The organism is Chryseobacterium camelliae (assembly GCF_030818575.1).
GTDB classification, from domain to species: Bacteria; Bacteroidota; Bacteroidia; order Flavobacteriales; family Weeksellaceae; genus Chryseobacterium; species Chryseobacterium camelliae_A.
In genome coordinates this window covers 115343-172632 of the sequence record NZ_JAUTAL010000001.1, presented here as the reverse complement: position 1 = coordinate 172632, position 57290 = coordinate 115343, and the positions used below count along the sequence as shown (strand labels likewise).

Sequence of the window (57290 nt, the reverse complement as noted above, 5' to 3'; positions counted from 1 at the left end):
GACCTGAACAAAACGGCTTTAAGATTTTCTGTAAGATCATACTTATCCTCTCCGAAGTCCAATGAAAGAAAACCGGCTGGCATTCCATCGTATAAAGCGGTCACCGGAAATTCTTCACCTGTATTCCTGTGCCTGATCCTCTCCAGTGCTTTAGCGGCAAGTGAAGTATTTTTATCCTGAACTTCATCCAAGCTATAACTGAGTTCGGAAAGGTCTTCAGGTTGAAAAAATCGGAGTGATACCATAGCATTCGTGTTTAAGCAAATCCTGTTTTTTTATGGTGTAGCTGAGGTCTAATTTTAATGGTGATACACATCATCATACATTACGCCTGCCCTGATTTCGACAGGCAGTTTGTTTTCTTCAGGAACAATCGGGCAGTTGTAATCATAAGCATTATAGGCACAGTATGGCTGGTAGGACTGATTGAAATCCAGAATTATCGTATTTCCTTTAGGAATAGTAAGGTCCATATATTTTCCGCCGCCGTAAGTTTCTTTTCCATTCGTGGCATCACGGAACGGCAGGAACAAATAATTCCGGTATTTTTTCTGCTTGATAAGATCGAGGCTCTGGTAGAGCGTCAGTGTATAGTTTTCCCCATTAAGCTTAAATGTTGCTTTTCCATATTCCCTGTACGTCTTTGTCTTACCGGAAGAGGTGGGAATTTCAAAAGGTTTGGGATTTTTTGTTTTCTTAAAATCTGCGGTTACCCTGTATTTCATATCAAAAGGAAAGAACGGGTGCCCTTTAAAGCCGGAAAAATTATCTCCCCGTAAAGGAGTTTCTTTAGGATTAAGGTATTCTGCATTCAGATCTTCCTGGAATTTTTTCACGTCCATGACTTCTTTGGAGACCATTTTCTGTGAAAACAGCCCTAACGGAAGCAGCAAAAGAAAGACAAATATATTTTTCATATCCTTAAAGATAAGGATTAAACCTCACTAAAAGTTATTTTTCAGATTTTGAACGTAAATCAGATGCTTCATCATTCCCTTTTCCACATCCGAGGGATAAGTATACCCGAGACATTCAGAAAGGCGGGTCCCGAGAATATGGACCAGATCAATCATTGCCCATAATGCCTTCCAGTTTTCTTCTGTGTCATGCCCTGAAAACGTAGATTCCACTTTTTGCCATAAGTCGTTGGAGAGGTATTTTCTAAACAGCCTTCCGTGTTTATTTGTGGTTATATTTTCCCAATGATGTTCAGATGCGATATACCATTCGATCAAAGGGACAAGGTATTCTGTCCTGATGATGTTTTCAGACATGTATTTTGCATAAAAAATATCGCCGCGCTTCAGGCATTTAGCGACATAGGAGGTATCCCACCAGAAGTCGGTAATCAGCCGGTGAAATTCTTGCATGTCAGGCTTTGTTATCATGACCGACTGGTACGCAGGAGCTTTCATGGATCCGGTCATTCCATCTTTATCTATCAGCACTTTATATCCAACATCCCAGTCATCGGGAAGGGCTTCTGACTGTACTTCCTTATTAAATTCCTGAATTCCGTACAATTTAAAGTCTATTTTTACATGATCTGAGTACAACACCATTTTCATGGCATGGACACTATCAAACACATCATCTTTTTCTTCAATGATGCAAACCGGGTCACCAAAAATATTGATCCAATCATTGTTGGTTTCATATCTGTTCCGGTCCAGTAGCACAAGTTCTATATCAAGATCACTGAGATCATCTACAGGGGCATAAGGATTGACGAGCGAACTGGTAAGCAGGACAGCCCGGATATCCGGATTGGTTTCTGCCCATCGGATAATTTCATTCAGCTTCTCTTCCCTCGCTTTCATCGATCAATAGGATTCTGATATTTTCACCCGGTAAACATCCGAGAAATTTCTTTTCACTGATTCCACATAGAACCCTCCTTCTTCAGGAATGACTTCTTTAAGATCAAAACTCTTGCAGTCCTTTGGCAGACCTGAAAAAATAAGGGTAAACCAAAAATCCTTCATAAAAGGAATTGGTGTCCAGTGAGGAAATAGTGTTATGTTCTCGGTATGGATAAGCTTACTCTTATGATCAGACTGAAGATCAAACAGGTACGTAGACGGCCATATCCTGATCAGGTTTCCTAAAAACGGAGATGCAGGAAAACAGCAGTGTACAATTACCTGCTTTTCTTCTTCCGTTTTAGCCTGTAGGGATTCCAGAAGCTCTTTGGCAATAACAGGTTTTACAAGAGTGTCAGACATTGCTAATGGTAATGGGTATGAATAATGAGTAATGAGTAATGGGTAATTGTTTAATGCTGTATTAATTAGTTCCCATTACTCATTAGATATATTTAATATTCCAGTTCCAGTTTTTCTTTGGTATAGTCCCTCATTTTCAGGGTAAGTTCCGGATTGCCGGAAAGTTTCTGGCCATAGGAAGGAATCATTTCTATAAGTTTATCTTTCCATTCTCCGTTAAGCTTTTCCGGGAAGCATCTTTCAAGGACATTGAGCATGGCGTACACTGCAGTGGAAGCTCCCGGTGAAGCTCCAAGCAGGGAAGCGATCGTACCCGCCTTGTTTACCACTACCTCGGTTCCGAATTCCAGTTTACCACCCTCTTTTTCATCTTTTTTAATGATCTGAACCCTTTGTCCGGCTACCTTCAGTTCCCAATCCTCTTCTTTGGCATCTTTAATAAATTCCCTCAGGTGCTGGATGCGCTGGGCTTTATTCATAGCTACCTGCTGGATCAGATATTTGGTAAGCGGAAGATTGTGCCACCATGCCCCAAACAGAGATCTTATATTTTTGGTGTTAACACTTTCAGGAAGATCCAGATAGCTTCCTTCTTTCAGGAATTTGGTTGAAAAACCTGCAAACGGACCGAAAAGCAAAGCTTTTTTCCCGTCAATAATCCTGAGATCCAGATGCGGTACGGACATCGGCGGTGCATCCACCGTAGCCTGCGTATATACTTTTGCCTGGTGCTGTTCTACCAGGTCCTGATTATGGGTTACCAGCCATTGCCCTGAAACAGGAAAGCCTCCATACCCTTCGCTTTCTTTAATATCCGAGCTGTCAAGCAACGGCAACGCATAACCTCCTGCTCCTATGAATACAAAGTCTGCCACCACATCCTGCTTGTGATTGTTGATCCTGTCCTTTATTTTCACTCCCCATTTTCCGTCTGCCTTTGGATCAATATCCTTAACTTCATGATACAGGAATAACTCAACATTGGAATCCAGCATCAGGTGCCTTCCCATTTTTCGGGTCAGGGTCCCGAAATTCACATCAGTTCCCAGATCCATTTTGGTAGCTGCCATAATTTCGGTGGCATTCCTTTTTCTCATCACCAAAGGAATCCATTCTCTCAGCTTTTCGTGGTCACTGGAAAACTGCATGCCCTGGAAAAGGGTTGACTGGGTCATTTTATCATATCTCTTTTTCAGGTATTCAGCATCTTTTTCACCAAATACCAAGCTCATATGAGGACAGGAATTGATAAAATCCTTCGGGTTCTGAATGTACCCTTTACTGATCAGATAAGACCAGAACTGCTTGGAAATTTCAAACTGTTCTGCAATACTTTCTGCCTTAGAAATATCGATGGTTCCATCCGGTTTTTCCGGAGTATAATTAAGCTCACAAAATGCCGAATGCCCTGTTCCTGCATTATTCCAGGCAGCGGTACTCTCTTTGGCAAATCTTCCGAGCCTTTCAAAAATAGCAATTTCCAGATTGGGGTCAAATTCATGCAGTAAGGTGGCTAAAGTGGCACTCATGATGCCGCCCCCTACCAATACAACATCATATTTTGGTTTGGGTGTTCTGCCCGTAAGCGGTTGTGACATATCCTAAATTTTACGATCAAATTTCGGGAAAAGTTCTTAAAACAGAAACTCCTTTAAGATTTTTAACACGACTTTTTACGGACAGCACGATGATACCGCTGAATTTTATTCAGCGGCTTTAATCAATACGGTTGTATAATCTGATGTATCAGTTGAGTTTAGCGGTCAGTTTCCTGAATTGCTTTTCGGCATTCTTGCCTTCATAGAGAATACCGTAAATGGTATCAATGATCGGAAGCTTCAACCCTTTCTGTTTTGCTGTTTTGTAAATGGAATCCGCTGCATAATACCCTTCTGCCACCATGTTCATGGACTGGATGGCTGATTTTACGGTATATCCTTTCCCGATCAGGTTTCCAAGGTTACGGTTCCTGGAGAACAGGGAGTAGGCCGTTACCAGTAAATCACCAAGATAGGCGCTCTCATTCACATCCCGCGGCGCCTCATAGATAGATTCCAGGAACGTTTCCATTTCCCTGATGGCATTGGACACGAAAACTGCCGTAAAGTTGTCCCCATATCCCAGACCGCTGGCGATCCCCGCTCCTATGGCAAAAATGTTTTTAAGGATAGCACTGTACTCGTTACCTAAGATATCCTTGCTGGAGTGTACTTTAATAAAATCTGAATTGAAGATGCCTTCTAGTTTTTCTGAAACTTCATCCTCCACCGTTGCTATAGTGAGATAAGACAACCTTTCCATTGCTACTTCTTCTGCGTGGCAGGGGCCCGCAATAACAGCCTGGTTCCTGAATCCGATTTTAAATTCATCTTTAAGGTAATGAGCAACCACATCATTCACTTTAGGGATGATTCCCTTAATGGCTGAAACGAAAACTTTTTCCGTGCATTCCACATTCATTTTATCCAGCGTATCCGATAAATAAATGGAGGGTGTAGCAAGCACAACCACTTCACAGGAAGATACCAATTCATTGACATCGGTAGTCAGCTTCAGATGTTTGAGGTTGAAATTAACGGCGGTAAGATACGTTGGATTATGCCCACGGAGTTCAATAGCTCCCTTTACAAATTCATTTCTTACGCACCAGTGCACCACCCTGCAGTTTTCAACCAGCATTTTTACGATTGCGGTTGCAAAACTTCCACTTCCTATTACTCCTACAGCAATGTCCTTCTTATTTTTTTTCGGATTTGAAGATTCTGAATCGGTTTTCTTTTTAGCCATAATTGAAATGTGAACTGCAAATATATTAAAACAAAGACGTAACCGCCGCCCTAAGATGATGATAAAAGTTCTTTTTTACCAAAATTAATATGGCAGGGCAATCAAATATCAAGTTAAGCGTTAAACAGGTATAAATATTAAAATTCAATAAAATAATCTGCAAATATGTTATTTTAATTAAATTTGCAGCTTCAAAACTGCTTACCTACTTAAGAGAAGAAAAATGAAGAGATTTCTTAATAACAAAAAGAAAGTAAATGTTCTTATCGCTGTCCTTTTGCTCATTGTTTTTGTACAGGGTATTTTCATTGCCAAGTTGTTTTCTGAAAAAGACAATAAAAATTATGAGGTAAACCTGGTAAAAATCAACACCGAGAAAGACAGTGTAGATTACCTGAAAATGAAAACAGACCTCAGTCTTATAGACCGTACCGTAGCTCAGCTGAATTCATTTCTGAAATCTAAAAGCATTCCCAATGAAAACCTGATTGTTCTGAACCACGACAGTATTTCCAATTCCGTATACCTGGCCAGGCAATCCAACAGATACAGCCAATACCTGATGGATCTGCAACAGAAACTGATGCAGGTGCCTCTTGGCATGCCTGCAGATGGATATATATCATCCAATTTCGGAATCAGAAAAAACCCGATCCCGTTTAAAACCGTTTATGCTTCGGTAAGGTCTGATGTCGCGCCTGCAGCAAAGCCTGCTACAGCAGAAGTAAAAGCTGAGCCTGTAGAAAAGACGGTAGAGTTAACAGACAGCTACGGTAACAAGAGGGAGGTGAAAGTCATGGTAACGCCCAAAACAGCAGGTGCCACAACTTCCTCCAAACCTGCTCAGGCTGCCAAAGCTGGAGCAGAAAAAGATCATGCCGCTGCAGAGGAAGACCAGATGCAGTTTCACAAAGGTCTTGACATTGCGGTTGCTTACGGCTCCGATGTAAAAGCCGCTGCTGCCGGTACCGTAATTTTTTCGGGACAGAAAGGAGGATATGGCAACTGCATTATCGTTTCCCACGGCAATGGGCTGGCTACCCTGTACGGCCATTTATCTGAACTGATTGCGAAAACCAATGATCAAGTGAAGGTAGGCGACGTCATTGCCAAGTCAGGCAATTCAGGACGGTCTACAGGGCCTCACCTGCATTATGAAGTCCATAAAAACAATACACCCGTGAACCCACGGTTGTTTATGAGCTTATAAAAATTTCGGCGGCTGTCAATGACAGCCGCCGAAATTTTTCCTTTTTATCATCCAAGCTTAATATGCTGCGGTAAAGCGCTCACGGATATGGTTGTTTTGTTCCAGTTCGTCTGCCAGTACTACCGCTACGTCTTCCACAGAAAGCACGCTTCTTCCGTTTTCGTCAAAAACCGGATTTTCCAATGCAGTCCTGTATTTCCCGGTTCTTACACCTGCTGTCCCCTGGTGCATTTCAATAGCCGGGCTGAAGAACGTCCAGTCCAGCGTCGTATTTTCTTTGATCTTGTTCAGGTAATCCCTGGCTGCCTGTGCACCAGGCTTAATGTCCTGAGGGAAATCAGGGCCGTCTACCAATTGTTTTCCATCGATGTACAGACTTCCTGCCCCGCCTACGGTAATGAATCTTTTAACCCCTGCTTTCTCTACTGCTTTTTCAATATTAACGGAACCGTTCAGGAAGTCATCATACAAATTAGGGTTTGTCCATCCCGCATTGAACGTATTGATTACCGCATCATTTCCCTTAAGGGCCTCCGCCAATTCATCCACATTATTTACATCGATGCTTTTAGCCGTCACGTTTTCATGTTGCTGAACTTTTGATGTATCCCTGGCCAGAGCTTCCACCTGGTATCCTCTTTCAGCTAATTCTTTCACTACGTGGGTTCCCACAAATCCTGTGGCACCGATTACTGCTACTTTTTTCATAAATCGTTTATTTAAATTAATTGTAATATTTTTTGTTACATTTATTGACAAATTTTTTTTACTTAAACTGGTCTGTAAATTCCTGCAGCGTCTTATTACCCAGAAATTCTGAAACGAGTTTATCCGTTTCGGTGAACAAAACGTTCAAATGATTGTTGATATTCCTTCCCACAGCACATACAGGATTGGGATTCAGGTTTTTCTTTCCTAAAACTTCGGTATTCTTTACTGCAGCATAAATCTCAGAAATAGTTATACTTCCTGCCTTCCTGGCTAACTGGCTGCCTCCTTCCTTTCCCTGACGGCTGATGATCAAACCGGCATTTCTGAGAACGCTTAATTCTTTACGGACTATAACAGGGTTGATGTTAATGCTTCCCGCTATCCATTCGGAGGTCAACCAGTCCTGAGGGCTGGCTGACAGTAAAGTCATGATATGTATTGCCGTTGCAAACCTTGTATTGTTCATATGAATGTTATGCAAAGATATAAACTTTTTTAAATGTAACAAATTTATTTACATTTAAAATTCAGGTATGCTAGGATTGGTGATGTATTACCGGGTTTCTATTTCTATGATTTTCTTTCCCGATTCTCCAAGGTAGTATTTGACCAGCGCTTCATAGATGGTATAACCATGATCAACATTGGTGAAAATAATCAGGCCCTGCCTGGTTTTAGGCAAAATAAAAACAATTGTATTGACCCCTTTATCTGACCCGCCATGTGAAAGAGCAATCTCATTATTCCCTAAATCATATAGCTCAAAACCAAGCCCGAAGTATTTATCCTGTTTTGTTTTTACCTGTCTGGCCTTCATTTCTTCAAAAACATTTGTTGAAAGCAGTTCATTATTCATTACAGCCATTAAGAATCTTCCGTAATCTTCCACAGAAGTCATCAGGTCATCAGCCGCATTGGGGGTTTTGTTTTTTACTGTTTCATAAGGATTCAGGTTTTTATCGTACCCTACCACTATTTTTCCCGAGTCTATGCCCTCATTCCAGATGTAGCCTGTATGATGCATTTCCAGTGGCCGGAAGATAAGTTCTTCAGCTAATTTCTCCAGGTTTTTGTGAAATTTGTTTTCCAGGGCTTTCCGCAGATATTCAAAGCCTTCCCCGGAATATTGGTATCGGGCTCCGGGCTCATATTCAAAACTGAGCTTGTGATCTTTGTTTTGCCATCTCCAGTTCGGAAAGCCGGTCTGATGACTCAGTACCAGGCGCGTGGTCAGTTTTTTGTGCCATGGATCATGGGCGATATCAGGGTCTATCCAATAATGATCGAGCGGCTCATCAAGGTTCCATTTTCCGAGACTTACCAACCGCAATGCAATCATGGCTGTAACAGGCTTAGTTAAAGAAGCCACATTGAAAATACTGTTAAGGGATGTCGCTGTCCTGCCGTCAAGTGTTCCCATAACCCGTACCTGAGTCAGTTTTCCGTTTTCTATAATTCCCAGTCCCAGTGTTGGAATATGGTTATCTTTCAGCAACTGTTGGAGGTCGTCCGTGATTTCAGATTTTCCTGGCTCTCGATGGTCATAGCTTAGAATATCGCTGATGATCCACCTGCCATCCTTTTTAATCCAGACAGTTGTGAATTTCGCCTGACCACCCAACACATCTTCCTTATTTTTCTCCCGGATATAAAACTGATGCTCACCGGACTGTACCGCACCATACAGCTTTCCGTTGTCATACAGGGGAAAAACTTCCATGCTGTTTTCTATTCGTTTACGGATAGGCTTCTGGTCAGGATTTGAACAGATATTTTGTTTCACTCTTTGCAGAAACAGCTTTCGGTCCTGAAATCCACCCTTATCATGATAAAACCTGAGATTATCATCAACAGATTTTTCCATATAAGCCATATCACAGTTGTTGAAGCCTCGTTCAAAAAAGAGGCTGTCCTGTGTTTTAAGTTCTGTAAATAATGGTGAATTTTTATCGATCTGAGCTTGCATGTTCCTTTGAAAAAAGAACATCATAATGATGAGCAGGGCATATTTTTGCATACAATTATTTTTGACAAAGGTTCATAAATAATGCAATGCGGATTGAAAAACAGACCTGACAAAAACCTGACAATTGCCTGACAGCTCTATAAAAGACTGAAATTCAGCTTGTAGAAAAGCTTGCGTTTCCGGTCTATTTCATAGGCATTCCTAAGGATGATGTAGATATTGGCAAATGTCAGCAGAACGATAGCCAGCGTAACGGAGGCATGTCCGAGCTTCATAAAAACGACTGCCATGAAAATAACTGGGAAGATAACGGATAAAAAAATCTGGAGGGAAATGATCTGTTTTGCCAGCATAGATTTATCTTTTATACAATACATAAGCAATAACGGCAGCAGGAAATTAGCCACCGGAAGCCAGGCAAGCGGCAGCGAAGAAAGGTTGATGATTTTAACCGCGGCATAATTGGCCGATTCCTCTTTTGCCTGCCAAGAAAACAATTCATCATTTTTTTCTTCTTCAGGAATAGCCGAAGTCAGTAAATCTTTTTCGGCAATGTTCAGACTGTTGGCCAGAGTTTTCAGGGTATATCCTTTGGGCTGGGTCCCCGCCTCAATCCTTTGAATAGTCCTGACTGAAAGACCTGATTTTTCTGCCAGTTCTTCCTGTGTCAGATGTTGTGCTTCCCTGATTTTTTTTAATTCCGACATCTTTAGAGATAAAAACAAATGTACAAATTCGGATCGTTTGATTTCTCATTCAAAGATAAAGATGACCCTAAGTTATGTCAGCTCTATCAAAGAATAAGCCTGTCCAGGTCCAGCAAAAGGTAGTTGATATTCTGATTGATGGTTCTGGTAGCAGACTGCATCTGGTTAAGCATGGCCGCGCGGTTATGGAGGTCGTCTGCCCGGTAATAACCTCCGTCCTTAAATATGACAGAATGATCTGCTTTTTCTTTATCATCGTCAAACTGGTAATGCAGCCATCTTTCCTTCATGCTGCTGATAATGGAATGCTTTTCCTTATTGGAAAATTTTTTCTCTGTATACATGTACCAGATAAAAGGTGGAAAATTAGGGGATTCAAGTTTTTCATTCCAAATATCCCTCAAGAGGTTTCGCTGGTGGATAAATTCTACCTTTTTCCCCTTAGGATTCAGGGTAGCAAGACCAAATCCCGCCCCAAGTATACCTCCACCGATATCAATGGCATTACTCCATCCGCCGTCTTTCACAATTCCTCCCGCAATAGAAGTTGCAGCCCCGGCAACAATGGAATACAGGATCATTTTATTGTTTCTGGACTGGTTCAGGTTATCCACATAATTCCCGATCTGGGCTACACGCTCTCCTTCGCAGTCGAATTCAGCGGCGACAGCGTCCAGCTCAGTCAGGGCAATGGTTATCTTACTGTTGATCCTGCTTTTAAGCTGAAGGATTTGTACCTGCGAGGTTAAGGAAGAGTCTTTTTTAAGCTTAATGATCTTGTAGACTTCATCCAGGTTATCCAAAGCATTAAGGATCAGTATGCTCTGATCTGAAAACATAGGTTTAAGTTGACTATTAGCCAGCAGGATGGAATCTGAGTTATGCGAGGGAAATCTATTGGAGTAGTTATACTGGAATGGCGCCTTACAGTAACTGTCTCTAAGCGTAAGAATGTTCTGCCTGATGGCCTGGTTTCTCTTAGATACACAGGAAGTGAGTATACTGAGAGCAAAGAAAATGTACAAAAATTTTCTCATAGATCTGTTTTATAATAATATCAAATACATGGCCAGCCAAACCACATTTTTACGTCTGCAAAGCTCTGCTTTGAACCTGAATTATGTACTACTAATATAATACAAATAAAAAAATTTACCCTGGGCAGGGTAAATTTTAAGGTATATTTAATTATATCTTATTTGATATCGAGCAATTCCACTTCAAAAACCAGTGTGCTGTTCGGTCCTATTTCCTTGCTGATCTGCTGATCACCATAGGCAAGATGCGGAGGAATGATCAGCCTCCATTTGCTTCCTACAGGCATAAGCTGAAGAGCTTCCGTCCATCCTTCAATCACCCTGTTAAGAGGAAAAGATGCCGGCTGCCCTCTTTTTACAGAGCTGTCAAAGATTTTACCGGAAATAGTGGTACCGTGATAATGGCATTTAACCGTAGATTTAGGACCGGGCTTCGCACCGTTTCCTTCTGTAATGATCTCATACTGAAGACCGCTGGGTAAAGTAATTACAGATTCTCTTTTACCATATTCTTCCCTGTATTCATTTCCGTCCCTGAGGTTTTTCTCAGCCAATTCCTTTTTGCGTTTTTGTAAGATATCGGATACTCCCATTGCTGTTGTTTTTTGCAAAGATACTTTTTATTGCTGTAAGATCAGGATCTCTTAGTTTTAAATTAACACGGCAGCAGGTTATTCTATAAGTTCAAAAACAAGCTGTTTTAGAGTTATGACATTCTCACCAGGATGCGAAATAATTTCAAAAAAACTTAATACTGGATTAACACGCGATTCAGAACTTGGCGTTATTATTGAATTTAAAAAACTGATGCCAGAGCCATTAAGATACAACAGGAAATTTGATGAACTGACGGAGAAGGAACAGGAACTTCTTGAAGTCAATAAAAAAAGTATTGCGGATTTTGTTGAACAGTCTTCATCCGTAAGCGATGTCAACTATGCCACCCGGAATGCCCATGCAAAAACCTATGCTGTAGCGAAAGGATTTTTTCAGATCTCACCATCTGCCCCGGGATTCCTTAAACCTTTTTTCGACAAAGAGAAATATGACATTGTCATAAGACTTTCCAATGCCCATCCTAAAATCATCAAGAAAGGAAAAGATATTCCTGCTTATGGTTTTGCCGTGAAGATCATAAATGACCATGGAAATACGATTGCCAATTATCCTCTGGTTAATTTCCCGCTATTCCCGATTAATTCTGTAAGCACCTTTCTGAAACTGTTCACCTATGTCAACAGATCCTTCATATTGGCCGCTGCAGCGCAGTTTTTAAAGGTTATACCCTGCTTTTTTACGTTCCCTTTCATTAAAAATGCGGCTAAGCTGATGGTAAAGAGGAATCATTTCATGCTTTCTTTCAATTATCATTCTGTTGGGGCCTACAGACTGGGGGATCATATGGCAAAAATTAAACTTGTTCCGAAATCCGTAGAAAAACATTTCGGGAAATCAATGAAGCAAAGGCTTGCGGTTGATTCTTATTTGACGGAGCATAATTTTACTGCCGATGTCTATATCCAGCTGTGTTATGATCTGAAAGACCAGCCGGTCAATAAGCTGAATAGAGAGTGGAGAAATTCTCCTTTTATAAAAATCGGAACTGTGTCCTTAGATAAAGGCTCTTTACTGGACCCGCGTGAATGCAGTAATGAACTGCTTTCATTTAACCCCTTTGAAAGTAAAACTATTTTTCAGCCTGTAGGAAGGATACAGAGGCTGCGTAAAGAAGCTTACCAGGTTTCTGTACAGACCAGAAGGAAAATCAATAAACTCCTGCATGGGGTATAATTATTGGCTAAACTCCAAATCTGTACTCTCCTGAAATCAGACTGTTTATCTGAGTTTCCTTTCTTCTTCCGATATGGCAAGATCATTTATGCTTGCATATCTTTTTGACATAAATCCGTTTTCATCAAACTCCCAGTTTTCGTTTCCGTAAGCTCTGAACCACTTCCCTTCTTCCGTCTGATATTCATATTCAAAACGGACCGCAATCCTGTTACCGGTGTGCGCCCAATATTCTTTCCTGAGCTTATAGTTAAGTTCCTTCCCCCATTTTTCCTTCAGGAAAAGAACTATTTCTTTTCGCCCGGAAATAAACGTATCTCTGTTTCTCCATTCACTGTCTTCTGTATAGGCTTTCGAAACTTTCTCGGGATCGCGGCTGTTCCAGGCATCTTCTGCCATCTGGATTTTTTCTTTGGCCGTTTCTTCACTAAACGGCGGAAGCGGATGTTTCTGTTCCATAATTTATGAAATTAAATTGGCAACTATATTTTTTGATTTTTCAATGAGTTCATTCGATCTGAACAGCTGGCTTTCTATGATGCTGCTTTCAAAAAGCAAATAGATATGATCTGAAAGCATATCATCCTGCAAAAGGTCTGAAAAATATTTTCTGAGGTCAGATTTATGAGACTGGATCACGCTCAGGATCCTGATATAATCTGTTGGAATCTCCGAAAGGATATTTAGGAAACTGCAACCTCTGAAATCCTCCTTTTGATTCATGTAGATGAGAAAATCAAAAGCACTGAGTACCTTTGAACGTACATCTTTAGCATCACACAAGAAATTCCGCATTTCACTGAACCAGTACTCATGCCTCACATTAAGAAATTCAATGCACAAGTCTTCTTTGGATCTGAAGTGCTGATAAAAGCTTGCTTTCGCTACCCCGGCTTCTGAAATGATCTGGTTGATTCCCGTAGAATTGTAGCCTTGTTTCGCAAACAAAACAAATGTTGTATCTATAATTCTTTCTTTTGGAGATTTCATCTTAATTATATTGCATACAAACAAAGATAGCCAAAATACTAAAACAGACAAACCTGTCTGTCTGTTTTTTCTTAGTTATATACAAATAAATGCTCCTAAAAGAATTTCTTTCAGGAGCAGTAACTATTGTCTAGCGAAATTATATATTAGGGTGTCTTGTTCGTTTCTTTATCCGGAAATATAACGGACAGGAGTACAGAAATAATCAGTATACCGCCTACAATCCCCAATGATACAGGAGAAGAAATATGAATCCAGGGTGCAATCAGCATTTTGATTCCTATGAATGTCAGAATAATTGCCAGCCCATAAGGCAGCTTGCTGAACATGTGGATAAAATTAGCAAGCAGGAAATAAAGGGATCTGAGCCCCAAAATGGCAAATATATTAGAGGTATAGAGGATAAAGGGATCATTGGAAATCGCGAAAATAGCAGGGATGGAATCTACCGCAAAAAGTACATCGGTAAATTCAATTACGGCTACCACAACCAACAGCGGAGTCGCCATCTTAATGCCATTCTGAACTGTAAAGAACCGATCTCCTACGTACGTATCGGAAACTTTCCAGAACCTTTTGATTAATCTTGCTCCCGGAGTATTGCTGTAATCCTCATCTTCATCGTCGCTCCCTCCGCCCCAGGATTTAATGCCCGCATACACAAGAAATATTCCGAACAAGGCCATTACGATGTTGATCTTAACGGGATGCCCAAAGATATTTATTTCCGGTAGATAGGTCAGGTTGATCAGCCCTACTCCTGCAAATATGAATACTGCCCTGAAGATCAGTGCCCCGATAATCCCCCAAAAAAGGACTTTATGATGCAGGTACTTCGGAACTTTGAAAAATCCGAAAACAAGGATGAATACAAAGAGGTTATCTACTGAAAGTGCCTTTTCAATCCAGTAAGCCGCCTGATACTGGGTAAACTTTTCTATTGCCAGAGCATGGCTCCCAGATCCCAGGTCTGAGTTGTACACCCAGTACACAACGCCTGAAAATACCATTGACAGCGAGATCCATACTATAGACCAGATGGTAGCCTCCTTTGAAGAAATCTCATGACTTTTCTTGTTAAAAACCCCCAAATCGAGGAGCAGCATGATGATCACCGTTACTGCAAAACCCCAGACAAGACCCGGATGCAGCTCTAAAATACTTTGATGTTTGTTCACTTTATATGTGCGTATTATATGATAAAAGCAATAGTTGCACAGAAGTACAAATATTGCCATTAGTTTTTATCTTATTATTCAAGAAGAATTCAGCTCTGTTTTACTGAATCCTATAGATATTTCTGCTTTACTGTTTCAATGGTTTGCTGCAATTTCTTATCTGCCGTAGGATCTCCAATGGCATTGAACTTCCATTCTCCGTTTCTCTTATAGAAAATCCCCATTACCATAGCCACGTGGCCTTTGAAAGAGGCATCATTAGCTATATCATATTTAGCAAAAACTTCTCTTACATTTGTAGGAGTTCCCTCGTAAATTCTTATTGAAGCAAAAGGAATCGTTCCGAAATCCTGTCCTTTATAACTGTTCAGCACTAAAGCTACATGCTCAACACTGGAATCGAGACTGCTAAAATCCACCGTAATAACCTCATTATCAAGGCCATCATTCCCATCAACATCCCCCGTCAAATCATCGCCACTATGCTTTACGGCACCGTTTTTAGACTTAAGATTCCCGAAATAAATTACTTCCGTTGCATTTTTATTAGCATCATATAAAATACAGCTTCCGTCAAGATCCACTGCTTCTCTGGTTATTCCTCCGAAAAATCCTTTTTTCTCAATTGCTCCCCAATTAATACCTACACAAGCCTGTGTAAGTGTTGTTCCATTTTCTTTAGTTAGGTTAATTCTCTGACCTTTTTGTAAGTTGATAGCCATTTTATGTTCAGTTTATTGTTGTTATTCAGTAATTGTAAAACTTATTGATCAATTTAACTTCAATTGTTATTAAGATTTAAATTCAGCATCGCGCGAAGAATATTTGTTTCTTCATTAATGTCAAATATTCTGCTCATGATGTCTGTATTTTCCAGATTTTTAATGTAATCTTTGAGTACATTTGATATTTGCTCCGGCAATGTTTTTTTTCTTTCAACCATTTTTTCCTCCAGCTGTCTGTTTTTTATTTTCAACTGATGGATAATGGTTCCTTTGTTCGATTCATTTGGTAAAGTATTCAACTTTTTCAGGGTTTCAGGAGCAATCAGATACATTTGTTTACCTTCAATATCAAAAATGAAATGGTCTTCCGACTGAAAAACTTTAAATAATTCATAGGCATTTCCGGATATCAAGTAACCGCAAATAAAGCGAACCTTAAAATTTTGAATATTAAGCCTTCCCAAAAGTTTCTTTTCGATCCGGTATTCTCTGTACTGATATGCCGAAAAAACACCGGATTTCAGCAAAATTTCATCACTATCCGCTCTATAGAATTCTGATGCATATTTTGTATGGAAATATAAAACATTATCCCAGTTCAACCGGAATTTTTCTTCGGTAAGATCTCTGTACAGGTTTTTCAGCTGATCTGAAAAAATACTGCTGTACATTTTCCTATCTGTTTCAAAACTGTTTTCATGCTTTTCTTCAAAACCTGAAATGTATTGATTATTAACGTCCATTTCATTGATTACCGCCAGCATATCATTTTCCTTTTGTCTCTTGATTTTGCTTAAGAGCTCAATAAGGCTGTCAGTATACTGAAGGTGAAAAAGTTCAAGCTTGCTGTAATCGAGTGCTTTATTTTCCTGAAAAAGATTATGGATAATATCTGTCTTAATATAGATCGAAATAATATCAACGTTCTCAAAAAAATTGGAAAGAAGTTTAAGTTTGGTCAATCTTCTTCTACTCTGAGCCAATATGTTTACAGCATCCTCCACCTCTGAACCGCTATTATCCTCTTACGTTTGCTTTTAATTCGTGTTCCAGAGTCATTAAGTCCTGATCCAGTTTCCTTCTGCCTTCTGCTCCCTGCTTCTGGATCTGCTTCACTTCATTTAAAGTATTGATTAATTTTGAGGTCGTTTCCCTCAATGTATCAATAGAAACAATGGTCTGTTCATTAGCCTTGGCAACATTCACAGAGTTCTGTCCCAGACGCTCCGCATTCTTTCTTAGGATTTCTTCTGTTGTAGAGGAAACTTTCTGCTGAATTTCAATATTCTGCTGCTGCCTGTACATTGCAACGGCCAGTGAAAGTTGATTTTTCCAAAGTGGCAGTGTTGTGGTGAGAATAGTCTGCGCCTTTTCAGCAATGGATACGTTATTATTCTGAACCAGCCTGATCTGAGGTAGAGACTGCATCATAATCAGGCGGACCACCTTAAGATCTGCCAGCCTACGGTCTAACCTGGTAATAAAATCTCTTTTGTCAGCAATCTGATAATCCTGATAATTTTGTGGTGCAGATTCCATAGCAGTAAGTTCAGTCCCAGCTTTCTCCATTCTCAGATTTCCCGCAATCACTAATTCTTCTATCTGCTTTATGGCCGTTATGTTACTCTCAAAAATAGTCTGCAAAACAGCATTATCCTTAGTAGAAGTAATAATTCCGGCATTGACCTTATATGAGATCTGGTCTATATTGTTGATGATCTTATCGTATTTGGCAAATAAATTCTCAATCTGTGTCATGACACTTTTCATGAAAGGTAATTTGCTTAAAAAGCTTTTGAATTTATTCTGATTGAGCTCTTCAACGTCTACATAATTCAATTCAACAAGCAGATTATTAATCAGCTCTCCTACTTCTCCCGAATTCGATCTCCTTACATTTCCAAGAAAACTGTCACTCTGGTTAGATAACGTTCTTTGGAGATCTGCACCAAAATTTATTATCGATCCCGGGTTTGTTTCATCAATAGAATCTGCCAGTACTTCGTACTTCTGGCGTTCCTCTGTTTTCAGCTGGTTAAGGTTGACGTTTCCTTCCTTATCCACCAATGGAGCAGAGGACGTATTTTGAGTTGCCATGCCGGGCGGCGCAGACATTGGAGTTGGTTCAAATGTTTTTAGCGGCTCAATGGATCCAAATGGATCAACGGACTGATTTTCCTGATTATCCATGATAAATTATTGATAAATTGATACAAATTTTTCAAGGCCTTCGCGCTGTCCTGTCCCCACAGCTTCAAATTTCCATTCTCCGTTTCTGTTATAAATCCTTCCGAACTCTACTGCCGTTTCAATTGAAAAATCTTCATCAAGTTCATATTTAAGGATTTCTTCATTTGTGTCAGTATTAAAAATCCGTATAAAAGAATTTCTTACCTGTCCAAAGTTTTGCCTTCTTGCATCTGCTTCATGGATAGTTACGACTACGGTAATCTCTTTTACAGCAGGATCAATTTTCGTAAGATCAATCTTAATCTGCTCGTCATCACCATCCCCATCACCGGTCAAATTATCGCCTGAGTGAATAACTGATTTGTCCGGAGATTCAAGATTATTATAAAAGATAAAGTGGTTATCGGAAATTAACTTTTTATTCTCACCCAACAAAAATAAGGATGCATCTAAATCGAAAGCTCCTCCTGTTGATGTATTATTAGTATCCCATCCTAATCCTACTGTAAATTTAGGGGCATTTATATTTTCTCTTTGTCCTTTCTGTAAATTAATAGCCATGATATAATTCGGTTTGTGTTAAAATATTAATATTGTTTTTGTACTCTTTTATTAAATGATAATTATTGCTGATGGCAAGTTCTAATAATAGGTCCATCTGCTCCTTTTTAACTGTAGACGTAAGATAATCAAATTTACCTGAATCCAATCCTAAAATATATTTTACAATTCGTGTATTAAATTCAAAATCGGGACTTTTCATTACCTCCGCTACATGCTCCACGTTTTTGACCGCATAATAATTGAAAAAGTTTTCAATAGTAGGATCTATATCTTTATTCATGAGTTCAGCATAGTATATAAACAGGAAATCACCTTCCACTTTATACTGATCCAAAATTTTATTCACAGTGTATTCATGGCTACCCGTAATTTTGATGTCATCTATAAATAGACATAGCTTCCCTTTCAAGAAATCTTTATCAATATAATATGTGTCATTGGCAATCAAATTTTTACGCTCTTCAAAACTAAGGTTCCCATAATCTGTTATATAGGTCTGGTTACGATTGATTTTAGACAGAACACTGGATTTTTTTCCCTTCTGAAACAGATAGAAGTCCAGATGCTTCTTAAAATAGAAACACAGGAAATTGGATGCTGTAGGAATCGCCATGTAAGGACTTGGCAGCACTACGATCTCCTTATTCTGCAAAAGCATATTTCCATGTTTGACAATAAAACCTGCAAATAGTTCTTTTGCAAATTTTTCAGCATATGAAGTCAGTCCGTATTTAAAATAACTGTATGATTCTGGTGAAAAGGTAAATTCTTCAGCAGTATGTATATGATGTAAACTGTATCGTGTATTCATTCTGATCTATATTTTAAGCAAATGGGCACTAAAACCGAAATCTCTGGCACCTTTATAATCAGCAACAGGATTATCACCAATATGAAGGACCTGGCTTATGTCTATATTCTTATTTTTGATATTGTTTTTAACTTCACGAAAAGCCAGCGGATTTGGTTTTGAGCAATTAATCTCATCTGAATAGACATGAAAATCAATATAGGCATCCAGATTCTCTTCAATAAGGAATTTACGCATCGTTCTTCCTTTTATGAATCCCGTGTTGCTAAGAATGCTTATCGTCTTATCCTGATTCCTGATCTCCTCAAACAAAGCATGCAAATTATCAAAAATGATTACAGGCCGATATTCCATGAACAGCCGCTCACTTTCTTGATAAAAATCGTGGAGCTGCTGCTGCTTTATTCCTCTTATATCCACCTGCAAAGACCCCAGAATCAACATATAAATTTCAAATGTATCTATATTGTTCCCGATTACTTCATTGATCGTATTACACATATCATCATAATACTTCACGGTTTCATTTACTTTAACGGCAGGCTGATTAATATTGAAAAATTCAGCAAACAGCGCAGCTCTTTTAGTCTTAAATTCAGGATGTGATTTAATTAAAGTAAGCCACAAATCAAAGGAAAAGTGGGCATGATCTTGAATATTGATTTCTGTTTTCAAAATAGATGAGTTAAAAGTTTTTTTGAAGGATCCATCGATCTATGACAAATACAATGACAGGATTATTCAATTCTCCTCAAAGATAAAATTTTTAAAAATACGCAACCGATTTTTATAATATTTTAAGATTTTGATCAATCATTAGGATTCCCCTGAATCAGATGAAACTTAGTGATCAATTTTATGCAATATTATTTAACAAATGAATTTTATTTACAATTAATCACCTGAAGTCAAAACCATTCAATTATTAAATAATCAAAACAAAATATTTTAAATAAAATAATACACAATTTAAAGTCATTTAATTTAAATTTAATACTTATAATTAGCATAATTTAACAAATATTCGTAAAATTGCGATATATTTAAACGTTTAAATAAACTACTATGAAAAAAATCTATTTATTTGCTGCTTTAGCGGTTTCATTATGTACAACTGCGCAAACCCCCAATTATGTACCAGCCTCAGGACTGGTTGCATGGTGGGGTTTTAACGGAAACGCGAATGACTCCAGCGCTAATGGTAATAACCTGATGGTAAACAGCGCCACTCTTACTGCCGACCGCAATGGAAATCCCAATTCAGCTTATGCATTTAACGGTACTACAAGTTACCTTAGCAGCAATGCACTCTCTTACACGTTTTCTCTATCCGGAGCTCACTCAATCTCTTTCTGGATGAAAAAGTCCGGCAATACTGAAGGGGTTGCCCTCATGAGCGGATCCAATACCGGTGGAAATTTCATCTGGCTTTTTCAATGTGACACTACGAAACCAATTTACGGAACCAATAAGCAGGGGCAATCGTGGACATGGGTAAATGGTCCGGCCTATTCAACCTCACAATGGGAACATTATGTAGCCGTATACAATAACCAGACGATGCAGGTGTACAAAAACGGCGTTTCGGTAGGGACTGCAACCAACACCTACACCAATGCCACCCAGGCTGCAATGCCATTTTATATCGGCAGGGCCATAAGCGGGGGCTATATTGCTGCAAACATTGATGATGTGGGGATCTGGAACAGGGCACTAAGCGCATCAGAAGTCAACCAGCTGTACACCGGAGTTTTATCAACCAAAGAAGTAAAAACCTCAGCAGGAAGCATTGCGCCAAATCCTGCAGGAGATTTCATCAGTGTCAGCCTGCCTTTAAAAGGAACAAAAACCTATGTCATTACTGATATGAACGGAAGAAAAATATCATCCGGTACTCTTTCGGATAAGAAGAATATTCAGGTTTCAGAACTTCAGAGAGGAACATACATCATAGAAGTCGAAGGTACTCAACCGCTTAAATTCATCAAAAAGTAACTTTCTCTATATTATGGAGGCTGACCTTTAGGTCAGTCTCTATTTTTCTGAGCTGCCTCATATTCATATGATAGGCATTATTGCTTAAGATCATCATAAATTGCTCTTGCCCAATCCTCATCGTTCAGGCATTACTTTATACGTAGGATCTTCCTGAATATTTACATCGATCACCGCTTCAGCATTTTTAAGCAGCATTATGCAGTCTTCGCTCAGATGCCGGAGGTGCACGGTTTTATGCTGTTCCCGGTATCGCTTAGAGATTTTATCCAGGGCATCAATCGCACTCATATCCGCAACCCTGCTCTCTTTAAAATCAATAACAACTTCCCCCGGGTCATTTTCCGGGTCAAATTTTTCTATAAATGCCGCAACAGATCCGAAAAAGAGCGGTCCATAAATTTCATAATGTTTGATACCCTGTTCATCCGTATGCTTTCTTGCACGGATCCTTTTGGCATTGTCCCAGGCAAAAACCAGTGCGGAAATGATCACGCCCACCAAAACCGCCAGTGCAAGATTATGCAGTACAATGGTAATGAGTGCAACGGTAATACCTACGAAAATATCGGATTTGGGCATTTTATTAACGATGCGCACAGATACCCACTGAAACGTACTTATGGCAACCATCATCATAACCCCTACCAAAGCAGCCATAGGAATCTTCTCAATAAAAGGAGCACCTACCAGAATAATAACAAGAATCGTGAGGGCAGCAATAATTCCGGACAGCCTGCTTCTGGAACCTGCATTAAGGTTAACTAGCGTTTGGGCTACCATGGCACAGCCTCCCATACCGCCAAAAAAACCATTGGTTATATTGGCCACTCCCTGAGCTACAGACTCCCTGTCTGCATTTCCCTTGGTATTGGTAATTTCATCCACCATGGATAAGGTTAGAAGCGACTCTATAAGCCCTACCCCGGCCATAATCAAGGCATAAGGAAAAATAATCTTCATGGTGTCCCACGAAAAAGGAATCTCCGGAATATGAAAAGAAGGGAGGTTACCGCTTACCGAAGCAATATCAGATACCGTCTTCGTCTGGATACCCGTAACCGCCACAATACCGAAGATGATAAGAATTGCGACCAGGGAAGAAGGAACTACCCTGGTGATTTTTGGGAAAATAAGTACAATAGCAATGGTAAGTACCGTTAAACCGCCCATGATATATAAAGGCATTCCATGCAACCAGTTCACCGAACCACCAACACCGGTAATTTTAAACTGCTCTACCTGAGCCATAAAAATAATAACGGCCAGACCGTTCAGAAAACCATACATTACCGGCTGCGGGATCAGGCGTACAAACTTACCAAGCCTGAAAATACCAACCGCCGTCTGAAGCAGCCCTGCCAGAATTACTGTAGCCAACAAGTACTGTATGCCGTGAGACTGGATAAGCGCTATAAGAACCACAATGGTTGCTCCCGCACCTCCTGAAACCATTCCGGGGCGGCCACCGAAAACAGCCGTTACCAATCCCATGATAAAAGCAGCATAAAGGCCGGTTAAAGGCGACAGTCCCGCAAGAATAGCAAAAGACAAGGATTCAGGAATCATCGTCATTGCAACGGTAAGCCCGGATAAGATTTCATTTTTATAGTTGATTTTCGTGGAAAAATCGAATAGTGCAAAATCGGTTTTCATTGGGTGCAAAGGTAAGCCATACAGAATAATTTACATGCCGTTCATCTATTTGCTGTTCTGTTAGAGAATGATTCAATGTTTCAATTTTTAATTAAAACATCTTTTTTACAATATTTTTTCATGCACTATTTGGGTTTAATTTTTATTTTTTTAATTTTGAGACCAACAGAAGCTAACAATGAAACTTATAAATTACCACATTGGAATACCCTATGATGCTGAAATATATACTATATTCCCGGTTGATAAAAAGAAAATGTAAAGTAATGCATAATTCTATAAACTTTCATTGAATAATCAGCGAATCAAAAACATCAACATGAAAAAATTAAGATAGATTTTTATGATAAACCCGGTGGTTTAACAGAAATAAATCTTACATTGAATAGGCTAAAATTAAAAAAGGCCAGCAAATTGATACAATTAACAAACAATTATCATCATACAATGTTATATAAAGAAATACATATAGGGCAATTCATTAAAGAAAGAGTTGCAGAGCAGGAAATAACAATGGAAAGAATATGTAATTTCCTCAAAAAAGACGAAGAGTTTATTGAAAAAGTATACGAGAGCAAATCGATAGACACAGATCTGCTCCTGAGATGGAGTAAGCTGTTGGAATATGATTTTTTCAGATTATACAGCTCACATCTTATCCTGTATGCGCCGCCGTCTGCCGTGAAGAAAGATGCCAAGAAATCTGACAAAATCCCATATTTCAGGAAAAATATCTACACGCAGGAAATTAAAAATTTCATCCTTAAGCGCATCCAGTCGGGGGAGATGAATCAAACCGAAATCATCAGAGAATACTCTATTCCGAAAAGTACCCTGCACCGATGGTTGCAAAAAAATACCGATAATAACGTTTAAAACACAATTGAATGCGTCCCAACTATGTAAAAATTTTCACGGATATGCTGAAACAGTCTGATCCCGAAAAGCTGAACGATCCTAAAGTACAGAGGCAACTAAGAAACCTGAATACTTCTGAAGATGTACTGAATTTCAATGAGAAAGTTTTCCAACAGTCTAAAGAGATGCAGAAGAGCAACCAAAAGCTGAAGACCTATGACAGGAAAACGATGATCAAGCTTCTGAAATACCAACAGAAACATGGTTTTTCCACCAGTTATATGTCCAGAAAGTATAAGATCAGCAGGACTACTCTTTCCAAATGGAGGAAAAATTTCGAAGATGAAATCAAATAAACAAAAGATCCTGTTTAAAAGAAAATCACAAAAGGCTGTTTCAACAACAGCCTTTTTGGATTAATCATATCCTGGGTCAAATGTGGTTTTACCAAAATTATAATTTAGCTTTCCACTGAACATTTCTATATTTTTTCCAGTTTTTCTGAATTTTATTCTGTCTAGAATTAACGGTTTCAATTCCGTGCGGAAAGCAACGTAAGCATCCCATTGTATCGCCATATAAAATTCTGGAAATCCTGATATTTGAAATTTTCTTGGGAAAATCAATACATTCATATTCACCGGCTCCGAAAGCCTGTCGTAACGGTTTGATTTTTTTCATTTGTAATGAGTATAAAACTCAATACAGTGTTCCCTTAAGAATAGGTTTGTAATGTTTCATCATTGATTTGTTATTTTACCGAAGCACAACAGGTAATGCATGACTATGTATTTGTACGTATATAAAGTTGTTGGAAGAATAATGAAATGATCGGTTTACCAAGGTTACCACTTCAGATACCGTACATTCAGGTTTTATACTGCTGCAGGCACCAGTACAAAATCTTCGTGATATTCCTGGCATCGTCCACACCTCTGTGATGGGTTCCTTCGAGTTTAAGGTTCAATTCTCCCAATGCCCTGGCCATCCCGACACTTTTTCGTACTGCCGGATGCAGATCACCGAACAGGGTTTTCACATTAATATGGTCATCCCCCAAAGGATAGTCCACACGGAACTTTCTTGCCTGGTCCCGGAGCATATTCAGATCGTAATTTCCGTAGCTTGCCCAGGTAAGGTTTTCGGAATCATATTCTGCTCTCAGGATATCAAGGGCATCTTCCAGCAGAATCCCTTCGTCATCCAGCATCTGCGGAGTGATGGAAGTAAGTTCCGTACAGAACGGACTTACTGCTGAAAACTGAGGCTTTACCAAGATGCCTTCGCTCCGTAAAATCCTACCGTTTCCGGCATTCATAAGACAGACCCCGATTTCTATGATTTCGCTCTCCTGGCCTCTCGGCGGACGATCATCCCAGCATGTTGCTTCAAGGTCTATAATTAATATATGGTCTGTTGTTTTCATTTTTCTATTGTTAGTTGTTATTACAGGATTTCACGTAAAATCCTGGCTGCATTATAAGCATCGTCCGCTCCGCTGTGATGATGGCCTTCAAAATTCATGTTCATGGCCTTAAGGGCTCTTTTAAGTCCCATCATTTTGTGGAGTCCGTTATAATTTCTGAACAGATGCATAATATTGAGGTAATTTCCCGAAAAAGGATTTTCAATACCCAGATAATCGCACTGCTGCATCATCTGCTCCCGGTCGAATGCACCGAACCCTGCCCAGGTAAGCATTTCCGGATGGTACTCATCCCTTATTTTCTCACAGGCTTCTTCAAAATAAATTCCTTTTTCTTCAATCAGCTGAGGGGTAATGCCGGTGAGCTGGGTGCAGAAATTGCTGATTTTGGATCTTTCAGGAATTACATAAATGCTTTGTTTCCCGGAAATTGCTCTTGTTGATTTATTCAGTTCGCAGATTCCTATTTCTATGATATCGGTTTTCTGTCCCGGCGGGGTTCTGTCATACTCCCAGCAGGTAGCTTCCAGATCGATAACGATTATATTGTTGTTCATGTTCTTTTTTGTTTATTCTATACGGTACGCATGGCATTCTATCAACCAGAAGGGGAAAAGGAAAAGAGCCCCTGAAAAATATCCGTTTGTGGCTAAAGCTCTGCAAAGATAAAACCATCAGTACGCATTCTATTTACGCAGCACAAAATCTCGGACTAATGTTGCCGGATTGATATGCAAAACCTGTTTTCCGGTAATTCGGTCTTTACTATCGTAAAAAGTTCCGGCAATCTTATTACCGGAACTTCATTGATTATATCCTTTTAAAATTGTTCAAAAGGCTTTCTATATTTTCTTTTCCTACCGGATTTAGGGAATGGCAATAAAATTCCGGCAGATCTAATAAATGATCCATGCAGTATTCGACCAACCATTTAGCACAATCGTATCCCGCCTTTTCGACAAACTCCTGACTACCAGTTTTCAAATAATGTTCATCTGCCAGATCATGATCGAAGGAAATCATTTCCGGAAGGCCCTGTTCAAGAATCCTGCCGGTAAACTGCTCATAATTACGCACAATATACCAGTCCTTCCTCCTGAAAATATCATTTTGGGTATAATGATATACCTCGAAAGGATACCGTATATCATCCAGGAAGAGTAATCTTTTTGTCATTTCCATTGTATTCACTATTATTTATATTTATTGCGAAAAGCTGGATGTCAGTATCAGATCAACATTCTCAATTCCGAAGCTGGTATATCCTGATTTACACCATCATATCAGCACAATTGGAACTTGCAAAAGCAAAAGGTTTTGCTTTGAATACATATCCCATTCCCAGAATATATCCCATAGCATCTTTTAAGGCTACATTGGATTTAAAATCAGGATCGGTATTGATGTCCGCGTGTACCTCCATTTCTATTCCATAAGCATCCAGAACTGAACAGATTGCATAGGCAATTTCTACAGATTTATTGACTTCGTTCAGCATCCGCTCTTTGATACTGATCCGCTGGAATTCTCTTTCTTTTCTGATAAAGGTAAACGCTCCTTTTCCCTCACGAATCAATACTACGGCCGTTGCATAATTAATAGCATCACCGTAAACATGGGAATCTGATCCCACACATACTTTCAGCCGGTACCCCAGAGCCTGTTCGCGGATAATGGCTTCTTCTACCAGCTCTGTGATAGGTTTGCGGAAAATTTTTCCGGTCATGTTCTGCCAAATTTCTTGTTGCGTTTCCATTTTTTCTACATATTTGTTTAACTATTAATTTTATATTACAAAGGGGTGTTAGATATTTAATGAGTAATGGGTAATATTAAAATATACTATTTACGGGTAAGCAGCATTAGTTATTGCTCATTGCTTATTACCCATCTATATGCATATTACTTTTTCTGACCATCTGACCAGGAATCGAACCTGAACAACAAGAGTATAGTTCCTGCATGCTGCCATTACATTATCAGCGGTTTGTGGAAGCAGCAGGATTTGAACCTGCCCAGCATGGATGCAACGGTTTTACAGACCGCACCGGCTCTCCTACTCCGGTGTGCTTCCCTTTTTATGAATAATGAATAATAAGCAATGAGTAATTAATTAACCCACTGTTTTTTATCATCAGTCCCGGAAAAATAAAGCCTGTCTTAATTTTTGTTTGATATAAGAACTTCTGCGCCCGACAGGCTTTCTGTTTCTCCGGAATAATCTCATTCTAGTATTTTGAGATGGTTATGGGATTTGAACCCACTCAGCTTACGCAACGGTTTTGCAGACCGTCCCGACTCTCCTGCTTCGGCGAACCATCATTTGTTTATGGGTAATTAGTGATTTTCCATCATCGTGATACCTGTTTTGCTAAAAATAAAGCCCGTCTTATTTTGTTTGATATAAGAACTTCTGTGCTTAGACAGGCTTTATCAGCTCTAAAATTTATCTTATGTTTACTTTTTCCATTATTGCCATCAACTATATTTGAGTTAAGGAAAGCCCATCTATTGTTGTTGTGTTTTTTTGGCTTAAAGATCGTCTGCGCTTGACGGGCTTTTCCTCTTCTCTCTTATGAAACAATTGCTGTTGTACATGATCAATGGCTATCCACATTGCTTAACAATTTTGAAATCTAATCCTGCAGCAAAAATTCACCATTAATCATTGACTTTTTGTGCTCCATAAGGGAATAGAACCCTTATCGCCCGGTAGAAAGCCGGGTGCACTCACCACTATGCTAATGGAGCCATTAGTCTGGAAAATAGGATTCGAACCTATGACCTCCCGCGTCCAAGGCGGGTAAACAACCACCGTTATCTTTCCAGTCTTACAGGTTCACTTTTGAATCATTTCCGGGAGACAGCCGGAACGGATGCTTGATGAACCTTTGCGGTCTATGCGGGAATCGAACCCGCGGTACCCGAGAGACAGTCGGGAAGGTTACCACTACCTCAACAGACCTTTATTTGAAGTGAGTGGTCAGTGGCCCACTCGCTTCGCTTGTCATTTTTTGATATTTACCAATAAAAGATATCTACTATGGCTCCTAATTTCACCTATGATATCAAATGATTTGAACTTTACCATTACAGCATAAAAAAAGCGCCTCTTTTACGGAGGCGCTCATATATTCAGGCATGTGAGTTCATTAGCTGACCCATATATATAAGCACCTTTCATTTATAAATTCATTGTCAAGAAGAACATTACACGCATACCGCTGCCCTTTCGGCTGTCCACCGGGCTGTGTTGAATTCATATCAGATATGTTATGCAATAGTTTCATTATGTTGTTCTTGTTTTAAAGTTCTTAAAATTTAAAATCTGTCGTTTTAATTTTCGGTTGCAAAGTAAATACGAAATTTTCAGACATGCAAATATATTTTAGATATAAACAATTGAAAATCAGTTATTTATATTAATTCATAAAACAGGAATATCCTGTCCGCAGTTAAACCGCAGGCTCCTGTTTACCTAAATGACTGTCTCTCATCGGGTTACTTATCACGCTCTATTTTCGTATTAGTTATTCATTTGTTATTAAAAAATTTTCACTTTTATGGTTATTTTTTTTCATTCTAAATAATTTCCGCTTTAAAAACACAAAAAACGCCCCGTTATCGGAGGCGTTTCTGTATTATTTTGATTTAATTTTTACGAGATTACTGTAAATAATTTTCAAAGCAAGCACACTTCGCCTCATCTGATATCATGTATTCATATCCAAACGATCCCTTTCCTACAGGGCGATCGCAGAGATTTAAACTGATATGTGCTCTTTGTATTGTCATAATTGTATTGCTGCAAAGATAAATCTTTTCCTATTATGATATAATATTTTGTCTTTAAAAACCCCCGATCAATTAAGTTCCCGAAGCCACCTGGATTCAAACAATATTACTCTTTTTATACTAAAAACCCCTTTTTTAAACCAATCCCTGAATCTCTCAATCCTTAAATCATTTACCCACCCTTCAAAATCCTGTTCCTGCCGGTTTTATACCTAGAAATATCCTTCAGGATCACCTCATCAGCAGGATTGAAATGTTTCAGTTCATTCACGATTTCTGAATGGGTGGCTACTTTTTCAGCGATAATTTCATAAGCAATGTTCCTGATAGCTGTGTGAAGCTCCGGAGCTTTTTTGAATTCATGTTTCATGGCTTCCAGATAGGTGATTTTCCGGTCTGAAGGTGTTCTTTGATAGAGGTCACTAATCTGCTGCTGAAGTTTTTTAACGTCAGTAATGTTGGCGAAATAGTTATTGAGGCAATTGAAGGCATCTCGGTTTTCCTCCCAGCCTCGAAGCAGGATCTCCTGAGCTTTATCCGGTAGGTCCATCTTTTTACGATAGATAAGTGATCCTTTTACCATCTGGTTATTGCCCACATAATCATCTACAACCATCTGATAATAGGCATTGGCATGAGTACGGTCATTCATTTCAAGATAAAGATCCCCTACTTTTTCCTTCTGGCCGAGTTCTTTATAAAGGTCAATGGCTTTCCGGTATTGCTTGGCTTTTTCGTAGCAATGGGCTGCTTCAGACTTATTTTTGAGTTTTTTAAGATAGATGACAGCCGCTTCACTGTACCATCCGCCTTCTTCCAGTGCTTTGGCTCCGCGGTAATGGTCCCGGAGAAGGTTGATATACACCTTAGCCGCTTTTTTATAATCGTTCTCCCTGATATATTTTTGGGCCAGTTCTTCATATGTATTTCTTATCCGGTCGAAAAGTGAAGATTCCACATAGGCATTCCCACTTCCGGGTTTCTTTTTACGCCCGGACAAGCTTTTTTCTTTTTCCTTATCTTCCAGGCGGAGCAGGACAACGAAAAAAATCAGGGCAATGACAATGAACAGCATCAATGTACCTGCTACGCTCCAGAAGCTTTTATGAAAAAGCTGCGCCAGAATTCCGATGACCTTAATAATAACCAGAAGAAAAAATGCTGCGATGAATTTACTGATGAACTTCTGCTTATTCATCTTTATTTGATTTTAAAATGGTTTTATCTTCACTGAACAGGCGGTACAGCAACAGGATCACACAGATGATGAGGATCCATACGAACCAGTTGTACCCGAACATCTCAATCAGCGGATAGAAAATATAGGCAACCATAGCGACAAGCACCAACATCAGGAAAATCTTGATTCCGGCCGGAACATGATCTCCTCCAAGATTCAGGCTTTTTTTCTTCACCACAAAAGAATACAGGCCTACGATTCCGATCATGGAAATGATCAGCCAAAAAATCTCTGTAAAAGAAATGCCTTGCTCTTGATCCGTTGACGCCTGATTGCCTTTTCGAGCATGTAAAGATTTTTCAGGATTAACAGCCGGAGGTTCCGGATACTCCTTGGTTCCATAGAGACGCCCCAGCGAGTCTTCTATCAGCAGCTGCTTCTTTTTCAGTATCTTCTTTACAACCCCTTCATCGGCAGGCTTTCCTGAGGCTGTTTTCCGCAGGGAGTCCGCAATCTTTTTTCTTAACGTCAGTTCATTCTGCACCAGGTATTTGACAATTTTCTTACGGTAAACTCTTCTCAGCGAATCGGTAGCAGCTTCAGTGCGTTCATTCAGCTTTGACAGATCATTCTGAATTTCCCCGATCTGCCTGCCGCCCTTCCGCAGGTATTCATAATAGCTTTTTTCATTTTTGCCCGCTAAGCTGGCTGAAGCATTCACATGCTCCCTCATCAGTTCATTCCGTTTTTTCCCGTAGATGGAATCAATTTTCAGATCGATATCGGTTACACCGGATTGATAAGCAACTGTTGGAGTCATCATGTTATCATCAGGTCTCCCGGAAATCTTACCTGAAGATATAGGCTCTTCATAGGAAGACTCTTCTTTGTTGAAATCTATAATCAGCATTACGAGGACAATACCCATCAGGAATGCCCAGAACATCCACCGGTATCTGCTTGAAAATGCAGAACTTTCTCTTGCGCTGCCTCCACCGAACAATTTTCCAAACCAGGTACTGTTAAATATGAACTTTGCAAAACCGTCACCCCGGGAAGTTCCGGTAACATCCAGCGGAACGCCAAGATCAACAGCTCTTTCCGGGTATTTCTCAATATACTTCAGGTATTTTTCGATTTCCTTTTTATTGCCGTTCATTACTTTTTGCAGATTGAACGGAAGATTATCCATCCATTCCTGCTCGGTCTGCGGCTTCTGAAGAGCTTCCAGTATTTTCTCATCGTCTATTTCTACGCCGAAGGTCTTAATTTCCCGGGGAATCTTTACTCCTGATGAAGGTTTCCTGATTTTTCCCTCTGACGGCAAAGGATCGCTGATCAATGAAACCCAGTCTATTTCTTCATTCAGTTTCACCATTCCGAATTCCGGATGCATAAGCAGAAATTCCGCACCGGCAGCACTCCATTCTTCAGGATACACTTTAGGATAAAACAGGGTATATTCAGGAATAAAAAGCTTGTCATCTACACATTGAAAATATACATTCTTCCCGATTTCAGCAGGAGCGATATTCTGAAAGACCAGAAAACAGCCGTACAAGATATTGGGCTCAGTGGAAGGAACAGGAAATGACCGGACCTGAGCCAGATCTATCCCCAGCATCTCCATTTCACGCAGCCAAATCACAGGTTCAGATCCTTTAATCAGGAATCCTTTTCTGGGATAATTATTTTTCGGAAAGGGGTGTATTCTAAGTTCCATATTCCAGAACATGTTTAATAAAGGGTTCCATATAATCGAAATACATTTCTTCCATTTCCCGGATCTTCAGCTTCGATTTTTTAGGGAGGTAATACTCTGATCCTCCGAATTCTTTTTCTGTGGCCAATGCTATATAGCCATCATGCGAAGAAGGCATATAAAAAACAGGAATACTTTTATTGCTGCTGACAAATGTAAGCATCCCCCGATGGTCTGTTATTACTTCGCTTCCATCACTGAAGGTAAATTTATTCTTATCCTGATGGGCATAAATTTCTATCTTATCCGAATTCTTTTCCAGCCAATACTCATTTTCAGAGTGGAACTGTAGGGCAAATTTTGAGACCACCAGTCTTTCAGCGCTGTTGATCCCTATCCTGGTAAAATTATTTAAAATTTTAATCCCTTTATTTTTCAGTTTATTAAGTTCTGCTTCAGTTCTGAATACGTTTTTACGGATTTCACGATTATTGTCGGTTCTTTCTGCAAAAAGGTTTCCTTCCAGATTGATCCTGAATATATTATCATATTCAAGTCCATATAAAAAAAAGCTTTTATTGAAATAGATCAACGAAAAATTTACCGGAATATCCAGCCCCGACAAATTCAGTTCCGAGTATTCCCCCGTACTAAGATTCAGCCTGGACAGGTTTTTTCTATCCGGCTGATACTGAGCCAGGATATAATTTCCTGCTTTGTTCCTGGCCAGAGCAAACTGTCCTCTGGGTTTTACAGAAATGTTCTCAACAATCACTTCACAGCCTTTCTGAATACTGATATTCTGATAGATATTTTTATTGTAATAGTTGTCTGACAGATATGTTTTCAGCAATTGTTTTTTATTGCTCAGCATATAAAATTCTCCTTCATACAAAAATGTTTCCATCCGGTCTTTAGGCGTAGGAAACAGTAAGGGATAATTTTCGGGAACTGCTGTTTTGATGCCGCTCCCGACACTGCCGGATGTTTTGTTCCCTTTGGGAGGATGGGCCCAAAGCTCCCGTAGCGGAAGCCTTATTTTCTGGATATGCTTTCTCGTTCCTTTATGGTGCTTATAAAAGTTGAGTTCTCCGTCAGCAGAGGTTGTCACTAGGAATTTCAGCTTGTCACGGTTTTCATGGATGACCTTTTGCATATGCTGATTCTGTACATTTTCGTGGCTGGTGATGAAAAAAACTTCCAGGTCTCTTCCGTTGTATTCCTCTTCAAAAAACCGTTCCAGTGCATTTGAAACCCCCAGAACGGGGCTTACTGCATTCTGATTCCGGATCACTTCTTCCACGGTGTTCAGAGACACGGGTATGCTGTGTTCCCCTAAGACGAAAACTTTGCACTCGGAATGGGCTTTCGGATGTTTGATAACGGCAATAGCCGATGCAAAGGCAAGAACTTTCGGGGTACCCCAGTTTTTCAGGGAAATATCGATCAGGATTACCCGTTCAAAAACATTTTCTTCTGGCGGAATTTCCCGCTGGATATACAGGGCTTCATTATTGGCAACACGGTTCATAAAAACCTCTTCTTCATGAGCAAACTCAGACAGAAGCATCCTGTTGAAATCGCCTTTGTTCGTCATATCTGAAATCCCGCCAATCGGCTGTTCACCGGGAGAAAGGTGGCGCATAGGAATTTTAAGTCCGCTCCAGATCCTTTTGATCAGGCTACCGACCTGGAACGTTTTCGGTTCTTCAATCAGTTCCTTTATAAACTCCTTACCGGTTTCAATGACAGGTTCCTCCTGAATGACTTCGTTTTCGAGTTCCGGGATCGCAGCGATTCCTTTTACGGCATCAATGATAGATTCCGTGGTCGGGAAACGATGATGGAGCAGTGACAGCGTTTTGATGTCCCTGCTGACGACTGCCTGGGTCAATTCCTTCTTTTCGGCAGCCTGGGAAATGATCACCGGACTCTTTTCAAACCTTTTGATAATCCATTCGGAACTTAACGAAGCCACCTGATTGTGGGCATCTTTAAAAATGGTCTGCAGGAGATTTATTTTGTTCTGTCCTTGCTTCAAAGGATACCCAACCTGGCTTATATGTTCTAAAAACTGATGTGCAGATTCAATATCCTGAACGGTTTCCTGTGCGGATACCTCACGACTGATCCTTTTCAGGTAACTGAAAATACCGTCCAGGTTTACATATCCTTCCTGCGCTGCATAAAGAACGAGCAGCAGTGAGCCGAAAGGCGGGAAACCCTGGTCTTTCAGTGTCCTTAAAACTTCTATAATATAGGGGCGGTAAGCAATGGATCCTCCATTCGGAATGGAAATAAGGTTATTTTCGCGATATCCTGTATCATCGGAAACATCTTCATCCGTGGTCCATTCCCAGAAATACCCTTTATAAGACTGGAAATATGCAATTACATCCATTCCTGTGATTTTTCGGTGAGGCGGAAAGAGCTTAGGGACAAGTTCCGGAAATTATTTTTATTGAGCGACAGAACACTTCCGTCTTCATTCCATAGAAGCCAGGCTTCCGAATCCGCATTGTATTTCTCCTGTAACAAAAGACTCAGGTTTTTGAACTCAAAATCAAAACCGGCAGGCAGAAGATGGCCGTCTTTTGACCAGTATGTTTTTCCCGGAAAACCTAGCAACGGAGTTCCGATAAACAATGCCTGGTCATCAATAACAATCCAGTCAAGCCTTTCGAGTTTGAATTTCGGCACAGTGATCAGGCTTTTCCTGATTTCTGCCATCGGGCATAGTAATGCTGTTGCAGGATGTTCATCTTGGCCAGGAACTAATTTCACCTCAATTTTTCTGTCGATGCCGAAAAAATTATGGTTGGCAATCGGGAAGGTCAGGCACAGGAACTTATCGATCCGGTTCCACAGCAATGCTGTCCTCACCTTTTTACTGGGTACCAGCGCATCTTTCCGGAACAATAGACCGTTACGCAACTCGTAGAGGACAAAATCGGGAAGCTGACGGAGCGCCGGTGAGTCCGCCTGTTCATCGGTAAAACCTTTAAGCCAGAGGACTTCGTCTTCCAATGCCACCTGCACATTCTTCCAGTCGCGGATGGTTCCCAGATGATCTTCATTCATCCGGGGAATTTCTGCCCAGAATTCTTTTATATGCTCTGAAGGATCTTTTGCCATAGATTTTCGATTTCCTGTTGGATGTACTGTTTCTGCTCAGGATTCCTGATCCAGTCGCAACGGGTCTGAAGGTATCTTAATTTATCTTTAATAACATTCTGCTCTTCAAAGCTAAGCACTCCGCCATCCCATTTTTCAACAAGTATTTTAACATCTTTCATTACCTCCTCGGGATTTGGAGTTTTATTGTGAAGTGACTGAGGATGGGATTTCGGATGGGCATCTTTCTCAATCGTCCGGTTAATGATTCCTTCCAGGATTTCGATCTGCTCTTCCGTATCCCAGATGTGCTTCAATACCCACAGATCGGAAAGAATGGCTTCATTCCTTCCGCAGATCAGAGCACTGGCTGCAATAAGGTTCTGCATTTTTACCGCCCTTCGGTCGGAGATGGCAATCCCGGTATTTCTCAGGCTGATAACCGTGTTTATATAGACTTCATAAACGGGTCTAAGATCAATGGTTTTGCACAGATCCTGCAGCTCCCGGATCTCATCCGAAAGAATTTCAGGAACCTCCGTATCGGTATTATTCTCCAGTTTTCTTCCTGCTAGAAGTACCTGCTGTAGAAGTTCAGGATTCACATAATCTACATTGATCCGGATCAGGAAACGGTCGAATAAGGCATTCAGTGCCTCATCTTCAGGAAGGATATTGCTCGCTCCCACGAACATGAGCGCAGGAAGATGTTTAGTTTCCTTTCCCCTTTTGAATATTTTCTCATTCAATGCCATCAGGAGTGAGTTCAGGATGGCAGAATTGGCATTGAAGATCTCATCCAGAAAAACCATGGATGCTTCCGGCATCATTCCATTAGTATTGGTCAATAATTCACCCTCTTTGAGCTTCCTGATGTCAAAAGGCCCGAAAATCTCATTAGGTTCCGTAAAACGTGTCAAAAGATACTCGAAGTTCTTTCCATCCTTCACGGTGTTGGCCAGAGTTCTTACGATCGCGGATTTTGCCGTCCCGGGAGGCCCGTAAAGAAATGCGTTTTCCCTGGCCAACAAAGATATTCCCAACAGGTCTACCACATCGTCTTTGCCTACGAAAGTATTTTTAACATAGCTGAGGACACGGTTTAGTTTTTCTATAGTATGATTCATTGACCTTATTTTATCATTAAACACAATTTCTTTTTTTCATGCTTCTTTTTCAGTTGATGAAAGCCTTCTGCCCTAAAAAGCAGAAAGCCTAATCCCTGGTATCTTTCAATTCTTTCCAGAAAACATCTTTATACATCCCGAACTCCGCTATCAGTAATTGATTGATGTATGGAATCTCAGCCAGTTTATAGTCTTTCTTTTCCACAATTCTTTCCAGGTACAGCTTCCGGTAGGTTGCATTTTTCAGTTCGTCTTGCCAATTGATGTTTTGAAGATCCAGATCTGTTCCGATGCCTGAATAATGAAACCGGGTCAATAGGCTTTCCAGCAACACAATCAACGGATCTTCGGGATCAGCGATCTGAAGGGCAGCAAGAACCTGTGGTACAAACCTTAATGACAGATCGGCAGAAAGTATGGCAGAAACATCTATCTTTCCTGTGTAATCAGGAATGAACTTCTTCAGGTCTGTGGAGGTATCTCTGCGAACCAGATATAACTGGGCACTGTGATACAGTATTTTTGCAGCCCATAGAGCGGCATCCTGATGATGCATGACTTCAGCGGATTGAAATTCCAGCCTTTCTTTTTCAAATTCTGCCCTGAAATAATCCGCGGCTTCCAGCATTTCCTTTTCGGGAATTTCCTGAAGCCCTATAAAAACCGTCATGGATTCCTCCTTCCGCAGCAGAAATAAAGTATCTAGAAATGGGGATCTGTTTTCCGTCATCTAACAAAAATAGAAATATTATTTGTGAATTGTAAGTTTTAAAAGGTCCCCGACAGATAATTAACAAACCAAACATTAAAATTACTCCGAAAGCTGTATTCACGATTCACTATGCACAGATTTACTATCTTTGCGCCTTGAAATAAAAAATTATGAGTATCCACATCAGTGCAAAAAAAGGGGAAATTGCCAAGGTTGTTTTACAGCCGGGCGATCCTCTGCGCGCCAAATATATTGCTGAAAATTTCCTGGAAGGAGCTAAACTGGTGAGCCAGACCAGAGGCATTTTCTATTACACAGGCCTGTACAAGGGAAAAGAAATCACCGTTGGAGCCAGCGGTATGGGTTTTCCGAGTATCGGGATCTATTCTTTCGAGCTGTTTACGGAATATGAGGTGGATACCATCATCAGGATCGGAACCTGTGGCGCTTATACCACAGATCTGAAAGTTTTTGACCTCCTGAACGTAGAATATGCCGCCAGTGAAAGTACCTACGCGAAGTACGCCTGGGGAATTGATGATGAAATCCTTTCCCACCAGGGAAATATTTTCCATACAATCAATGAAACGGCACAGGAAATGTCTTTGACAACAAAAGCTACGAACATTCATAGCAGCGACATTTTTTACAGAAAAGATCCGGCGATTCCTGCAATTGCGACAAAGAACAATTGCCCTGCCGTAGAAATGGAAGCTTTCGGACTGTTTGCCAATGCCCAGCATCTGGGGAAAAATGCAGCGACAATCCTTACCGTTTCCGATATAATCCCGACGCATGAAAATATTTCTGCGGACCAGAGGGAAAAAGCATTGAAACCAATGATCGAACTGGCCCTGGAAGCGGGGATCAGGAGTTTATAGGAAGTGACAAAGGCAAATAAGGTGAGAAGCCACTAATAATTGCCTTGAATATTAAATAATAGAGTTTTGCATTGATTGCAAAACTCTTTTTTTAGCTAAAAAGCATGATCAGGGTTAAAAGCACTATTGTTAAGGGACATTGATATTCAGACTCGTGTCCATCTGTTTTTCCTTTCATTCATTGATAAATCCTTCCAGGAAACCAATCAGGGAATTACCGTTACGGCTCCATCTGATGCCGTGCCCTTCACGTTCCCTGACTTCAAAAACCAGTTCATGCCTGTAATGAAAAAAGGTATTCCACCATGTTTGATGGTCAAGGATATAGTGTATTTTATCCATTACCACCTGCTGTTTCTCATTATTGCTTCCTTTTACTTCTCCCCAGAACGGATCATTCAGCCTTCCGGTATGTTTTTCCCATGCCCTCTGTGCCACGGTAATTTCACTGTTATACATTTTCTGACAAGCTTCAATAAGTACAGGCCTAAGCGGAGGAACCGCCCTTTCATCGCGGATGCTCGCAGGCGTTATTCTCTGTCCCAATATATTCAGCCAATGCCAGAAGGGGACTTCTTCCAACTTCCGGCACTTTGCCTCAGCTGTACCCTGATCTTCGATAATCCCTGTCAATAAACGGAAACTTTCCTCGCGGTTAATTTTGATTTCCTCGTTGAAAAACGGCAGGTCACAAAATCCCTGTCCTTCCTTGAATTTCCGGATATTGGATTCGAGAGTTTGAATGTGCTCTTCTGCTAAAATTGCTCCGTATTTCAGCTTCCATTCTTCAGATAAATACCGAATGCAGGGTTCAAAATGGCTCATCATGGATTATTCTTACAGAGTTTACAGAGAGTTCCTCTTCATGGATCAGGTAACGGACAAGGTTGAACCAGCTTTTGCAGTGGTCCAAAATCCAGGCATCTGAAGAAACAGCGATCTCTGCATGCTCAGCTATAAACTGATCCGGATTGAATTGCAGTTCTGCTTCCCAGTCCAGGTGCTGTTCGCTGGCAAAATCGGCAACCATCTGTTTCATTCTTCCGCTGTTGGAAACCGGCTGATCAAACACCCATACCAGTTTTGATATTCCGGATTTTTTATAGAAAGAAGCAATCAGTTCCACTGACTTCAGCGTCTGATTTACTCTTTTATATGTTCCGTGAACACCCGAAAGATCCCTGAAACAGCCGTCAAGACCCTCAAAAATATAGGCTTCGGAAAGCAGGCTTTCCAGCAAAATCAGGACATTAAAGCCGTCAAGGAATACAGCCTTATTCTCTAGGTCCTGAACAGCCACCTGTTTCGTTTGCCGTTCTTTAAGCTGCAGTTCGGAGGCAGACGCTCCACGCAGTGCCTGAATCTGGCGGCTTTTCAGCCTGTAGCGGTTACCAACCAATTCTGAAGATGTTTTTTCCGGGTACCCGCGGCTCAGCAGATAATGCATATCACTGACTGCCGCTCTCAGTTTTTCAAGCTGCTTCTCAGTTCCAAACAATACATCGTCACCGGTATTCTTACCACGGTTCCTGTTATTCATACCCAAATGTATCGATTTTAGAGAACACAGGCAATCCAAGGGTTTTGCTAAGGTTATATCAAAATAAATCCGTCTTTAATAAGACGGATTTAATAAACCTCCTCAGAGATTTTACACACATTCCCATATATAAAGTCAGGTCATCCCTGAACCTTGTTTTCTTTAACCTGCATGAAAAATACACATCCGCTCGCAACGATAAACAGGATTCCCGCCAGAGCAATGGCAGACGAAGGATTATTGCCTAGTATCGTATGATAAATGAAGCCGAATGAAAGTGTCTGGATGAGCATCGGAATTACAATCATCATATTGATCACACCCATATAAATCCCCCTTTTGTTAGCCGGTATTGCCGGAGAAACCATAGAATACGGCAGTCCCATCATAGCAGCCCATCCGATTCCGAGGGCAATCATCGGCAGCAGGATCAGGTATTCGTTTTTAATCAGAGGCAGTATGGCAATGCCCAGACCGGTGAGAAAAAGGCAGAAAATATACGTTTTTTTCGTAGAGAATTTTTTGGCAAAGGGCACGAGCAGCAATGCTGACAGGATTGTCACAATATTATATGAACCGTTCATAAGCCCGGTCTGTCCTACTGCTACTTCCACTGTGTGAAGAATATTTTTGGTCCATGACAGGTCTGATGCTGCTACTGAAATTCCTTTTTGGGTTAATTCCGCAATGTGGTTAGCTTTCTGCTCATCGGATTCGGAAATCCCGTACAATGACCATTTCAGCATTGGCGTAATGAACTGCCAGTAACAAAACAGGGCATACCATTGGAACAGATAGACCAATGCCAGATGCCAGAGCAGTTTAGGCATTTCCCGGATCGCCATAATGATTTCCACGAACGGCGTAAAGAAATTGCTCTGTTCCTTGGCTTTTTTAAGTTCTTCCAATTCTTCATCCGTAGGCGGTATTTCAGGTGTTTTATACACCGACCAGGCTACGGAAGCTATGGAACAGAATGATCCCAGGAAAAAAGAATAGTACACCCATACCGGAATCCCTCCGTTTGCTGAATTTCCGCCCAGATATTTCTGGAATACGAAAAGTGATAAATTGGCCAAGGTAATTCCCGCTCCTACAAACAGGCTCTGCATCTGAAACCCGAAGGTCTGCTGTTCTTGGGGAAGCTTATCGGCAATAAAAGCACGGTAAGGCTCCATCGCGGTGTTGTTGGCCGCGTCCAGGATCCAGAGGAGGCCTGCAGCCATCCAGATGGTAGAGCTGAACGGAAAGGCGAAAAGGGCGAGGCTGCATAATACAGCACCCAACAGGAAAAAAGGCTTCCTTCTCCCCCAGCGGTTGCTCCAGGTTTTATCACTGATAGCACCGATCAGAGGCTGGATCAGCAATCCGGTAATCGGACCGGCCAGGTTCAGGATAGGCAGTTGCTCGGCATGGGCGCCCAGAAATGAGTAGATGGGATTAACAGCCGTCTGCTGCAAGCCAAAACTGTATTGGATACCAAAAAAGCCCACATTCATGTTCCAGATCTGCCAGAAGCTCAGGCGGGGAATGATTCTTTTTGTCATGGCTATTGGGGAATTACCGGATTATAGTTTTTGTCGAGGATAAGATCGGCATTATTTTTAAAATTACGGATGATATGATGTTCTATATCCAGTACTTTTTCTACAAAGTCACTTTTCTCATCCCGGTTCCGCTGCATGCGGTTCTTATAGGTATCTTTATAGTTGCGGTCTATGAATATTTTATATTCGAAATCTTCAAGTTCTAAGATGTAAGTCCCTTCAACGATGACCACCTCGCATTCCGAAGTTTCCAGAACTTCAGTCTGAATGCTGTTTTCGCGATAATGGACCAATGGTTTTTCAATAATCGCCACTCCCTTTTTAAAATCGTCTATATTTTCGGAAAGCTTTTTCAGATTTACTTCATGAGGGCCTATGTTTTCCAGGGAAATCAGACGGTTCTCATGGTTGGTTCTGGGTGGAAGCTTAAAATAATCATCCATTTGCAGCACGATGCTCTTTATGTTCATTTCATGAAGAACTTTCTGAAGGGCAAAAGCAGTCACAGATTTGCCGCTTCCGCTTTCACCTGCAATTCCAACAGCAATTTTGTGTTTTTGAGCCAGCAGGAAGTGCTTCTTCAGGATCTCCAATATTTCTCTGGCACTTGCCAGATGGTTTTCATTCAGTTCTATAATATCACCAATCATCTTATCAATTTATAAAGGGTTTAGGGCATTGGAGCCCTCAATCATCATCAGGTAGCCTGAAGCAGAAAAACAAAGCTGTTCAGTTCCCAGCGGCAGCAATTTATCCGTAGAATAGTATTCCCGGAAATGATGGCCTTTTTCATTCATCAGGGATTCGTACTGCTCCAGAATCTGATCCGGAATACTGCTTATGCCTTTTCTCCTCAGACCCAGGGAGAGCCATCCTAAAAAGATCGGCCATGAGCCTCCGTTGTGGAAATGATACGGTTCGTTTTTAAAGCTGTAGCTGTAATTGTTTTCGAGCAGCCTCCAGTCATCATCTCCGGGATAAATCACAGGATAAAAAGCAGGAAGCATCCAGTGCCCGAACTCCTGGCTCACCTTTACAAGAAAATCTGAAAAAGCATGGAGCTCAAGATCAAAATCAAGGTACAATGCCAGTGCATTTCCGGCAAGGTCAAAACGTTCATCATATCCGTTTGCATTTAAGGATGCCCAGAAATACGGTTTTGCCGAAACTTTGGCATACGCCGTTTCGTGGTATTTCGATGCTCCTGATTCATTTTTTATGAAATTGTCCTGGATAAGCTGCCTGGTTTTCGCTGCCAGAGTCTTTAAATCATCATCTTCATACAATTCAGAAACATTTTTTAAAGCCCAGTATCGCAGTATATTATCATACAAGGTATACCCTGAGGTCACATATTCATCTGCCCAGTTCCCACCAAGCGGACTGTATACGAGGCCTCTCTGATTATACTCCCACGTTTTGAGGCATGAAAGCGCCTTGTAAAGGGGTTCCTTCAGCTGATCCTGTAATGAAGAATTTCCTGAAGTCCTTAGATATTCGCAGGTGATTGCTACCCACCATGTGGTGGCATCGGTCCTGCCGACATGCGTTCCGAAACTTGCTTTTCCATGAACTACATTAGACGGGATCTGTCCGTTATCCGCCTGGTGTTTGGCCAGTGTCAGAATGGATTTTTCCAGTCCCTCAAGCGTCTCAGGATCATTGGCCAGGATTCCGGCATATCCTGTCATCATGGAATCTCTCGCCCAAACCCTCGCATAATTGTCTCTCTGCTGTGCTGAAGCCAGCAGACCTTCTTCAGTGACCGCTTTTCTGATGACATCTAAAGCTTCTTCCTTAAACATATTTTTATTTTTTAAGCGGAATTCAGCCCTGATGAGCTTTCATTCCGCTTTGTTCTGTCAATTATTAAAAATCAAATTTAACACTTACGCTATAACTGCTTCCCGGTAAAGTACGTGCTCTTATGATCCCGTTGCCTCCGGCAAGCGAAGCCTCTTCCGCTTCTGTTACCGCAATGGTATTGAATACATTGTTACCGTTTACAGCGACTGAAAGGTTTTTAAGCACCTGATAAGAAATGTAAGGATTTACAATGGCATATGCAGGCATGATCAACTTATTGGAATCCTGTGTAAAGGATTTAGTTACACCGATCAGATAAAAGCCAACGCTTAATTTTTCCACATTGAAATTAGGATTTACCGTATACATAAACTTCGGGGTCCTTCTAGGCATATTTCCGATGATGGTAGGATCCAGTGCATTTCTTATTTCTGCGTGGGTATAGGTAAGTCCGGCCTTAATGTCAAACATTCTGCTGATTTTGTAATATCCGTCCAGTTCGACTCCGTAGGATTGATACTTATTTTCCGTTTTTCTCTGTGTGGTAGCCTCAAAATTGGCCTCTGTGGTATTGGCAAGGAATAAGGTTGTATTAAGGAAATACTGGGCTCCCCTCAATTTGTATCCTGCTTCCACCTGATTTACTTTGTTCACTTTTACAGCATCCAGCGCCGGGTCATCATTGTTGGTATAGTTATACCCTGAAAACAGGATCCTGTCTGCTGAAGCACTTCCGCCCTGGCTTACCCTTGCGAATACGGCATTACGGCTGTTCAGTGCATAGTTGGCACCTACCGAATACCCGAAGATTCCGTATCTGTAGTTTACCGGAACATTGATATTGTCATTGGTTGCCACATTCTGTTCAGGAATATCAATAACTCCGTTGCCGTTCATATCACGTACAGTTTTTGTATTGGTAACTCCCGAGAAACTTCCGGACACTCTTCCGAAATCATACCTTGCCCCCGCATCAATCGTCAGCTTATCCGTAGCATTGATTTCTATCTGCGCATGAGGTGCCGTCACATCATATTTGGTATTGTAGTTCCTGTTCAGGTTTCCCCACGCCGGAACACCGTATGCCAGCAGCCCATGATCTGTAATAGCCGTTCCTGCAGCATTATATACATCAATCAGCCTTGCATTGTTGTCGCTAACTTCCTGAAGGTAGGTATTCCAGACCCATGACATATTGATGTTCTGGAGCCCTTTGTAAAGCCCTGCATTCACTTTTACCCCATCCCATTTCTTGCTGAAGTTGAAATCATTGAAGAAATTATTGAAATTGTTCAGCGTTACGTTGAACAGGTGCATTTTCATGTAGTAGGCATTCATATCCACCGCGGTATTGGTTCCGCTGTACACTGCTCTGGCGTAACCCGGAATGGCAGACAGGATTTCGGTTCCGGTTCCCACACTTGCAGGGAATGGAGCGATAAATTGTCCGCCATTGGCAGCATAACGCACTTTCTCTTCAAATTTCCATCCGTCTCCCAGGTCATAGTTGAATTCTGCACCAATAGCCTTTGATACGGAATGCATCCCGTCTGAAATATCACTGTCAAGAATATTGCCATCGCCGCCGACTGTCCTGTCATGTTGAAGGTTGATCGTCTGCAAAGCACCTGTAAGCGCATTGTAACTGGATAATGAAGACCATTTCGGGTTACTGTCTGTACCGGTTACAGAAATAGGCATAGGCATATAGGCTGCTGTGCGGTCATCCAGAACTTTGGCATATACTCGGAAGCTTCCCTTTTCAAACTTTTTAAGCAGTGAAATCCTGAACTGGCCTCCATTATTGGAATTGAATCCTGTTTTTCTGGGACCGTCGCCTACCCTGTAAAACCCTCCTGCGCTGATGAACGTGTTGTCACCTATCGGGGTTCCGTAATCAAAATCAGTCCTGTAATTCCTATAGTTAAGGCCTACCTGCTGGATGATGCTTCCGCCCTGTTTTTCACCCGTTTTGGTAATGAAGTTGATAATCCCGGCCGGTGAATTGCTGGCAAATACGGATGCCGAACCTCCTCTCAATGCTTCCACACGGGAAACAAACGAATCAAAACGGGTAAACTGATCCTGGGTTCCGAAAGCAATATCCCCGAACTGCATTACCGGAAGACCATCTTCCTGGATAAGCAGGTACCTTGATCCTCCTGCCGAAACCGGTACCCCTCTCACCGTAATATTGGAGTTCCCCTCTCCTCCCGATGATTCTGAACGGATTCCCGGGATAGTCCTGAAGATTTCCGCCGTAGTTCTGGGTGCTGCATTTTCAATGTCTTTCATTTTCAATGTTGAAATAGAAGTACTTGTTTTTATGGAAGCCTTTGGATTGGCATTCCCTGTAATCACCACCTCATCAATGGCTTTATCTCTTGCAATGGTATCATTTGAAGTATTTTGGGCAAACATGAATGCTGCTGTATTCATTGCACCTAAAATGCATAATTTGGTAAATGTTTTTGATTCCATATCTTTATGAAGTTTTTGTTATGGTCTAAAAGTATTTTTTTTACTATATCCAAAATGCAGTTTTAATAGTATGTAAACTGTGCGTTAATTTCAACCGTTTGCGCAATCGTTTGCGGTTAATAACATAATTTTATTTTAACATTTCATTAACAATATCACTTCATAAAATTAACATAATTTAACGTTAAAATCCTCGAAAATCATTGCTAAATTCACCCAAAAATTGCTTCAATTAACCCAAAATGAAAAGAATCACTATAAAAGACCTTGCTGAAATGCTCAATATCAGTACCTCTACGGTATCGCGTGCATTAAAGGATCATCCGGATATCAGCAGTACTGTCAAGCAAAGGGTTAAAGAAGCTGCAGAAACGTTTAATTACGTTCCTAATGACTTTGCTATTAACTTCCGGAAAAAATCTTCTAAAGCTATCGGGCTTATTATCCCTGAAATTTCCATGTTCTTTATTCCTTCCATCATCAAAGGGATTTCTTCGGTATTGCACAAAGAAGGATACCATTTTTTTGTTCTCTCTTCAGAAGAGTCCTGCCAGATTGAAGAGGAAAACCTCCTTACCTGCATCAATTCCAGAGTAGATGGAATTCTTATTTCAGTAACCCGGAATACGCATGACCTTAACCATCTGAATAAGATCAGAGCCATGGGAATCCCTGCTGTTATCTTTGATAAGACACTGCCGCAGAAAGAATATGATGAGGTTATTTTTGACAATGCAAAAAACATGGCTATGGCCGTTGAACAATTTGTTGCTGCGAGCTGCACAAAGGTCCTTGCCATATTCGGTGACGAAAACCTTGAAATTACCCAGGTAAGGAAAGATTTTTTCATTAAAGAAATCAGCAGATTTCCTGCGATCGATTATAAAGTGATCTACTGCAATTCTGCAGATACAGTTAAAGATAAGCTGGACATCCTTCTGGATTATGAAAATTTCGATGGCTTTTTTGCCATGAGTGATGAAACGCTGGCGGGCCTGCACAGCACACTCATTAAGAAAAATATCCGCGGGAACACCGTAAAAGTTGTAGCCATAAGCGAAGGAACGCTCCCGAAATACCTCGATGAGTCGTATGAATACCTCATCAATGACGGATTTAAAATGGGAATGACCGCTGCTGTAAGGCTCCTACACCTGATGCGGTCCCAGAACACAGCACAGGCAGCACAGACTTTTTATATATAATAAATTTTTAACAGCAAAAATTATAGATAATGCCCTTGTTGTCGATTATCTTTCAATTAATCCATTAATGCCTATAAAAATTTTAATTGTTAATCATTTTAAAATAAGTAAATTTGTGCCCTGCTTTTACGATATTGGTTAAAATATTTAGGATGAAAAAACGGTCTATCTGCTTGCTGCATCTGCCTGATACTATTCGGGCTACACATCACTTTATATCATCATTCTACGGTAAGCCATTTCAAAATACATGCAATTCGACAACTGGTATAAAACATCGGTCATGCCTATAAAACTGCATCAGGACGGGTGGCATCCAACCCTATTATTCATCTTAAACCGGCAAAGCAATCGTTACATCCAAACAGGCATGTAAAAATACCAATTAGGATCAGCAAAACTTCAACATTCAGTAAAACACGTAAAACATATTTTTAATTAATTATCAGTCAAAATGAAAAAAAAACTATTCATGGTCGCTTCATCTGCCAGTTCCCTCGCAGATTATTCACAGGTAGGTATTAACAATCATATACCGGATGTCCCTTTAGACCATATCCCGGGGAAAACCCTTGAGATTTTACATGTGGCAAGATTATCCTTGCAGGTGTACGGCAAGGCAGTACCAGCTATTTCTGCTTCATTGAATCATGAATTTTAAATACCTTGCATCCTATGGATTTTAAGACACTCCATATCGGAAAGCTGATTAAGAAGAAAGTTGCGGAAAGCGATCTGGAAATATCCCGCATATGCAGTTTCTTAAAGCTCGACGAAGAAGAAGTCAACCTGATGTATCAGTCTGCCAATATTAAAACTGAAGTATTGCTGCGGTGGAGCAAACTGCTTAAATATGACTTTTTCAGGCTTTACAGCCAGCATTTAATTTTGTATTCGCCGCCGCAGGGGAATAACTACATTAAAAAAGCACCCCATAAAAGCAAACTTCCGGAATTCCGTAAGAACATTTACACCCAGGAAGTTATAGATTTTATTCTGGAACTGATTTATACCGAAAAAAAGACGAAGATGGAAATTGTGGAAGAATACCGCATTCCGAAAACCACTCTATACAAATGGATCAGCAAAAATAAATCAAAATAACCTTAAAATAAGTCGTATCCACATTTAATTTTCAAACCTAACTTTTACCCGTTATCTACTTCCAAATGGACACACTACCTACTTCTCCTGATTACAGGAAAATCTACCGTGATATGATCAGCATCAAATATCCGGATAAGGAACCTATTTGTCAGTCAATCTTAAATAAAAAAGAATTTACGGTACTGGATATCATCCGGCTGAATAATCTGATTACCGGAACAGGGAACAAGACTTCACTGGCCTCCAACCAAAAGCTCAGGGCCTATGACCGTGCTACTGTTATGCAGATCCTGGAGTACCAGAAGAAAAATGGGCTGAACAACACCCAGCTGGCGAAGCATTTCAAACTCAGCAGAAATTCGGTGGCCAAATGGAAGAAAAAATATTGCGAAGAAAATCACGGATAAGATTCAGCATCAGCGCATGGCTTCAAGATAATGTCATGCATTAAGGCTTTTATTTAACAATATTTTACTTTATTTATAAGATTTTGTTAAAAATAGCCCAATTTTTGCTGTTACTGTGACTACTTTTGGAAACTCAAGTAAATCACTACTAATTATAGACTATTTTTACCCCTTATGATCTTAATTGTTGATGATAATCAAAACAACATCTATTCCTTAAAAAGGCTGCTGGAATCCAGAGATTTCCAGGTAGACACAGCCAATTCGGGTGAAGAGGCGTTAGGAAAAGCACTTAAAAATAATTATGCTCTGATTATTTTAGATGTACAGATGCCGGACATGGATGGTTTTGAAGTGGCAGAGACATTTGCCGGATATAGTAAAACCAAAGAGATTCCTATTATATTTTTATCCGCTGTAAATACTGAAAAAAGATTCATTACACGTGGATATGCCTCCGGAGGTATAGATTATGTAACCAAGCCTATCGATCCGGAAATCCTGCTTCTAAAAGTAAAAACCTATTACAACCTTCAGGAACAGAACCTTGCGATGAAGAAAACCCAGCAGAGCCTGGAACTGGAGGTAAAAGGAAGAAGGGAATCGCAGGTAAGTATGAAGTCCAGAATAGACTATTTTCATCTTATGCTGGAAGCCCTTCCGCAGATTGCCTTCACCTTGAATGAAGAGGGAAAGGTGGATTTCGTCAATGCCCGCTGGTACGAATACTCTGCTTCCGATAAAGAGTTCCCGGAAACCCACCCGGATGACCCTAACATACAGGAAGAATTTGAGCTCTGCCGAAAGATGGGAAAAGCACTGGACCTTGAAGTACGCATCAGGAACAGGGGATCCGGGGACTACCGATACCATCTTTTGCGGATGTCACCCGTACACGAAGGCAATACCCTGAAAAACTGGGTCGGTACTTTTACCGATATCGAAGATCAGAAAAAGGTAGAAAAAGAGAAAGACGAATTCCTGAGCATTGCCAGCCATGAATTAAAGACCCCTCTTACCAGTATAAAAGCATACATTCAATTGCTGGAACGCAAGCTTAAACTGGATGACTCCTGCTCCGAAGCAGGATTTGTCACGAAAGCCCTCACCCAGATCGAAAAACTGAATACCCTGATCAATGACCTGCTGGATGTTTCCAAAATAGAAAACGGAAAACTGAAAATCAACAAAAAGCCGGCTAACCTGGAAACGGTTATACACAATTCCATAGAAACCATTCTCCAGACACACGAAGAAAATAATATCAGAATAGAGCGCCACGGCACTAAACCGGATATGATCATGCCTTTTGATGAAATACGCATTGAGCAGGTGCTGATCAATTTTCTGTCTAATGCCATAAAATACTCACCGAAAAAGCAGCATATCATCGTAACCACCTTTGTAGATGATGATGAAGTAAAAGTCAGCGTTACGGATTTCGGGATTGGTATCCCCGACTTTAAACAGGAAGCCGTCTTTAGTAAATTCTATCGTGTGGAAGAATCTTCACTGCAGTTTCAGGGCATGGGCATCGGCCTTTACATCTGTTCTGAAATCATTAAACAGCATCATGGAACCATCGGATTATCCAGTAAGATCAACGAAGGTTCCACGTTTTATTTTACCCTACCTTTACATTAATTTTTTATGCCGAAAAAAATCATACGAAATTTACAGTTCGGAGTCGGATTATCATTGCTTATTCTCATTGCCAGCTCCATAGCTTCTTATGTGAGCATTCAGAATCAAATGGAGAACCGGGAGAGCCTGTCCAAAAGCCGCCGGTCTATTACCGCGGTGAAAGATGTGCTTATTGCCCTGCTGGATGCTGAAACGGGGGACCGCGGATACCAGCTGACCGGAAAGGAGAACTATCTTGAGCCTTATAACCGGAGCCTTATTGAGTTTCCGAAAGCAATAGAACGCGCAAAAAATCTACAGATTGACGATCCCAACCAGCTTAAACGGCTGAATCAGCTGGAGCAGAATGTCAATGAAAATATGGAACACCTTAAAAAGCTTGTTGAGAACAAGCATAAAGGTATTCTCCTGACCCAGGACCAGATGATGACGAGCAAATTCTATATGGATCAGTGCAGGAAACTGGTTCAGGATTTTGTACAGTATGAAGAGAAGCAGCTGGAAATTAAAAACAAGAGCCTTAACCTCTCTTCTACCACAACCGTTATATTCATTGTACTTTCTGCAATCGCTGCTTTGGTGGTTACTGTATTTTTCTATATAAAGTTGCGAAATGACCTTATCAGAAGAGAGAAGCTGGAAAAAGAACTCAAGGCAAAAGACCTTGAGATCACGAGGAGGGTAAGTGCCATACAGCAAATTGCCAACCGTGTAGCCAATGGCGACTACAGCCAGAAAGTGGTGGATAACTCGGAAGACGACCTTGGCGATCTCGTAGGATCCCTGAATCACATGACAGATTCCCTTAAAAAGTCTTTCGACAAGATCAACAAAAGCGACTGGCGCCAGAAAGGTCTTGCCATGCTGAATGAATCGCTGGTAGGAAATAATTCTGTGAAAGAGGTGACCGATAATGCCCTGAACCAGTTGATTGAATATGGAAAATGCATTAACGGTGCCATTTACCTTATGGATGACGGGGTACTGAAACTCAGCAAGGCAGTAGGACTTGAAGATGCCATGAAAAAGGTATTTGAACCTGGCGAAGGCATGATCGGGCAGGTATTCAAGAGCAAGAAGACAAGGATTTTCAATGATCTCGATGATAATGATTTTGCAGTTACTTTTGCCGGCAGCAAGATGAAAATAGACGGTATCCTCTTAGCTCCTATTATGCTCGGAAGAGAATGTTACGGTGTAATGGAGCTGAACTCCGCCACCAATTTTGATCAGGACAGAATCGAATACTGTGTTGAAGGCACACGGAATATTGCCATTGCACTTTCTGCCGCCAAAGCACGTGAAAAGGAACAGCGCCTTCTGGAAGAAACCCAGGCACAGGCAGAGGAACTGCAGATGCAGCATTCTGAACTTGAAAACCTGAATACGGAACTGGAAGCACAGACCCAAAAACTCCAGGCCTCAGAAGAAGAACTCAGGGTACAACAGGAAGAACTCATGCAGACCAACAGCGAACTGGAAGAACGTTCAAAGCTGCTGGAAGAGAAAAATCACCTGATTGCCGAACGCAATATTGAAATCCAGAAAAAAGCGGAGGAATTGGCGTTGAGCACTAAATACAAATCGGAATTCCTGGCAAATATGTCCCACGAGCTTCGTACGCCCCTGAACTCTATCCTTCTGCTTTCCCGACTGATGGCTGAAAATCCGGAAGAAAACCTGAATGAAGATCAGGTAGAATCCGCCAAAGTCATCCAAAGCTCCGGAAGCAGCCTCCTCACCCTTATTGACGAAATTCTGGACCTGGCGAAAATTGAATCCGGAAAAATGACCCTTGAATACCAGGATGTGGTGATTCAGGAAGTGGTGAAAGATCTGCAAGACCTGTTTAACCCGCTGGTACACGACAAAGGGATCCGGTTTGACATCGATATTAATGAACAGTTAAGCGAGTCTATAGAAACAGACCGTCTGAGACTGGACCAGGTTTTGCGGAACCTCCTTTCAAATGCTCTTAAATTCACATCGGAAGGTAGTATCGGGCTACAGGTCAGAAAAGATCCTAAACATAGTAATTTTATTACCTTCTCCGTAAAAGATACGGGAATCGGGATTCCTGAAGAAAAACAGCATATTATCTTTGAAGCATTCCAGCAGGCAGACGGATCTACACGGAGAAAATTCGGGGGTACAGGATTGGGACTTTCCATCAGCCGTGAAATTGCAAGGCTTTTAGGAGGCGAGCTGACACTGAAAAGCAAGGTAAATGAGGGCAGCGAGTTTACACTCTCTATTCCGATAAATGCTTTATCAAAGGAGGTGCACATACAGACCGATCAGGATCTGGTGGAAATTATCCAAGAAGATGTCCAGGAAATCAAACATATCCTGGACCTGGAAGAGCCACAGCCGGCAAAGCCATCGGTAGTGCTGGAAATCCCGGAAGACGTGGATGACGACCGTGACAATATTGCAGAAGGTGACAAAGTCATCCTGATTATAGAAGACGATACCCATTTTGCCAAAGCACTCCTTAAATATGCCCATATGCAGCATTACAAAGGCGTTGTAGTGGTGCGTGGGGACCATGCCCTTTCTGCGGCGCTACAATACCGCCCGTCTGCCATCTTACTGGATGTGCAGCTCCCGGTAAGGGACGGATGGCAGGTGATGGATGAATTGAAAAACCATTTGCAAACCAAGCACATACCTGTGCATATGATGTCCTCATTACAGGTAAAAAAAGAAAGCCTGATGCGGGGAGCCATAGACTTTATCAACAAGCCTGTAGCGCTTGAGCAAATGACGGATGTATTTAAAAAAATTGAGGAAGCACTTCGCAAATCCCCTCAAAAAGTACTGATCGTGGAAGAAAATGCCAAACATGCAAGTGCACTGCATTACTTCCTGAGCAACTTCAACATTTCCCTTTCGGTTGAAGATAATGTTGAAGACAGTGTAAAAGCACTGACTTCCGACGAAGTAGATTGCGTGATCCTTGATGTAGGGCCTGCCAGAGGCAATGAATATAAAATTATCGAGGCCATCAAGAGTTATGAAGGATTGGAGAATTTACCGATCATTATATTTACCGAGCGCAACCTCTCCAAATCCGAAGAGCTGAAGATCAGGCAGTATGCAGATTCTATCGTGGTAAAAACCGCCCACTCTTATCAACGGATCCTGGATGAAGTAGGATTATTCCTGCATCTGGTGGAAGAAAAAAACAGTTCTCCTGAAATAACCCGGAGTAAAACCCTGGGATCGCTTACTGAAGTCCTGAGCGGGAAGAAGATCCTGATCACGGATGATGATGTAAGGAATATTTTCTCCCTGACCAAAGCACTGGAAAAATACAAAGTGGAAGTAGTCCTGGCCATGGACGGAAAGCAGGCACTGGAACAGATCAAGGTGCATCCGGATATCGATGTAATCCTTATGGACATGATGATGCCGGAAATGGACGGCTATGAAACTATTCGTCAGATCAGGAAAATGCCGATGTTTACCAGGCTGCCGGTTATTGCCGTAACGGCAAAATCGATGATCGGAGAACGTGAAAAATGTATTACGGCCGGTGCTTCAGATTACATTTCGAAGCCGGTGGATATTGATCAGCTCCTGTCCCTGTTACGTGTTTGGTTGTATGAAAGTTAAACAGCAAAAAGTCTGATGAATAAGAAAATCTTGATTGTGGATGATGATCCGCGTAATATATTTGCACTGAAGCTGACCCTGAAAGCCCGGGGCTACCAGATGGAAAGTTCCCTGATGGCACATGATGCCATTGAGCTGCTGAAAGGAGATGGCGGCATAGGAATTGTGTTAATGGATATGATGATGCCGGAGATGGATGGCTATGAAGCGATCAGGATTATCCGAAGTACACCTTCTATAAGCAATATTCCCGTAATAGCCGTTACGGCACAGGCCATGCCTGAAGACCGGCAGAAATGCCTCGATGCGGGAGCACAGGATTATATTTCAAAACCTATTGATGTAGATGACCTCATCAGTATTATAGAAAAATATGTTTAATGTTAGAACCGAGTATCATTAAAGACGAAGAAGTGGAACACCTGATCAAGGATGTCTATGAACTGTACGGGTACGATTTTTCCCTGTACAGCAGGGCTTCGTTCAGGCGCAGGATCAACCGCATCTGTGTGATCGATAAATTTACCAGCTTTGCAGAGCTGCGCTATACCGTGCTTAATGATCCCGATTACCTTAAACATTTTATTGAAGAAATTACGGTCAACGTTACTGAAATGTTCCGCGATCCCTATTTTTTCAAAGCATTAAGAGAAAAAATCCTTCCCCAGCTGGGAACCTATCCCCTGATCCGGATCTGGGTAGCGGGATGCTCCACCGGTGAAGAGGCCTACTCTATTGCTATCCTGCTCAAGGAAGCCAATCTCTATCATAAATCACTGATTTACGGTACGGATATCAATCCCTCTGTACTGGAAAAGGCACGCTCGGGAGTTTTTCCGCTGCAGCAGATGAAGTTATATTCTGAAAACTATATCCTTTCCGGAGGGAAAAAGGATTTTTCAGATTATTATACCGCTAATTACGACAGTGCCCGTTTCGATAAAAGCCTGCAGGAAAAACTGATCCTGTCTACCCACAACCTGGTTTCAGACAGTTCTTTCAACAGTTTCCAGCTGGTGATCTGCCGCAATGTGCTGATCTACTTTGATAAGGCATTGCAGGAACGTGTATTCAGGCTTTTTGATGCGAGCCTGGAAAATCTGGGATTTCTGGCACTGGGCTCCAAAGAGACCCTGAGGTTTTCCAATTTAGGGAAATATTACCATCAGGTCGACGATCAGCGCATCTGGAAAAAAGTAGAACACCACTAACAGGAAAGCTATGGGAGCGCGTGAAAACAAAACAGAATTAATGGTGATAGGCGGGTCTGCCGGAAGTCTGCAGGTCATCCTGGAAATGGTGAAAAAGCTGGATAGTCCCATCGCTTTTCCCATTCTGGTTGTGGTTCACCGCAAAGCCCATTCCGTAAGTATTTTACCGGCGCTGCTTCAGCAGTTTTCTCCTGTTGATGTGATTGAGATTGAAGATAAGACAGACATTGATGTGAATGGCATTTACATTGTACCTGCTGACTATCACCTGCTTTTTGAAAGCAAGAATTCTGTAGCATTGGACAGTTCAGAAAAACTGAATTACTCAAGGCCTTCCATAGATGTCACCTTTAAATCTGCCGCCGAAATGTACGGAGAGAACCTTACCGGCGTTCTCTTATCGGGAGCCAATGCAGATGGCGTTGAGGGGCTGAACTATATCAAAAGAAACAAAGGCCAGGTATGGATCCAGGATCCGGAAACGGCAGAAGTACGGTATATGCCGCAGTATGCAGTAGAAAGGGTAAACTATGATCGCCTGATTACGCCGGGAAACCTGGCAGAACATATTAATAAATTATATTCAGCACAATAAAAACTTTAGATTCAAAATAAATGATATGAGTAAAAAAAAGATTTTGATATTTGATGATGACACCGTTATTCTGGAGGTGATCACCATTATTTTCGAAGAAGGCGGCTATGAAGTTGAAATTTCTGAAACATCCCATGATATCATAGATAAAGTATCAGCATTCCGTCCGGATATTATTCTGATGGACAACTGGATCCCGAATATCGGAGGTGTAGAGGCAACCCGCCTCCTGAAGAACCATGAAGAATTCAGCAAAATTCCGGTTATATATGTTACGGCCAATAACGACATCGCTGCGCTGGCCGCCAGCGCTAAAGCTGACGATTATGTTGCCAAACCATTTAACCTGGAAGATCTGGAAGAAAAGGTAGCCCGGCTGGTACAAAATTAGATTTTTTTGTTCCAGCATCTGATTTGCACCGATAAATAAAAGATGCTGTCCTGACATGGCTATATCCTGTGAGGACAGCTCCATTTTATGAGCCTGTTTCTAGATATGATAGCATAAAAAAGAGACATTTTCCAAAGAAAATGCCTCATCGCATGTGGTTCTAATCTGTACAAATTATTTTGTTGCTTCCAGACTTTCAAATTTGTTATATGATGATTTCAGATGATGCAGGTGATCAGATACTACTTTTGAGCTTTCCGGACAAAGGTCCCCGCTGTCTAAGGCATCCTGGTAAGCTTTGATAGCCGCTTTTTCTCCGAATACTACATTTTCAAGCGTTGCTTCATCTTTATCGCCTGAAAAAGTATTTTTAACATCGATCCATGCTCTGTGGATAGCACCTGCCGTACTGGTAGTATTGTCTGCTTCTCCTCCTTTTTCATTGATCAGCCTGATCAGGTCGTTCTTCATGTTCTGGGATTCGGACACCATCTGATCGTAATCAGATTTTAATCCTGAATGATTCTCCCATACTTTGTCTTCTACTTTAGAAAATCCTTCAATTCTGTCATTCGTGATGTTCAGTAAATCGTTAAGTACCGATACTGTTTTTTCGTTGTTCATAATAATATTTTTAATTGATGTAGTCAATATTTTACAATAACCGTGCCTTAATGGTTTAAAATTTTAATATTACTTTCAACGATATTATCACTCGGATCAAAAAACGGAAAATGAAATTAAACAGGATTTATATATAAAAAATCCCCTGCCGCAGCCGGGGAATAAGAAAGTATTTATAAATGAAGTGATTTGGTGTTGCTATCTTAGTAACAAATAATATGCCTTAAATATTTTTTAAAGCAAAATCAAATCATTTATATTCAATTTTCTATAAATTTCTTTTTGACACCCTATTTACATGATAAAAAACATCTGATACCATTAATATTATTAACCATATCAGACAGAGCTACTTATAATATGTAGAGAATATCAATTCAGGATCCCGTTCATTTCCGTTAAAATAACAGGCTTGCCATCAGTGACGATGAGGGTATGCTCATGTTGCGCCATATATCCGCCTTTATTGCCCACCATTGTCCAGCCGTCATTTTGCTCCACGGCTATGGCAGAGTCTGTCGAGATAAAAGTTTCGATGGCCACTACGGAGTTTTTCCTGAACCGGCGGGTATCAAAACGGTTTTTATAATTGAAAAGTTCATCGGGCTGCTCATGCAGGCTCCTTCCCACTCCATGCCCGGCAAGATTTTTAATGACCTTGAATCCCCTTTTTTTGGCTTCCGTTTCCATGATCAGTCCGATATCTGCTATTTTTACCCCACCTTTGATTTGGCTGATGGCCTTCTGCAAAATGGCTTTGGATGCATCTACTAGACTTTGATGCCGGTGAATATCTTTACCGATGACAAACGATCCCCCATTATCTGCCCAGTAGCCGTTGAGTTCTGCTGAAACATCAATATTAATCAGGTCACCTTCTTTCAGAATTCTTTTATCAGAAGGAATCCCATGGCAAAATTCATTGTCTACACTAATGCAGGTCCATCCCGGGAAGCCATACGTCAGGTAAGGCGCAGATTTGGCTCCGAAACCCGAAAGAATTCCGGCTCCATACTCGTCAAGCTCTTTTGTGGTCATTCCCGGCTGAGCATATTTTGTCATCTCCTTAAGTGTATAGGCGACGGCTTCACTAATCTTCTGCATTCCGGCCAGTTCGGCTTCATTTGTTATGGACATAGTGTAATTTTACAGTTAATAATGATCTGAAACGTCAAAGTTAGGAAATAAAATCAGGAGGAAGTTGAAAATATTCTATAGATAAGGCAAGACAAAGAATTATCAATCTCTTTTGCAGATAAATAATTATGCTCTTTTGCATAAAATAATATACAATACATCATTTCAACTAAAAAGCCTAAGCAATCTGAAAATCTGCTTAGGCTTTTATTTGTGGTCCCACTTGGGCTCGAACCAAGGACCACCTGATTATGAGTCAGGTGCTCTAACCAACTGAGCTATAGGACCTCAAAATTGGTTGAATTTTGTGACTGCAAAAATAGCAAAATTTCCCGCACTACAAAATTTTTTAAGGTTTTTCTTGACATAATTCTACGAGCACCCCATTGGTGCATTTCGGGTGCAGGAAAGCAACCAGCTTATTATCAGCACCTTCTTTCGGTTCTTCGGAAATAAACTCAAAGCCCTCTGTTTTCAGGCGATCGATCTCATCAAGAATATTGTCTACACCAAAAGCAAGATGATGGATCCCCTCCCCTTTTTTACTGATGAATTTGGAAATGGGACTATCCTCATTGCTGGCTTCCAGCAGCTCGATTTTGCTGTCGCCGGTCTGATAGAAAGAGGTAACTACCCCTT

58 protein-coding genes and 6 tRNA genes (2 of these 64 running past the window's edge) are annotated in these 57290 nt (G+C 40.9%); 16 read left to right on the top strand and 48 right to left on the bottom strand.

The features are described 5' to 3' along the window. The 6 genes from QE404_RS00870 to QE404_RS00845 form a co-directional block, all read right to left on the bottom strand. A protein-coding gene (locus tag QE404_RS00870; RefSeq protein ID WP_307445397.1) for a GNAT family N-acetyltransferase crosses the window boundary here: on the bottom strand, positions 1-245 show its 5' portion. It extends 229 nt beyond the left edge of the window; the window shows 245 of its 474 coding nt (coding positions 1-245); its start codon is at positions 243-245; its stop codon lies off the left edge, out of view. A 54-nt stretch (positions 246-299) separates the two neighbouring features. Continuing rightward, positions 300-917 carry a DUF1684 domain-containing protein gene (locus tag QE404_RS00865; RefSeq protein ID WP_307445394.1) on the bottom strand — a complete coding sequence of 206 codons (618 nt, stop codon included), beginning with the start codon at positions 915-917 and terminating at the stop codon, positions 300-302. 27 nt (positions 918-944) lie between these two features. After that, positions 945-1820, bottom strand: a complete 876-nt coding sequence (locus QE404_RS00860) for an AadS family aminoglycoside 6-adenylyltransferase (protein WP_307445392.1) — start codon at positions 1818-1820, stop codon at positions 945-947. Positions 1821-1823: 3 nt separating this feature from the next. Next, positions 1824-2225, bottom strand: a complete 402-nt coding sequence (locus QE404_RS00855; protein ID WP_307445389.1) for a hypothetical protein — start codon at positions 2223-2225, stop codon at positions 1824-1826. Between the two features lie 92 nt (positions 2226-2317). After that, positions 2318-3823: a malate dehydrogenase (quinone) gene (mqo, locus tag QE404_RS00850; protein ID WP_307445387.1), complete on the bottom strand. Its 1506-nt coding sequence runs from the start codon at positions 3821-3823 to the stop codon at positions 2318-2320. 148 nt (positions 3824-3971) lie between these two features. After that, positions 3972-5012, bottom strand: a complete 1041-nt coding sequence (locus QE404_RS00845; RefSeq protein ID WP_307445385.1) for an NAD(P)H-dependent glycerol-3-phosphate dehydrogenase — start codon at positions 5010-5012, stop codon at positions 3972-3974. Between the two features lie 223 nt (positions 5013-5235). On the opposite strand from QE404_RS00845, the gene QE404_RS00840 reads away from it, so the two are divergent. Next, positions 5236-6222, top strand: coding sequence for a M23 family metallopeptidase (locus QE404_RS00840; protein WP_307445383.1), 987 nt, complete (start codon positions 5236-5238; stop codon positions 6220-6222). Between the two features lie 57 nt (positions 6223-6279). Here QE404_RS00840 and QE404_RS00835 read toward each other — a convergent pair whose 3' ends face one another. From QE404_RS00835 to QE404_RS00810, 6 genes are all read right to left on the bottom strand, one after another. Further along, the gene (locus QE404_RS00835; RefSeq protein ID WP_307445381.1) at positions 6280-6930 is read right to left on the bottom strand and encodes an NAD(P)-dependent oxidoreductase; all 651 of its coding nucleotides are present in this window, start codon (positions 6928-6930) and stop codon (positions 6280-6282) included. Between the two features lie 58 nt (positions 6931-6988). Continuing rightward, positions 6989-7399, bottom strand: coding sequence for an Rrf2 family transcriptional regulator (locus QE404_RS00830; protein WP_307445379.1), 411 nt, complete (start codon positions 7397-7399; stop codon positions 6989-6991). An 87-nt stretch (positions 7400-7486) separates the two neighbouring features. Continuing rightward, the gene (locus QE404_RS00825) at positions 7487-8950 is read right to left on the bottom strand and encodes a serine hydrolase (RefSeq protein WP_307445376.1); all 1464 of its coding nucleotides are present in this window, start codon (positions 8948-8950) and stop codon (positions 7487-7489) included. An 86-nt stretch (positions 8951-9036) separates the two neighbouring features. Then, positions 9037-9606, bottom strand: coding sequence for a helix-turn-helix domain-containing protein (locus QE404_RS00820; RefSeq protein WP_307445374.1), 570 nt, complete (start codon positions 9604-9606; stop codon positions 9037-9039). Between the two features lie 86 nt (positions 9607-9692). Next, complete coding sequence (locus QE404_RS00815; RefSeq protein ID WP_307445371.1) at positions 9693-10643, bottom strand: hypothetical protein; 951 nt, start codon at positions 10641-10643, stop codon at positions 9693-9695. A 158-nt stretch (positions 10644-10801) separates the two neighbouring features. Further along, entirely contained in the window at positions 10802-11254 is a 453-nt protein-coding gene (locus tag QE404_RS00810) for an FKBP-type peptidyl-prolyl cis-trans isomerase (protein WP_307445369.1), read from the bottom strand. 196 nt (positions 11255-11450) lie between these two features. Between QE404_RS00810 and QE404_RS00805 the strand changes: the two genes are divergently transcribed. Next, on the top strand, positions 11451-12434 hold the full coding sequence (locus tag QE404_RS00805; RefSeq protein ID WP_307445367.1) for a catalase: 984 nt from the start codon (positions 11451-11453) through the stop codon (positions 12432-12434). A gap of 45 nt (positions 12435-12479) precedes the next feature. Here the strand turns inward: QE404_RS00805 and QE404_RS00800 are convergent, their stop codons facing one another. From QE404_RS00800 to QE404_RS00760, 9 genes are all read right to left on the bottom strand, one after another. Then, entirely contained in the window at positions 12480-12893 is a 414-nt protein-coding gene (locus QE404_RS00800; RefSeq protein WP_307445365.1) for a nuclear transport factor 2 family protein, read from the bottom strand. Between the two features lie 3 nt (positions 12894-12896). Then, entirely contained in the window at positions 12897-13424 is a 528-nt protein-coding gene (locus QE404_RS00795; RefSeq protein ID WP_307445362.1) for a TetR/AcrR family transcriptional regulator, read from the bottom strand. 146 nt (positions 13425-13570) lie between these two features. After that, positions 13571-14602 carry a TerC family protein gene (locus QE404_RS00790; RefSeq protein ID WP_307445359.1) on the bottom strand — a complete coding sequence of 344 codons (1032 nt, stop codon included), beginning with the start codon at positions 14600-14602 and terminating at the stop codon, positions 13571-13573. A 110-nt stretch (positions 14603-14712) separates the two neighbouring features. Then, complete coding sequence (locus QE404_RS00785) at positions 14713-15324, bottom strand: TerD family protein (RefSeq protein ID WP_307445357.1); 612 nt, start codon at positions 15322-15324, stop codon at positions 14713-14715. A 59-nt stretch (positions 15325-15383) separates the two neighbouring features. Continuing rightward, the gene (locus QE404_RS00780) at positions 15384-16289 is read right to left on the bottom strand and encodes a hypothetical protein (RefSeq protein WP_307445355.1); all 906 of its coding nucleotides are present in this window, start codon (positions 16287-16289) and stop codon (positions 15384-15386) included. A 55-nt stretch (positions 16290-16344) separates the two neighbouring features. Beyond that, the gene (locus QE404_RS00775; protein WP_307445352.1) at positions 16345-17517 is read right to left on the bottom strand and encodes a toxic anion resistance protein; all 1173 of its coding nucleotides are present in this window, start codon (positions 17515-17517) and stop codon (positions 16345-16347) included. A gap of 6 nt (positions 17518-17523) precedes the next feature. Then, a complete protein-coding gene (locus tag QE404_RS00770; RefSeq protein WP_307445349.1) occupies positions 17524-18078 on the bottom strand; it encodes a TerD family protein in 555 nt (184 codons plus the stop codon). After that, positions 18068-18892, bottom strand: a complete 825-nt coding sequence (locus tag QE404_RS00765; RefSeq protein ID WP_307445346.1) for a phosphoribosyltransferase family protein — start codon at positions 18890-18892, stop codon at positions 18068-18070. Before QE404_RS00765 ends, QE404_RS00770 begins: the two co-directional genes overlap by 11 nt. Before the next feature lie 6 nt (positions 18893-18898). Next, positions 18899-19567 (bottom strand): HAD family hydrolase, encoded by a 669-nt coding sequence (locus QE404_RS00760; RefSeq protein WP_307445343.1) that lies wholly within the window; start codon positions 19565-19567, stop codon positions 18899-18901. Positions 19568-19957: 390 nt separating this feature from the next. Between QE404_RS00760 and QE404_RS00755 the strand changes: the two genes are divergently transcribed. Further along, positions 19958-20887, top strand: a complete 930-nt coding sequence (locus tag QE404_RS00755; protein ID WP_307445341.1) for a LamG-like jellyroll fold domain-containing protein — start codon at positions 19958-19960, stop codon at positions 20885-20887. 117 nt (positions 20888-21004) lie between these two features. Here the strand turns inward: QE404_RS00755 and QE404_RS00750 are convergent, their stop codons facing one another. After that, positions 21005-22543: a SulP family inorganic anion transporter gene (locus QE404_RS00750; protein ID WP_307445338.1), complete on the bottom strand. Its 1539-nt coding sequence runs from the start codon at positions 22541-22543 to the stop codon at positions 21005-21007. A 447-nt stretch (positions 22544-22990) separates the two neighbouring features. On the opposite strand from QE404_RS00750, the gene QE404_RS00745 reads away from it, so the two are divergent. Together QE404_RS00745 and QE404_RS00740 are read left to right on the top strand one after the other, a co-directional pair. After that, on the top strand, positions 22991-23419 hold the full coding sequence (locus QE404_RS00745) for a transposase (RefSeq protein WP_307445335.1): 429 nt from the start codon (positions 22991-22993) through the stop codon (positions 23417-23419). An 11-nt stretch (positions 23420-23430) separates the two neighbouring features. Further along, a complete protein-coding gene (locus QE404_RS00740; RefSeq protein ID WP_307445333.1) occupies positions 23431-23757 on the top strand; it encodes a helix-turn-helix domain-containing protein in 327 nt (108 codons plus the stop codon). 97 nt (positions 23758-23854) lie between these two features. Here the strand turns inward: QE404_RS00740 and QE404_RS00735 are convergent, their stop codons facing one another. The 16 genes from QE404_RS00735 to QE404_RS00660 all read right to left on the bottom strand — a co-directional run bounded on the left by QE404_RS00735 (position 23855) and on the right by QE404_RS00660 (position 36475). After that, positions 23855-24082, bottom strand: coding sequence for a phosphate ABC transporter substrate-binding protein (locus QE404_RS00735; protein ID WP_307445332.1), 228 nt, complete (start codon positions 24080-24082; stop codon positions 23855-23857). A 187-nt stretch (positions 24083-24269) separates the two neighbouring features. Continuing rightward, entirely contained in the window at positions 24270-24827 is a 558-nt protein-coding gene (locus QE404_RS00730) for a 3'-5' exonuclease (protein ID WP_307445329.1), read from the bottom strand. Between the two features lie 20 nt (positions 24828-24847). Continuing rightward, the gene (locus QE404_RS00725; protein ID WP_307445326.1) at positions 24848-25384 is read right to left on the bottom strand and encodes a 3'-5' exonuclease; all 537 of its coding nucleotides are present in this window, start codon (positions 25382-25384) and stop codon (positions 24848-24850) included. Positions 25385-25637: 253 nt separating this feature from the next. After that, positions 25638-26009 carry a cyclic-phosphate processing receiver domain-containing protein gene (locus QE404_RS00720; RefSeq protein WP_307445324.1) on the bottom strand — a complete coding sequence of 124 codons (372 nt, stop codon included), beginning with the start codon at positions 26007-26009 and terminating at the stop codon, positions 25638-25640. 88 nt (positions 26010-26097) lie between these two features. Then, complete coding sequence (locus tag QE404_RS00715) at positions 26098-26583, bottom strand: ribonuclease H-like YkuK family protein (RefSeq protein ID WP_307445321.1); 486 nt, start codon at positions 26581-26583, stop codon at positions 26098-26100. A 234-nt stretch (positions 26584-26817) separates the two neighbouring features. Beyond that, positions 26818-26901 (bottom strand) — tRNA-Tyr (locus QE404_RS00710). 165 nt (positions 26902-27066) lie between these two features. Continuing rightward, a tRNA-Cys gene (locus QE404_RS00705) sits at positions 27067-27148 on the bottom strand. 358 nt (positions 27149-27506) lie between these two features. Continuing rightward, positions 27507-27578 (bottom strand) — tRNA-Glu (locus QE404_RS00700). Positions 27579-27584: 6 nt separating this feature from the next. Continuing rightward, positions 27585-27656: transfer RNA gene (locus QE404_RS00695), tRNA-Pro, on the bottom strand. Between the two features lie 65 nt (positions 27657-27721). After that, positions 27722-27792: transfer RNA gene (locus tag QE404_RS00690), tRNA-Asp, on the bottom strand. A 1002-nt stretch (positions 27793-28794) separates the two neighbouring features. Next, a complete protein-coding gene (locus QE404_RS00685) occupies positions 28795-29820 on the bottom strand; it encodes a tetratricopeptide repeat protein (RefSeq protein WP_307445319.1) in 1026 nt (341 codons plus the stop codon). Beyond that, positions 29813-31525, bottom strand: coding sequence for an APC family permease (locus QE404_RS00680; RefSeq protein WP_307445313.1), 1713 nt, complete (start codon positions 31523-31525; stop codon positions 29813-29815). The genes QE404_RS00685 and QE404_RS00680 overlap by 8 nt, the downstream gene beginning before the upstream one ends. After that, a complete protein-coding gene (locus QE404_RS00675) occupies positions 31515-33905 on the bottom strand; it encodes a hypothetical protein (protein ID WP_307445311.1) in 2391 nt (796 codons plus the stop codon). Before QE404_RS00675 ends, QE404_RS00680 begins: the two co-directional genes overlap by 11 nt. Continuing rightward, positions 33896-34639, bottom strand: coding sequence for a hypothetical protein (locus QE404_RS00670; RefSeq protein WP_307445309.1), 744 nt, complete (start codon positions 34637-34639; stop codon positions 33896-33898). The genes QE404_RS00675 and QE404_RS00670 overlap by 10 nt, the downstream gene beginning before the upstream one ends. Continuing rightward, a complete protein-coding gene (locus QE404_RS00665; protein WP_307445307.1) occupies positions 34612-35745 on the bottom strand; it encodes an AAA family ATPase in 1134 nt (377 codons plus the stop codon). Before QE404_RS00665 ends, QE404_RS00670 begins: the two co-directional genes overlap by 28 nt. Positions 35746-35833: 88 nt before the next feature. Then, positions 35834-36475, bottom strand: a complete 642-nt coding sequence (locus tag QE404_RS00660; RefSeq protein WP_307445306.1) for a hypothetical protein — start codon at positions 36473-36475, stop codon at positions 35834-35836. Positions 36476-36627: 152 nt separating this feature from the next. On the opposite strand from QE404_RS00660, the gene deoD reads away from it, so the two are divergent. Continuing rightward, complete coding sequence (gene deoD / locus QE404_RS00655) at positions 36628-37338, top strand: purine-nucleoside phosphorylase (protein WP_307445303.1); 711 nt, start codon at positions 36628-36630, stop codon at positions 37336-37338. A gap of 174 nt (positions 37339-37512) precedes the next feature. On the opposite strand, the gene QE404_RS00650 is transcribed toward deoD, so the two are convergent. The 6 genes from QE404_RS00650 to QE404_RS00625 form a co-directional block, all read right to left on the bottom strand. Next, the gene (locus QE404_RS00650; RefSeq protein ID WP_307445300.1) at positions 37513-38166 is read right to left on the bottom strand and encodes a hypothetical protein; all 654 of its coding nucleotides are present in this window, start codon (positions 38164-38166) and stop codon (positions 37513-37515) included. After that, a complete protein-coding gene (locus QE404_RS00645) occupies positions 38150-38878 on the bottom strand; it encodes a DUF434 domain-containing protein (protein ID WP_307445295.1) in 729 nt (242 codons plus the stop codon). The genes QE404_RS00650 and QE404_RS00645 overlap by 17 nt, the downstream gene beginning before the upstream one ends. A gap of 140 nt (positions 38879-39018) precedes the next feature. Further along, entirely contained in the window at positions 39019-40425 is a 1407-nt protein-coding gene (locus QE404_RS00640; protein WP_307445293.1) for an MFS transporter, read from the bottom strand. Between the two features lie 2 nt (positions 40426-40427). Further along, positions 40428-41075, bottom strand: a complete 648-nt coding sequence (locus tag QE404_RS00635) for a uridine kinase family protein (protein ID WP_307445292.1) — start codon at positions 41073-41075, stop codon at positions 40428-40430. Between the two features lie 9 nt (positions 41076-41084). Next, positions 41085-42230 (bottom strand): glycoside hydrolase 100 family protein, encoded by a 1146-nt coding sequence (locus QE404_RS00630; RefSeq protein WP_307445290.1) that lies wholly within the window; start codon positions 42228-42230, stop codon positions 41085-41087. Positions 42231-42294: 64 nt separating this feature from the next. Beyond that, positions 42295-44712: a TonB-dependent receptor gene (locus QE404_RS00625; RefSeq protein WP_307445288.1), complete on the bottom strand. Its 2418-nt coding sequence runs from the start codon at positions 44710-44712 to the stop codon at positions 42295-42297. Positions 44713-44954: 242 nt separating this feature from the next. Here QE404_RS00625 and QE404_RS00620 point away from each other — a divergent pair, with 242 nt between their 5' ends. The 10 genes from QE404_RS00620 to QE404_RS00575 all read left to right on the top strand — a co-directional run bounded on the left by QE404_RS00620 (position 44955) and on the right by QE404_RS00575 (position 54890). Then, on the top strand, positions 44955-45917 hold the full coding sequence (locus tag QE404_RS00620; RefSeq protein WP_307453651.1) for a LacI family DNA-binding transcriptional regulator: 963 nt from the start codon (positions 44955-44957) through the stop codon (positions 45915-45917). Between the two features lie 454 nt (positions 45918-46371). Further along, on the top strand, positions 46372-46578 hold the full coding sequence (locus QE404_RS00615) for a hypothetical protein (protein ID WP_307445283.1): 207 nt from the start codon (positions 46372-46374) through the stop codon (positions 46576-46578). A 14-nt stretch (positions 46579-46592) separates the two neighbouring features. Continuing rightward, positions 46593-47021: a transposase gene (locus QE404_RS00610; protein ID WP_307445281.1), complete on the top strand. Its 429-nt coding sequence runs from the start codon at positions 46593-46595 to the stop codon at positions 47019-47021. 65 nt (positions 47022-47086) lie between these two features. Then, a complete protein-coding gene (locus QE404_RS00605; protein WP_307445277.1) occupies positions 47087-47431 on the top strand; it encodes a helix-turn-helix domain-containing protein in 345 nt (114 codons plus the stop codon). A 174-nt stretch (positions 47432-47605) separates the two neighbouring features. Next, positions 47606-49075: a sensor histidine kinase gene (locus QE404_RS00600; RefSeq protein ID WP_307453648.1), complete on the top strand. Its 1470-nt coding sequence runs from the start codon at positions 47606-47608 to the stop codon at positions 49073-49075. Between the two features lie 6 nt (positions 49076-49081). Next, a complete protein-coding gene (locus tag QE404_RS00595) occupies positions 49082-52693 on the top strand; it encodes a response regulator (RefSeq protein ID WP_307445273.1) in 3612 nt (1203 codons plus the stop codon). A 15-nt stretch (positions 52694-52708) separates the two neighbouring features. Further along, positions 52709-53074 carry a response regulator gene (locus QE404_RS00590; RefSeq protein ID WP_307445271.1) on the top strand — a complete coding sequence of 122 codons (366 nt, stop codon included), beginning with the start codon at positions 52709-52711 and terminating at the stop codon, positions 53072-53074. Further along, a complete protein-coding gene (locus tag QE404_RS00585; RefSeq protein ID WP_307445268.1) occupies positions 53074-53904 on the top strand; it encodes a CheR family methyltransferase in 831 nt (276 codons plus the stop codon). Before QE404_RS00590 ends, QE404_RS00585 begins: the two co-directional genes overlap by 1 nt. Positions 53905-53914: 10 nt before the next feature. Then, positions 53915-54499 carry a chemotaxis protein CheB gene (locus QE404_RS00580; RefSeq protein ID WP_307445265.1) on the top strand — a complete coding sequence of 195 codons (585 nt, stop codon included), beginning with the start codon at positions 53915-53917 and terminating at the stop codon, positions 54497-54499. A gap of 25 nt (positions 54500-54524) precedes the next feature. Beyond that, positions 54525-54890, top strand: coding sequence for a response regulator (locus QE404_RS00575; protein WP_307445263.1), 366 nt, complete (start codon positions 54525-54527; stop codon positions 54888-54890). 174 nt (positions 54891-55064) lie between these two features. Here the strand turns inward: QE404_RS00575 and QE404_RS00570 are convergent, their stop codons facing one another. The 4 genes from QE404_RS00570 to mce all read right to left on the bottom strand — a co-directional run. Further along, positions 55065-55514 carry a PA2169 family four-helix-bundle protein gene (locus QE404_RS00570; RefSeq protein WP_307445262.1) on the bottom strand — a complete coding sequence of 150 codons (450 nt, stop codon included), beginning with the start codon at positions 55512-55514 and terminating at the stop codon, positions 55065-55067. A 372-nt stretch (positions 55515-55886) separates the two neighbouring features. Further along, on the bottom strand, positions 55887-56651 hold the full coding sequence (gene map, locus QE404_RS00565; protein WP_307445259.1) for a type I methionyl aminopeptidase: 765 nt from the start codon (positions 56649-56651) through the stop codon (positions 55887-55889). A 214-nt stretch (positions 56652-56865) separates the two neighbouring features. Further along, a tRNA-Ile gene (locus QE404_RS00560) sits at positions 56866-56939 on the bottom strand. A gap of 61 nt (positions 56940-57000) precedes the next feature. Beyond that, on the bottom strand, positions 57001-57290 hold the 3' portion of the coding sequence (gene mce, locus QE404_RS00555; protein ID WP_307445257.1) for a methylmalonyl-CoA epimerase. 109 nt of this gene lie beyond the right edge of the window; the window shows 290 of its 399 coding nt (coding positions 110-399); its start codon lies off the right edge, out of view; it ends in the stop codon at positions 57001-57003.

What these genes read in the sequence shown, in the direction of transcription:
- QE404_RS00575 (WP_307445263.1), top strand. Translation starts at nt 54,525, where the DNA reads ATGAGTAAAAAAAAGATTTTGATATTTGATGATGACACCGTTATTCTG.
- QE404_RS00735 (WP_307445332.1), bottom strand. Translation starts at nt 24,082, where the DNA reads ATGAAAAAAATCAAACCGTTACGACAGGCTTTCGGAGCCGGTGAATAT.
- QE404_RS00865 (WP_307445394.1), bottom strand. Translation starts at nt 917, where the DNA reads ATGAAAAATATATTTGTCTTTCTTTTGCTGCTTCCGTTAGGGCTGTTT.
- QE404_RS00795 (WP_307445362.1), bottom strand. Translation starts at nt 13,424, where the DNA reads ATGAAATCTCCAAAAGAAAGAATTATAGATACAACATTTGTTTTGTTT.
- QE404_RS00590 (WP_307445271.1), top strand. Translation starts at nt 52,709, where the DNA reads ATGAATAAGAAAATCTTGATTGTGGATGATGATCCGCGTAATATATTT.
- QE404_RS00770 (WP_307445349.1), bottom strand. Translation starts at nt 18,078, where the DNA reads ATGGCTATTAATTTACAGAAAGGACAAAGAGAAAATATAAATGCCCCT.
- QE404_RS00600 (WP_307453648.1), top strand. Translation starts at nt 47,606, where the DNA reads ATGATCTTAATTGTTGATGATAATCAAAACAACATCTATTCCTTAAAA.
- QE404_RS00840 (WP_307445383.1), top strand. Translation starts at nt 5,236, where the DNA reads ATGAAGAGATTTCTTAATAACAAAAAGAAAGTAAATGTTCTTATCGCT.
- QE404_RS00615 (WP_307445283.1), top strand. Translation starts at nt 46,372, where the DNA reads ATGAAAAAAAAACTATTCATGGTCGCTTCATCTGCCAGTTCCCTCGCA.
- QE404_RS00650 (WP_307445300.1), bottom strand. Translation starts at nt 38,166, where the DNA reads ATGATGAGCCATTTTGAACCCTGCATTCGGTATTTATCTGAAGAATGG.
- QE404_RS00675 (WP_307445311.1), bottom strand. Translation starts at nt 33,905, where the DNA reads ATGGATGTAATTGCATATTTCCAGTCTTATAAAGGGTATTTCTGGGAA.
- QE404_RS00755 (WP_307445341.1), top strand. Translation starts at nt 19,958, where the DNA reads ATGAAAAAAATCTATTTATTTGCTGCTTTAGCGGTTTCATTATGTACA.
- QE404_RS00665 (WP_307445307.1), bottom strand. Translation starts at nt 35,745, where the DNA reads ATGAATCATACTATAGAAAAACTAAACCGTGTCCTCAGCTATGTTAAA.
- QE404_RS00765 (WP_307445346.1), bottom strand. Translation starts at nt 18,892, where the DNA reads ATGAATACACGATACAGTTTACATCATATACATACTGCTGAAGAATTT.
- QE404_RS00685 (WP_307445319.1), bottom strand. Translation starts at nt 29,820, where the DNA reads ATGAATAAGCAGAAGTTCATCAGTAAATTCATCGCAGCATTTTTTCTT.
- QE404_RS00570 (WP_307445262.1), bottom strand. Translation starts at nt 55,514, where the DNA reads ATGAACAACGAAAAAACAGTATCGGTACTTAACGATTTACTGAACATC.
- QE404_RS00595 (WP_307445273.1), top strand. Translation starts at nt 49,082, where the DNA reads ATGCCGAAAAAAATCATACGAAATTTACAGTTCGGAGTCGGATTATCA.
- QE404_RS00745 (WP_307445335.1), top strand. Translation starts at nt 22,991, where the DNA reads ATGTTATATAAAGAAATACATATAGGGCAATTCATTAAAGAAAGAGTT.
- QE404_RS00660 (WP_307445306.1), bottom strand. Translation starts at nt 36,475, where the DNA reads ATGACGGAAAACAGATCCCCATTTCTAGATACTTTATTTCTGCTGCGG.
- QE404_RS00845 (WP_307445385.1), bottom strand. Translation starts at nt 5,012, where the DNA reads ATGGCTAAAAAGAAAACCGATTCAGAATCTTCAAATCCGAAAAAAAAT.
- QE404_RS00610 (WP_307445281.1), top strand. Translation starts at nt 46,593, where the DNA reads ATGGATTTTAAGACACTCCATATCGGAAAGCTGATTAAGAAGAAAGTT.
- QE404_RS00725 (WP_307445326.1), bottom strand. Translation starts at nt 25,384, where the DNA reads ATGAACAACAATATAATCGTTATCGATCTGGAAGCTACCTGCTGGGAG.
- QE404_RS00630 (WP_307445290.1), bottom strand. Translation starts at nt 42,230, where the DNA reads ATGTTTAAGGAAGAAGCTTTAGATGTCATCAGAAAAGCGGTCACTGAA.
- QE404_RS00830 (WP_307445379.1), bottom strand. Translation starts at nt 7,399, where the DNA reads ATGAACAATACAAGGTTTGCAACGGCAATACATATCATGACTTTACTG.
- QE404_RS00625 (WP_307445288.1), bottom strand. Translation starts at nt 44,712, where the DNA reads ATGGAATCAAAAACATTTACCAAATTATGCATTTTAGGTGCAATGAAT.
- QE404_RS00750 (WP_307445338.1), bottom strand. Translation starts at nt 22,543, where the DNA reads ATGAAAACCGATTTTGCACTATTCGATTTTTCCACGAAAATCAACTAT.
- QE404_RS00635 (WP_307445292.1), bottom strand. Translation starts at nt 41,075, where the DNA reads ATGATTGGTGATATTATAGAACTGAATGAAAACCATCTGGCAAGTGCC.
- QE404_RS00730 (WP_307445329.1), bottom strand. Translation starts at nt 24,827, where the DNA reads ATGAAAACAACAGACCATATATTAATTATAGACCTTGAAGCAACATGC.
- QE404_RS00805 (WP_307445367.1), top strand. Translation starts at nt 11,451, where the DNA reads ATGCCAGAGCCATTAAGATACAACAGGAAATTTGATGAACTGACGGAG.
- QE404_RS00855 (WP_307445389.1), bottom strand. Translation starts at nt 2,225, where the DNA reads ATGTCTGACACTCTTGTAAAACCTGTTATTGCCAAAGAGCTTCTGGAA.
- QE404_RS00580 (WP_307445265.1), top strand. Translation starts at nt 53,915, where the DNA reads ATGGGAGCGCGTGAAAACAAAACAGAATTAATGGTGATAGGCGGGTCT.
- QE404_RS00800 (WP_307445365.1), bottom strand. Translation starts at nt 12,893, where the DNA reads ATGGAACAGAAACATCCGCTTCCGCCGTTTAGTGAAGAAACGGCCAAA.
- mqo (WP_307445387.1), bottom strand. Translation starts at nt 3,823, where the DNA reads ATGTCACAACCGCTTACGGGCAGAACACCCAAACCAAAATATGATGTT.
- QE404_RS00720 (WP_307445324.1), bottom strand. Translation starts at nt 26,009, where the DNA reads ATGGAAATGACAAAAAGATTACTCTTCCTGGATGATATACGGTATCCT.
- QE404_RS00860 (WP_307445392.1), bottom strand. Translation starts at nt 1,820, where the DNA reads ATGAAAGCGAGGGAAGAGAAGCTGAATGAAATTATCCGATGGGCAGAA.
- map (WP_307445259.1), bottom strand. Translation starts at nt 56,651, where the DNA reads ATGTCCATAACAAATGAAGCCGAACTGGCCGGAATGCAGAAGATTAGT.
- QE404_RS00585 (WP_307445268.1), top strand. Translation starts at nt 53,074, where the DNA reads ATGTTAGAACCGAGTATCATTAAAGACGAAGAAGTGGAACACCTGATC.
- QE404_RS00640 (WP_307445293.1), bottom strand. Translation starts at nt 40,425, where the DNA reads ATGACAAAAAGAATCATTCCCCGCCTGAGCTTCTGGCAGATCTGGAAC.
- QE404_RS00645 (WP_307445295.1), bottom strand. Translation starts at nt 38,878, where the DNA reads ATGAATAACAGGAACCGTGGTAAGAATACCGGTGACGATGTATTGTTT.
- QE404_RS00815 (WP_307445371.1), bottom strand. Translation starts at nt 10,643, where the DNA reads ATGAGAAAATTTTTGTACATTTTCTTTGCTCTCAGTATACTCACTTCC.
- QE404_RS00605 (WP_307445277.1), top strand. Translation starts at nt 47,087, where the DNA reads ATGGACACACTACCTACTTCTCCTGATTACAGGAAAATCTACCGTGAT.
- QE404_RS00680 (WP_307445313.1), bottom strand. Translation starts at nt 31,525, where the DNA reads ATGGAACTTAGAATACACCCCTTTCCGAAAAATAATTATCCCAGAAAA.
- QE404_RS00775 (WP_307445352.1), bottom strand. Translation starts at nt 17,517, where the DNA reads ATGGATAATCAGGAAAATCAGTCCGTTGATCCATTTGGATCCATTGAG.
- QE404_RS00820 (WP_307445374.1), bottom strand. Translation starts at nt 9,606, where the DNA reads ATGTCGGAATTAAAAAAAATCAGGGAAGCACAACATCTGACACAGGAA.
- QE404_RS00740 (WP_307445333.1), top strand. Translation starts at nt 23,431, where the DNA reads ATGCGTCCCAACTATGTAAAAATTTTCACGGATATGCTGAAACAGTCT.
- QE404_RS00670 (WP_307445309.1), bottom strand. Translation starts at nt 34,639, where the DNA reads ATGGCAAAAGATCCTTCAGAGCATATAAAAGAATTCTGGGCAGAAATT.
- QE404_RS00825 (WP_307445376.1), bottom strand. Translation starts at nt 8,950, where the DNA reads ATGCAAAAATATGCCCTGCTCATCATTATGATGTTCTTTTTTCAAAGG.
- QE404_RS00715 (WP_307445321.1), bottom strand. Translation starts at nt 26,583, where the DNA reads ATGGAAACGCAACAAGAAATTTGGCAGAACATGACCGGAAAAATTTTC.
- QE404_RS00835 (WP_307445381.1), bottom strand. Translation starts at nt 6,930, where the DNA reads ATGAAAAAAGTAGCAGTAATCGGTGCCACAGGATTTGTGGGAACCCAC.
- deoD (WP_307445303.1), top strand. Translation starts at nt 36,628, where the DNA reads ATGAGTATCCACATCAGTGCAAAAAAAGGGGAAATTGCCAAGGTTGTT.
- QE404_RS00620 (WP_307453651.1), top strand. Translation starts at nt 44,955, where the DNA reads ATGAAAAGAATCACTATAAAAGACCTTGCTGAAATGCTCAATATCAGT.
- QE404_RS00785 (WP_307445357.1), bottom strand. Translation starts at nt 15,324, where the DNA reads ATGGCTATCAACTTACAAAAAGGTCAGAGAATTAACCTAACTAAAGAA.